We start from the raw sequence: 50,265 nt of genomic DNA, 5'->3' as shown, positions 1-50,265 counted from the left end.
TTGGAGCTTGGAGCTTGGAGCTTGGAGCTTGGAGCTTGGAGCTTGGAGCTTGGAGCTTGGAGGTCTTGGTCAGATGGGCCGAAGTCAGGCGCTGGTCAGTCCGCGGCCTGAGAGGGGGTCTGCCAGGTCGATCTCTTGCTTAGAGCGACAGGTCTCGAGAGGCCCTGGCGTGATCACTGCAAAAAAAAAACCCCGCCTGTTCAGGCGAGGTTTTCCATTGCGTCAATAGCGCAACTGTCACGCCTTTGAGCGTTTCGAGGTGCGTTGTGGCAGTCTCGTGCTCAGACGTCGAAGCCGTTGGGCAGAAGCACCAGATCGCGCACCACCGTGCCCTTGCGACGGGTCAGCATGAAGATCAGCGCCTCGGCCACGTCGGAAGGCTGCATCATGCCGCCACCTTCGAGGGCGGCCTTGCGGCGCTCGGGGTCCCAGTCATTGATCAGCGGCGTCACGACCGGGCCGGGCTGGATGGCGCCCACGCGCACACCATGCGGCGCCAGCTGGCGGCGGCAGGTATGGGTAAAGGCCTGAACGGCGTATTTCGACCCCGTATAGATCGGCTCGGCTACGATCGGCACCACGCCCGCCACGGAGCTGGTGATGATGATGTCGCCGCTCCCCTGCTTGATCATGGGCGCCATGGCGACGCGCGCCGAATGGAAAGCCGCATTGATGTTGAGGTTCAGCATGCGATCCCACACATCCGGGTCGCCTTCCCAGGCATTGCCACCGACATAGGAGCCCGCATTGGCGAACATGATGTCGAGACGGCCCTGCTCGGCGAGCACGGTGTCAACGGCCTGCTGGATGCTGGCATGACGGAAAAGATCGACTTCCACGCCATGCAGCTTGTCGCCGAGTTCTTCGCGTGCCTTGTCCATGGCCGCCTTGTCGCGGTCGAGAACATAGACGATGGCGCCAGCCTTGATGAGGTGGCGGACGCATTCCAGGCCGATGCCCGAGGCGCCACCGGTAACGGCAGCGATTTTGTCCTGAAGTGGAAGCGACATGCTTACATACCTTCTTGTGCTTCAGCGCGTCCTGTCAGGGCCGCGCCGGAGGCCCGATAAAATAATCAGGCCTCACTATGCGGGTAATGTCGCATGGTCCCGGGCGGGCGCTAAATAACGATGTTGTCAATCAGGCGCACAGAATCGAGAGCAGCTGCGGCGAGCAGCCGAAGCGTCTGCCCCGGCGTCATCTCCCGTGCAGGCATCAGGGTCTGAGCGTCGCAACAGGCCAGATAATCGATGGGGCCGAACCCGACGGCTTCAAGGTCTGCCTCGCCCGCAGTGAGTGCCGCAGCGATGGGGCGCCCCGCACGGATCGCCCATGCCGTCTCCTGCATGATGGCGTGAAGCCGTGGGGCGCGGAGGCGCGCCGCTTCCGGCAGGCGGCGGTTGCGCGACGAAAGCGCCAGGCCATCTGCCTCACGCAGGGTCGGGCAAGACGTGATGCTGACCGGCAGGTTCAGATCCTGCGTGAAGCGCCGGATGATCTGCAGTTGCTGCCAGTCCTTCTCTCCGAAATAGGCACGATCTGCCCCGCTCATGCCAAACAGCTTGGTCACCACCGTTGCCATGCCGCTGAAATGACCGGGACGATGGGCACCTTCCAGCCGGTCCGTCAGACCGCTGACCTGGACGCTGGTGCTGTAACCCTCGGGGTACATTGCCTCGACCGTTGGGATGAAGATGCCATCCACCCCGGCCAGCAAGGCGACATCCGCTGCCTCGCTGCGCGGGTAATTCGCCAGATCATGCGCGTTATTGAACTGGGTCGGGTTCACGAAGATCGAGACGATCACCCGGGCGCATTCTGCCTGCGCCGCCCTGACGAGGCTGAGATGCCCCTCATGCAGCGCACCCATCGTGGGCACCAGCCCGATCGAGGCGCCCGTCTTTTTCCATTCTGTCACACGGCTTCGAAGCGCCGCACTGTCCCTGAGGATCATGACCGGTCCCCAAAGCTGTGCTCTGCCCCCGGAAAGGCGCGGCTGCGTACATCCTGAGCATAGGCACCTATCGCCTCGCCAGCCTGATCGGCCAGATTGGCATAGCGTCTGACGAATTTCGGCTTGAACGCGGCAAAGAGCCCCAGCATGTCGTCGATCACCAGGATCTGGCCGTCACATTCCGGCCCCGCGCCAATGCCGATTGTCGGAATGGTCAATGCCCGGGTGATGCTGTCCCCGAGGCTTCGGGGCAGTTTTTCGAGCACCACGGCAAAGCCACCCGCCTCCTGCACGGCACGAGCGTCGTCCAGCACACGCGCGGCATCGCTGTCTCGCCCCTGTACCTTGTAGCCTCCAAGCATATTGACCGCTTGCGGCGTCAGCCCGACATGGCCCATGACCGGAATGCCGCGCGCCACGAGAAAGGCGATGGTTTCCTTCATATGGACACCGCCCTCCAGCTTGACCGCCGCCGCGCCGGTTTCGGCGAGAAGGCGCGAGGCGTTGCGAAAGGCTTGGGCCGGGCTCTCTTCATAGCTGCCAAAAGGCAGGTCCACCACGCAAAGCGCCCGCTCGAGACCGCGCATGACCGCCTTGCCATGCAGGATCATCATGTCCAGCGTGACCCCCAACGTTGTAGGCAGACCGTGCAGCACCATGCCCACGCTGTCGCCCACCAGCACGATATCGCAGTCACGATCGGCCAGACGGGCAATGGGGGTCGTATAGGCGGTCAGGCAGACCAGAGGCGTGCCGCCCTTGCGTGCCATGACGCCCAGCGGCGTAAGACTATGGACCGGGGTCGATGCACTCATGACAGCCCTTTCAGCTTCTCTTTGTCAGGCCCGATTGCCGGTTCGTTTCAGCACCGCAGTCCGGCGGCGCCAGGTCTGCACGGGCCGCCTTTGCGCCATCACGAAGAGGTCAGTCGGGGGGCACGTTCTTCTCTCTCCCTTTCAAAGGGTGTCAAGATGGTCCGAACGGGATAGACTGCCCGCCTACTGGACAGGAAGATGGATCAGATCATGGTTTCCGAAAGCGCCGCCCTGCATTTCACCATTGAGCCCACGAGCACGCCGACCCCGGCTGATCATCGTGCGGACCTCATTGCCAACCCTGCTTTCGGACGAATCTTCACCGACCATATGGCCATCGTCAAATACAGCGAGGGCAAAGGCTGGCATGACGCGAAGATCACCGCGCGCAAGCCCCTGACACTCGATCCGGCCGCATCGGTTCTGCATTATGCGCAGGAAATCTTCGAAGGTATGAAGGCCTATCGTACCGAAGGCGGCGGCATCGCGACTTTCCGTCCCGAGGAGAACGCGAAACGTTTTCGCGCCTCGGCCGAGCGTATGGCGATGGCCGATCTGCCTCAGGAAATCTTCATGCAGGCCGTCGACGAGTTGGTGAAGATCGATCAGGACTGGGTGCCTGCGGGTGAAGGCAAAAGCCTGTATCTTCGTCCCTTCATGATCGCGACCGAAGTGTTCCTGGGCGTGAAGCCCGCGTCGGAATATCTGTTCATCGTCATCGCCTGCCCGGTCGGGGCCTATTTCGGCTCCGGCTGCGTGTCCGTCTGGGTGTCCGAGGACTATACGCGCGCGGCTCCCGGCGGGACGGGCGCGGCCAAATGCGGCGGTAACTACGCGGCAAGCCTCGTGGCCCAGCGCGACTCAAAGACCCATGGCTGCGATCAGGTCCTGTTTCTCGATAGCCGCGAGCAACGTTTCATTGAGGAAATGGGGGGCATGAACGTCATGTTCCTGCGCGATGATAACACGCTTGTCACCCCGCCTCTGACCGGCACCATTCTGCCCGGTATCACGCGTGACGCTATCCTGCAGCTCGCCAGGGATCGTGGGCTCAAGGTCGAGCAGACACCACTGGAAATTGATGAGATCTTCGCTGGGGCTGCATCGGGCCGCTACAAGGAAGCCTTCGCCTGTGGCACGGCGGCAGTCATCAGCCCCATCGGCTCCCTGCGCCGTACGGGTGGCGAAGCCCTATTCGGCGATGGCAAGACTGCTGGCGAAGTCTCAATGGGTCTCAAGAAAGCCCTGACCGAAATCCAGGCGGGCAAGACCAATGATGCGCACGGCTGGATCCACGCCATCACTTGAACGAGCAGAGTAGCGCCTCCCTCGAACTGGGGGGCAGCTTCTGTCTATGTCCCGGGGGCGGGCGCAAACTCTGACCTGCGGCTTCACTACTTACCCCCAAAGGGCAAGCGCCTTTGGGGGAACAGTCTGGGCCTCATATAGGGATCGGACTGCCCTCGTCCCTGTGTCGCGCGGTTCAGTAGTTTTCGTCGAGCGCTTCCGGGGGCGGGCTGTGACGTTCCGGCTCCATGGTGCGGCTGATGGCGGCGACTTCCTCGTCGCTGGCAGCAGGCTGGGGTGAAAATCCGGGATGCTCGCTGCGGCGTTCCAGCAGGACACTCTCCAGCGCGGAAGGGTCGGCCGCTTCGGCCTGACGGAAAAGACTCTCGGCCTTTTCGTGCTCGCCCTCATCTTCTGCCCGGAAAGCGGCTTCGGCCAGAGCGCGTGCGCTGTGATGCTTGTTATCTTCCCCGTCGAAGATCGGGGTCTCGAACTGGTCATTGGCCATGGCGCATCTCCTTGTCGGTCTGTCGACCCTTCACAGGATCAAACACCCGCGCCGGAGGAGGGTTCGTTTTTCTGGACCTGTCTGCTCCCATACTTTAAGAGCGGGTCTTTAATTCAGTCCTGCATGAATGGATGAGATGAGCGCGGTCGGTTCCGCTGGTCAGCTGACCAAATGGCAACAGAAACGCGATGCCCTTGTCGCTGCGGTCTGGCATGCCCACGAGACGCACTCTCCCCTGATCATGGGGATTGTGAACGTCACTCCGGACTCCTTTTCCGATGGCGGCCATCATGACGACGAGACATCTGGAACGGCCCATGCGCGGCGTCTGACCACTGAAGGTGCGACCCTTCTGGATATCGGAGGTGAATCCACCCGCCCCGGTGCCGATTTTGTTCCTGCTTCCGAGGAAATCGCGCGGACACGCCCGGTCCTGAAGGCTCTTGCCGATGAAGCCGCGTTTCTGTCGATCGACACATACAAGGCAAGCGTCGCGAAGGAAGCCGTACGCGCTGGCGCGGTCATGATCAACGATGTCTGGGGAATGCAGCGCAATCCGGCAATGGCCCGGGTGATGGCAGAGACGGGTGCCACAGCCGTTCTCATGCATAATCGAGAGGAAATCGATCCCGCGCTCGAAATGGGCGACACGTTGCAACGGTATTTCGATGTCCTGCTTGGGCAGGCCGAGCGCGCAGGAATTCGGCGTGAGCGTATCGTCCTTGACCCTGGCATAGGGTTTGGCAAGACCGACCCACAAAATCTGGAGAGCATCCGTCAGATCGGCAGGCTGCGTGAAACCTATGGCCTGCCGGTCCTGCTGGGTTTGTCACGCAAATCCCTGTTCGGCCGTTTGCTCGGGCGCGGAGTGGACGCGCGACTGGCTGGCACGATGGCGGCCAATCTCTGCGGCATGCAGCAAGGCGCGGCAATCCTGCGCGTTCATGATGTGGCCCCCCATGTGGATGCGGTGAGGATAGCGAGCCTGCTCAACTCACCACCACGGGACACATGCAGCTGATGAGCCCCTTTTTTTCGCCCGCCTCGGGAGCGCCGCGTTCACGATGACCCATTCGACCATTCGCATCGACCGGCTCAGCGTGTTCGGTCGCCATGGTGTCCTGCCGGAAGAAACCCGGCTTGGGCAGAATTTCCTGATCGATCTGGTGGCGACAGTCGAGACATTGGCCGCCACGCAGAACGATGATTATCGGGCAGCGGTTTGCTACGCCGCACTTTGCGATCGTGTTGTGGCGCTGGTCGCGGGTGAACCTGTTCAGCTTATCGAGACCCTGGCGGACAGGATTGCGGAAGATCTTCTGGCCGCGTTCCCGACGCTCACGCGCCTGACGGTGCGTGTGAACAAGCCCTCAGCCCCTATTCCGCATCCGTTTGGCATGGTCAGTGTCGAGACGACGCGAGAGCGTTTCCTGCCGGTCGGCTTCTCGCTGGGGTGCAATATGGGCGATCGCGAAAGCGCGTTGTCCATGGCGGTCACCTGGCTGGGTGTCACGCCGGGAGTGCAGATCGAGGCCGTGTCGGGACTGTATCGTACCGCGCCCTTAGGTGGGGTTGAACAGCCCGATTTCTATAATCTCTGTGTTATGGGGCGCAGCGCCCTCGAGCCTCTGGCCCTCTTGCGTGTGTGCAAGGAGATCGAGAGCCGCCTCGGGCGTGTGCCGGGGCTGCGCTGGGGGCAGCGCGCAATGGACGTCGATCTGCTCTATCTCGGGGACAGGATCGTGAATGGGCCCGTGCTCACTTTGCCGCATCGTGGCATTGCCGAGCGGGCTTTCGTGCTGGTCCCCCTTGCAGAAATCGCTCCCGAACAGAAAATCAGTGGACTTTCCGTATCGGACATGTTGATCAGGCTCCCCCGCGAGGCCGATGACGTTGTCCCCTGCGCGGAACGCCTGTCTTGCATTGCCGAGGACCTGAAATGACCAAGCCGACTGCCGATCTCGTGGCGCTGGATGCCGCTCGCCACAAGGGGCAGGGGGGAGAACGCCCCATCGCACCGATTGCGAAGCCCGAAGATGCGGAAGCCCGCATCGCAGGAGCGGTGCGTGAAATCCTGCAGGCTCTGGGTGAAGATCCCGATCGCGAGGGGCTGTTCGAGACACCGGGGCGGGTGGCGCGCATGTATCTGGACGTGCTGGGCGGGCTGCATGAGGACCCGCGTACGCATCTGCACAAGCAATTCCTCGCCGACCAACATGAGGGGGCGGTGATCGTTCGCGATATCGGTTTCCACTCCATGTGCGAGCATCATCTCCTGCCGTTTTTCGGCAAGGCGCATGTGGCTTATCTGCCCGAGGGTGGCAGGCTCACGGGGCTCAGCAAGATCGCGCGCACGGTGAACGTTCTGGCGCGCCGCCCCCAGCTTCAGGAGCGCCTGACCGATCAGATCGCCGCCTCGATCATTGAGGTGCTCGAGCCCAAGGCCGTCATGGTGCTGGTCGAGGCCGAGCATATGTGCATGGCCATGCGCGGTATCCGCAATGTGGGCAGCCGCACGGTCACGACCGTTGTGCGTGGCACCTGGCAGCGTGATGCTGCGTTACGTGCCGAGATCATGTCCCTGCTCAAGGGGTGAGCGTCGGTCATGGCTCGTGGGGGTTCGCCTCACGCGGCTGTGGTTTGACGTCTCCGGCATTTGACGCGAGGGGCATGATCGCTTTCATGACGGACGGGAAGAGAGACCATGAAAAAGCGTCTGGCCCTGTATACCCTCTTGTTGTCGGTCGCGGGCAGCGCGCTCATTGCGCCATCCTCCCGGGCTGATGACGGGAGCCTCCCCCCCGAGCAGGGAGAGGACAGTATCGATGCCGGGTACAAGCCCAGCGGCAATGTCGAGATCGTTGGGCGGTTTCAGGACGCCCAGCCTTCGGGCATTGCCATCCTGTCCGATCATCGCATGGTGCTCGGGTTTCCTCGCAGCCTGCATGACCATGACGGGCCCAGACTGGCGCTGTACAGTCATGGCAAGCTGACGCCTTTCCCGGATGCGGAAAGCCAGGGGCGTTTCGTTTCGCCACTGGGCATGACAGTCGATGCCAGCGGTCAGCTCTGGGTGCTCGATGAGGGTATTCTGGCGGGCAAGGGCACCGTTCCCGGTGCGGCACGTCTCTTTCATATCGACCCCGCCGCCGCGCGTATCGTCGAGGAAATCCAGCTCAGCGCGCCCGCGCTTCGTTCCGACAGTCATCCCAATGATCTGCGTATCGACCTGACCCATGGCGACCGTGGTACCGCCTTCATCACGGATTCCTCCCTGACGGTGCATCCGGCTCTGATCGTGGTGGATATCGCCACGAACACGCAAAGGCGCCTGCTGGCCGATACCGAGCCGGTGATGCCGCGCCATGGTTTTCTTGCGGTGCTCGATGGAAAGGCCTCGCGTTACAGCCCGGACAAGCCGACCATGGCCCAGGCCGGAGCGAACGGGATCGGCCTGAGTGCCGACCAGCAGACCCTGTTCTGGCAGCCCTTGACAAGCCGCGAACTCTATTCCGCACCAACCGCGGTTCTGGCCGACCCCAAGGCGACCGAGACGGAGATCGAATTCAGCGTCAAGGATGAGGGCGAGGCAGGAATGGGCGATGGCATGGCCACCGCACCGGATGGACGCCTGTTTCTGACGGATATCGAGCGCCACGGTATTCTGCAGCGCGCGCCCGATGGTGCGATTTCCGTAGTGGCGCATGACCCCCGTCTGATCGCTCCGGATGGTCTGGCCTATAGCGACAACACGCTCTATGCCACGATCGGGCAGTGGTCGCGTCAGCCCGCCCTGAATGGCGGGATGGACAAGGAGCAGCGCCCCTGGCTGGTGGTGAAGGTCAGCCTGCCACCCTATCAGCCCTGAGACGTCGCTGTGGCGTCCGGCTTCTGGACCCAGTCAAAGAAGCCGGGCACAGGGCACGCTTTTTTGCTGGTAAGCGGAATGCGGGCACTCAGTTATCGGTATTGAGCGACCATGAGGCAGCGCTGACACGGCTGTCTGTCATGAGGGTACTCACAAGGGTCTCGAGCGCCCCAGCACCATTGGACGACACCATGAGGGCGATTGTGATGGCGATCTGGTCGTCATCCTCATCGCTGAGCGACAATTTGCCGATGGTATAATCCGCCTCCTCAAGCTGCGTTTTCAGGAGTGCGGTCATGTCCTGCACGCTCAGACGGCAGGTCAGGACGCGCAGCCCATACCCGGTTTCCATTGCTTTTGCCTGGAGCGGGATCCGGTCGATTGCGCGCACGATGGGGCGCAGCAGCGTATTCCCCGCAATGATGAAGAAAGTGAGCAGAAAGCCCTCGGCCAGCATGTCGCTACCGACGCAAGCGCCCACAGCGGCGGAGCACCAGAGCGTTGCGGCCGTATTCATGCCGCGTACGGTCGCACCCTCCTTGATGATGGCACCGGCCCCCAGAAACCCGATTCCCGAAACGACATAGGCGATCACGCGCAGGGACTCGACATCGCCCGCTATGCGCTGAGCCAGATCGACAAAGGCTGCTCCACCCAGTGCTACCAGCGCATTGGTGCGTACGCCCGCGGTCCGTTGCCGATATTGTCGCTCTGCGCCGATCAGCGTGCCGAACACGAAGGCACTCAACAGGCTGATGCTCGAATCCGTGAAGGAATGGAGGTCGAAGGTCTCGATGAAGCGCATCTGAGATCCAGTCTTGGCTGGTTGGCTGGCCCGGCCTGTCTAGTCGGTTTTCCTTCCTGCGCCCACCCGTCACACGGGGCTTTTCCGACTGAATTCCTCCGTTCGGCAATACTATATCACGTGATCGTGAGTGCCGAACCGGTCCAGGGTGTCGCGCTCGATCTCGGGGTGTATCGGAGAGGAAGGAAAAGGGTGTACCGGAGCATCCGAAGCGCACGGGACATGCAACGCCACGCCTCTGCCGCGCGCGCCTTCGCTTGGGCCATGTGCCTTGTGCCGCTCGTATTGTGTGTCCCGGCGGCGCACGCAATGGAGCCTGTTCCTCTGCTTGCTGGCACGCTCGCACACCCTTCGTCCACGAAAGGCCATCTGCCTTCCAGCGCATGGGCGGCTGCTCACCAAGGCACTCCCGATGCACCGCCGATCGTCGTCGGCGGCAGAGATCGTGCGTCACCGCAAGGGTACAGACACCGCAGTCCTGTGCCGCCACCGTTGCGGCGCCCCTCACTGCCGCGCCATGCCGACTACTGGGACGGCGTTGAGACGCATATGACTCTGGAAGGTGGCATAGCGGGTAATCCCTGGACGCGTTCCGCCCGCAATTTTGGCCAGTTCTATCTCGACCGGGCGAATACGCTCACTCTCAATCAGATCCTGGGCACCGTGTCTCACGCCATGACCGATATCGGCGCCGGGTATCGTCTGGGTTTTGTGGCGGAGGCCATGTACGGGTCCGATTCCCGGTTCGATGTCACGATCGGCATGGGCGATCGGGCGCTGAGTGGAATGTATCAATGGGCCCCGACACAGGCGCATATCGATCTGCACACGCCCTGGCTGTTCGACCGCGGGATCGATTTCCAGATCGGCCACTCCTACGGCTTGATGGGTACAGAGGGAACGGCGGCTCTTTCCCGCCCCTTCTACAGCTTCAATTACAGCTCGGATTTCATCGTCCCGTTCCAGACCGTGGGCGTGATCGCAACGGCCCATATGGGGGCGCATGTCGATGGTGTCTTGGGCGTGGATGCAGGGAACTCGACCACTTTTGGACAAAGCGGAAACAACAACCGGCCCAAAGGCTATCTGGGCGTTTCTTTCGCCCATCTTGCGGGGAATCGTCTCAATGGGCATCTGATTGGACGCGCCGGTCCTCAGGGGCATGACGGCGATCCGCGTCTTTCACCTGAGGGCTGGGTCAGCGCGGGTATCGGCGATGCAGCTGCGCACAGGATGCAGATCAATGCGGATCTTCTGCTCGCCTATCACCCGAGCAAGACCCTGTCCGTCACCTTCGGCAGCACCTGGCTGCATGATGAGGTGCCCGATGACGATGCATGGGGCAGCACGGCCTATCTGGCCTGGGACATGACGCCAGCCCTGCGACTCACTCTCCGGGCGGAGGTTTTTCGCGATAATACCGGGGTGCTTATCGCGGCCTATCCGGGCACGACGTCATTCGGCAAGCAATTGCGCAATCAGCCTTATCCCTTCTACGCCGCGCCACCCACGACCTATGGAGACCTGACCCTGGGGCTGCGCTATGAACCGAATTTACTCGATCGCCACAGGCTGCTCGGGCGGGTGGTGTTGCGTCCCGAGATACGGTTCGACAGGAGCCTGAATGGCACCCGCCCCTTCAATCGCGACGCTCCGGCCTCGGACCCTATCGTCCGTAAGGGTGACCCGACGATGATCTGGTTTTCCTGCGACATGATCTGGAGCTTTTGAGGCCCCGCGTCCTGTCGCAGCCTGTTTGCCCGCGTCAGAGCGTGCTTCTGACAATGGCACCTGATTTCATGACCAGCGCCATGTCTGCGGCGTGAGCCAGAACACTCACATCTTCCATGGGATTGCGGGTCACGGCGATCAGATCGGCAAAAGCACCCGGACGGATGACCCCCAGACGATCCTCCATGCCGATCAGTCGTGCGGCGATGGTTGTGGCAGACGCGAAGATCTCGCGGGAAGGAAGGACACGTGCGCGAATGGCAAATTCCTCATTCTGCCGGTCATGGGCGTCGCCCAGAAGATCCGTGCCGAACGCCATGGTCAGCCCTGCCTCGCGCATGATCGACAGGCTTTCGAGCCCCTTTGTTCTCACATCGGCGATCTTGGCAATCGAGACGGGTGGCAGGCCGAAACGCGCTCCGTCCGTGGCGAGCGCTTCATAGGTGACAAGCGTCGGAACCGACACAGCGCCCGCCTCAGCAGCCAGACGCGCCGTTTTCGCGTCGATGTTGTTGCAGTGCTCGAGCGAGTGCACTCCGGCCCGGACAGCACGTTCGATGGCGTCGGGCATATAGAGATGGGCCGCGACATAAGTGCCGTTATCTCGCGCTTCCTGCACGGCGGTCTCGATTTCGACTACGGAATATCCCTGGGCGGCGACGGGATCGGTCGGTGAGGACACACCGCCATTGGCCATGATCTTGATGAAGTCATTGCCTTCCCTGAGTGTCTCGCGACAGGCAAGGCGTATTTCCTCTGCACCATCGGCGACACGGCCCAGTGCGCCGAAATTCCGCGCCCAGCGTTTCGCATCATACGTATCATGGCGTGGCCGATTATCCGCATGGCCCCCTGTGCGGGAGAGTGCCTTGCCGCAGGTAATCAGGCGCGGCCCTTCGATATGGCCCTCCTCGATGGCCTGACTCAGGGCATGGGGTGCGCCGCCCACATCGCGCACCGTGGTAAAGCCACGATGCAGCATGCCCCGCATGATGGGGAGGGCCCTGCCCATGGCGAGGGCGTCGGGCAATTGTGCATTGGCAGTCAGGTCCATGGTGCTGGCGACGACATGCACATGGCAATCGATCAGACCCGGCAGCAGCATCTTTCCGCGCAGATCGAGGGTCCGAACGCCGGGCGCGGCGCGGGAAGGGGCATCGATATCCGCAATCACCCCGTTCTCGATCAGGACATTGCCAAGACGGGGGGAGGCCATGGTGGCGTCGAGTTGCGTCGCATTGAGCAGGAGAAGCGCGTTCATGGCGTCCTATCTTTTTGTTCAGGGAGCGTATGGGCGGTCGGGCTCTCGGCTGCATCGTCGATCTTGTCGAGCGAGAGCCCGGCAGTAGCGGGACCGAAGGCGAGAACGATGGCTGCACCGGCAAGGAGCATGACGGTGATGAGCGTGAATACACCCGCATAACCGACACGTGGCAGCATCAGCCCGACCAGAAGCGGCGAGATGATGGCCCCGAGGCGCCCGATCGCCGAAGCGCTGCCGACACCGGTTGCGCGTAATGCGGTCGGGAAGAGTTCGGGCGTGTAGGCATACAGCCCGGCATATCCGCCTGTGAGGCAGAAAGAGAGTGCCATGGCAGTGCCGATGATGGGTGCGCTGCCGTGAGAGAGAATCAGGGCTGCCGCAGAGAGGGTGCTGCCGAACAGATAGAAGGCGATGGTCTTGCCCCGGCCGAGAATTTCGATCAGCGCGGCCGCCGAGAAATAGCCAGGTATCTGCGCAGCATAGATGGCAATCGAAAAGCCGATCCCATGTGCCATGGTCAGACCATGGGCGATCAGGAAGCTCGGTATCCAGGTGAAGACCGCATAATAGCTGAAAGTGAGGCAGAACCATGTGGACCAGCTCACCGCAAGGGGGCGCCTCATCTGGGAGGAGAACAGCATGTCGATCTGCTCACGCAGGGAGAGGCGTGTGTGCGGTGCAGGTGCTGGAAAGACGGAATTTCCGGGGAGGGACGGTCCTGCCGGTCGGCTCTCTTCCTCAATGATCCGCAGGATTTCGGCAGCCTCATGGTGCCGGCCCGTGCTCTCCAGCCAGCGTGGCGATTCCGGCAGCGCGCGGCGCCACCACAGCAGGAGCAGGACCGGAGCCCCGGTGAGGGCGATGGCCCAGCGCCACCCTTGCGGACCGGCTGGAACGACGAAGGTACCAAGCAGGGCAGCCGCGACGAAACCGAAGGAGAAGAAACCGGCGAGGCTGGCCGTGAAGGCGCCGCGATAACGCGATGCGACGAATTCGGCCAGATAGGGCGCGATGATGGCTGACTCGGCGCCGAGCCCGATCCCGGCAATGAAGCGGCAGGCCATGAAGGCGCTGTATTGAGGCATCAACGCCGAGAGCACCGAAGCCGCACAGAACAGCGCAAGCGCCCACATCATGATGGGACGTCGGCCGAAACGGTCGCCAATCAGACCGGAGAGCGACGCGCCGAGAAAGAAGCCGATATAGGTGATGCTGCTGATTCCCCCCATGGCCGCTGGGGAGAGGGTCCATAGCTCATGGAGAACCGGAAGAATAAAGGCAATAATGGCTGAATCGAGCCCGTCGAAAGCATAACCACTCCCCCCAATAAAAAGGAGCCGGCGGTGAAACCGCCCCAGAGGCAAAGTGTCGAGGCGATGGCCGACGGCGCTCATGCGGGACCGGCCCGACCCACGGGGGTCAGGGTACGGGCCTGGGCAATTTCGCGGCGTAGCCCCTCACGCCAGTAATCCAGCAGGTCTGCGTAGTAATCCTTGTCTTCGCGCAGGATCTGCTGGGCGATCATGCCGCGCATGAGGCACATGGTCGTGTTGAGGATGGTCCGGGCGCGTTCCGGCGAGAGATTGCTGCGCTCCGAGAGATGCAGCCAGATCCTGTCCAGAGCTGCATGGAAAATGGCGACGACCGGTGTCAGGCGTTCGCGGAAGGGGAGGTTGTGGCGCGCTTCGGGGAGATATTCCATGGTGATATGGAAAAGCCGGTCCGACAGCATGGACCACAGGCGATCGACGATCCTGTCCGTATCCAGTGGCCCTTCCTCGAGTGTCGTGACGAAATCCTCGAGCTCGTCCGAGACGTTGCGCAACTGCCAGGAGATGGCCTCGACGACGAGGTCTTCCTTATGAGCGAAATGATGGGTCAGGGCACCGCGCGAGACATTGGCATGACGGGCCACATCGAGTGTGGTCAGGCGCGTATAGCCTTTTTCGTAAAGGAGCTCGATGGTCGTCTCAAGCAAGAGAGCGCGCATTGAGTCGCTCTTTTCACGTTGCGTACGTCGCTCGGACAGGCCTGGCTGCATGATCTGCTCCATTTCATCACGTCGAGACATGTCTCGATGCAGAACAGTAGAGCGCGTATCCCCGACCGGCAAAGGGAGGGATATTGTATCAAGCATCGCCGTGGACCGGCACGCGTCGCAGAGCCGGCGCGCAAATCTGCAGGAGGGCGTGATATTCGGTCGTATCGACCCCGTCATAATGATGCGCTTCGTGCAGAAGATTGAGGCTGCCAATCACCACCCCGTCCGCCGAGACCGGCAGATTCAGCGCGCTGGCGCAACCGAGCCGCGCAATCACCTCATGATCGAAAAAAGTCGCCCGGATGTCTTCTGCCGTAGAGCACAGAAAGGGTTTACCCTCGATCAGAAGGGTCTGCGTCCAGCTGGAATCTGGCACAGGCTTTGTTCCCCCCACGGGGTAAGCCTCGGCTTCACTGGTCCAGGCCCGTCGTATCAGGGCATTGCGGGGTTCATATCTCAGAATGGTGAAGAGCCTGAAACCGGGTCGTCGTGCCAGAAAACCCTGGAGCGCTGCGAACCCCTCATTCAGGCGGTCCTGCTTCATGACCTCATGGTCACCGGAGTTCGATCCGGCAGCGTTGGCTGTGGCTTCTTCCTCTCCCTCGTCCAGCGAACCGGAGAGGGCGCGTATGAGGCAATCGGGCAGGCTGGACATCCCCATCAGAATTCCGATCCGACAGTCACCATGGCCGAGAACGGGGCCGACAGATAATAGGAGGGTGTGCTGGCCGCGATCTTGGTGCCGTAGATTCCCGTCACAGGGCGCGCATTCGTCTGGATGCTCGCGATCGAGCTCAGATAGGAGACATTGCTCAGATTGCTGAGATTGAGACGGATCGTGGGCTTGGTAAAAACCGAAATACGAGGCAGGTGATAGCCGAGTCCCAGATCGACAGTCTTGTAGGCAGGCATCGACTGGTCATTCATGAATGTCGAATACTGACTGTCGACCCATTTGAAGGCGAGGTTGGCGAAGAACGGACCGTGCGTGTAATTCACGCCGATATTGGCCATGAACTTGGGGCTGGCCACCATCGTCTTGCCCTTTGTCGGGAGCAGGTCGCCATTGACGGCGAGATTATTGTCGATGGTGGTGTGCAGATACTGGGCATTCGCATAGGGCGAAAAACCGTGGAAAGGCTTCGATGCGATCTCGGCCGTAACCCCCCTGATTGTCTCGCCTCCTGCCGAAATCGCCTGCTGGACCGGGGCCCCGTTCAGATAGGTCAGAGCAACGAGCTGGTGATTGGTGAGGTTCATGTTGAACAGCGCCATATCGAAATGGAACGCGCCGTAATAACGCAATCCGATTTCCTCGCCGATGGCATATTCGGGCTTGGCACCGGGATTTCCCGCCTGGGTGACCTTGCCAGTCGACACACTATAGGTGGTTGGAAATGTGCTGATAGGCACGGGCGCCCGCGTATTGGTCGTGGCGTTCAGATAGACCTGCAATGCGTGATTGACCTGCCATGAAAGGGCAAAGCGTGGCATGGGCTGTGTGAAGGCGGAAGAAAAGTGATAGGGCCCTCCCGGGATCTCATTCGTGCCCGAGAGGTAATAGAGCATCGTTTTCAGGCCGAATGTGGCCTTGACCCGGTCACCGAAAAAGCCCTGCGTATCCGACACATAGAATTCGTTGGTTTGCGAACTTTCCTGGAAATGCGTTCCGGCATAGATCGCACCCAGCGGCGAGCGCAGGACATAACGCCCGGTTGCATTGGGTGAGCCCCCATTGGCGCTCAGAGGCGTCAACCCGCCGCTCTGCTCGATATTCCAGTGGTCGTACCAGTATCCGGCAATCAGATGGTTATGACGTGTCGGGTCGTATTGCACATAGGCATTCACACCGGTCGCATATTCCGCCTGGTTCGAATGAATCATGGCTGGCGTCGATGTGGTGCTCAGTCCCGGATTGACCTTCTGGTCGCCCCAGTAAAAGGCATTGCTGTTGATCGTGGTCTGTCCGGGGCTGTCGACCAGGGACCAGTGAAAATAGGGGACGACATGCAGACGCAACGTGTCTGAAAGGCTTACCTCATTCTGCCAGGACATGAGGACATTGCGCCTCGTATAGACATAGGCCTTCCAGTAATTCGTGGTCTGACCCGGGATATAGGTCCCTGCATAGGTGCCCGCCGAGAAATTATCGCCAGCCTTGTTCGCCTTTTCCCATGCAGCAAGCGTGAAGGGTGCGAGACGCGCATTGTTCCAGTTGGAATAGGAGATGAACAGGGAGGTCTTGGCGCGATCGGCCCATTCCTTCACCAGTTTGAAATCGGCATGGTCGCGCGTATTGCGCCCCGGACCCGTGAAATTATCGGATGCCGTGCGTGAATAGGATGCCATCACCCGAATGCCGGTCTGACCGATATCCCCGCTCTCCAGCCGACCGAAAATGCGCTGTCCACGGAATGACCCATAGCTGTAATCAACCAGACCGCCCCGCTTGTGTGATGGATCGCGTACGCTCTCGATCATCTCACCGCCCGAGGCGGTCTGGACAGGGTCATTGATGCGCGACGTGCCGGCGATCAGGGTGATATCGGAGATATTCTCGTTATCTGCCCATGTTTCCGTATAGGGCCAGTAATAGGCCTGATCCACACCCGGGGCGCCCTCGATGGTCCAGCCCATTTCGGTTGAATCGAGACCGCGCACCGAGATGTTGTTGCGCACCGACAGACCATAAGCATCCGATGATCCGAAATTGACGCCGGGGAGGGAGGCTGCAATCTGCAGGGGGGATGAAGCGGCGCCTCTCTGCTGTATGGCGAGAGCACTGATCGAATTCGTGGCCTCCGGGGCATGCTGACGCTTCATCAATCCGCCAGCCAGGGGACGTTCTGCGCTGACGCGTATCTCCTCCGGGTCCTGCTGGATTCGAGGCGCCTTGTGATGCGGCTGCGATTGGACAGGATGCGCCGTTTTCCCGGCCTTTGCCGGTGCGGCGTGAAGGCTGCCGGCACTGATCACGGTCGATGCAAGCAGGGCGCTCACCGAGGAGGCGCGCAGAAGAAAAACCGGTCTAAGCGTCATGTCGGAAACTCCGCCGCACAGGATCAGGAGCATCTGCTCCGCATGCATGATGAAGCGAAACGAATCGTTTTTGCAACGTAAAACATACAGGTCGGTTTGTTTTATTCCGCGGGACCGTGAGAATGTTATTCAGGGGAAATCATGTGGTCCTGTCGAGGGAGGTCGGCCGATAGGGATTGACGTGAGGGAAACGACGGCACGACAGGAAATGGGGTCAGCCCGGCTGCGCAGCCGATCCGGCCAGAAGTCCCCCATCGATATTGAATTCCGACCCGGTCACGTAGCATGCCTCATCCGAGGCCAGCATCACGCAGAGCGACGCCACCTCATCAACCGTGCCGAACCGTTTGAGCGGTGTATCCGCCACCAGGGCTGCCATGCGGATTTCACGTTCGGGACCGTCGCCCAGCATCGCCGCCCACATCGGGGTGAGAATGGCAGCCGGGTGAATGGAATTGCACCGAATGGCCCAGTTCTTCTGCGCGGCATAGAGAGCCACCGATTTGGTATGATTGCGTATGGCCGCCTTGGAGGAGGCATAGGCCGCTGCCCCGGGGATGCCCACCAGCCCTGAGCGGGAGGAGATATTGATGATCGATCCTGTGCCTCTCAGCCCCATGCGCCGCAGCGCATAGCGGCAGCCAAGAAATGTCCCGTCCAGATTGGTGCGATGCACCGCGCGCCAATCCTCGAGGCTGGCATGCTCCGGATCATGGGCTACGATGCCATTCTCAAACCCCGTTATCCCTGCATTATTCACAACGATATCCGGAATCGTGCCCGTCTCGTTATGGGCCGCTTCAAGGGCGAGCCATTGTGCTTCCTCTCGCACATCGAGCGGGATGAACTGACAGGAGAGCGCATTGGCTTCGCGCTCCCCGGTTTCACGGTCGAGGTCCGACAGCAGGACTTTGCATCCTTCCCTCCGGAAATGACGGGCGATGGCAAGGCCTATCCCTCGCGCTGCCCCGGTTACAAGGGCGAACTTCCCATCCAGTCGCGCCATGGTGCTGTCTCCTCCGGTCGTATTTCTCCATGCTACAGGGAGAGTTTGCCCTGCGCCGAATCACATTGCAGGCTAAGGCCTGACCATGACGACAGACCGAGGAACAGCGGAATCATGACCATAATCACGGCGAAAGACGCCAGACAGGCACGCCCTTCGACCCTGCCTGTGGCGCATTTCAGTGAAACCCATAGCCGCCTGATTCATGCTATCCCCGGAGCCTGTCTTGACGCGGTGCAACGTTTCCGGATCGAGGATGACTGGCTGAGCCGCTGCCTGCTCGCCATACGGGATCTGCCTGGCCGTCTGACCAGGGGCACGCATGCACACCGTTTTGGCATGGCAAGTTTTATCCCTCTTGGCCGTGAGGGGGATAGGGCCGTCAGATACGGGTTGGCGGGTCGCTTCTGGCGTCCTGATTATGGCCTCGATCCGCTCACGATCATGCCGTCCGATTTCTGGAGCTTTGACGACACCTCCTGTCGTCTTCTCCTCAGCTTCGAGACAAGGCCTGTTGCCGTAGGGAAAACGCGCCTGATCACACGCACGACTATCTATTGCCCGTGCCCCGACGAGAGGTGGAAGATGGCTTTGTATTGGCGCCTCATACGGCCGGTCAGCGGTTTAATCAGGCATCGTCTGCTTGGATGTATCGCGCGCGACGCCTGATCTTCTTTCCATCTGTGCCAATCGGAATGCCGTCTGAGTGCTCCACGTCTTCGTATTGGAAGTGATCAATACTACAGGTTTCCCGTAACATTTCCATGTCATTATGACAGTACTTTCCTACCCTCATTTTGGGATGAAGAATGTCAACAGGGACGTCTTGTGACACTGACAGGTATTATAAGCCCTTAGTTTTATTCAAAAAATAAACTAAGAATGCATCGCTATGCATCTGAGATAAGGCTTGTCACGAGCCGTTCACACTCTGTATCACCCTGCATCCTGATGAGCCCGGCCTTGCCGCAACGCTCAATAACAACTGAGTAATCGCAAATATTGAATTTGCATCTCTACCCGGGGAAGTGAATGTCCATCTCTCGATCAGCCAAGGGCGCCGTCATCACAAGCGGATCGACCCGCTATGTGAGTTCGGGCCAGACGGCGTCGAATGATGTGGTCTATGGGCTCAATGGCGGGACCGATCATCCCGCGGTGGATCTCGCATCGGGAGGCGTCATATCGGCTGCGACAGCCCTCTCGGGTGGGGTGATCGCCGCCGCCGCGAATGGCACAACCTATGGCGGAACCGCTTATGAGAGCGGGTCCTTTGCCGCGCTCAACCAGGGTGTGGTGGTCAGTGCAACCATCACCTCGCAGGCCGGTCTCGCCGTCGGTAACCTGTCCGGCTATCAGGGCGACCCCGCGCGGGCCATTGCGCCGCATGTGATGAATGGCGGACAGGCCATCGTCGGAGGGGGCTTCACCGTCAAGGGCCAGAGCTTTTCGGGGTCGGGTGTCGTTTCGGGCGGTACCTTCGATGTCGGTTCCACCGAGCAGCTTGCGAGCGGCGGGACGGATAGCGGCAGTATTTTCGGTGGAACGCAGATCGTCTCATCGGGCGCATTGGCGCTCAGAAGTATCTTCAGCGCAGGTGTCCAGCTTGTCCAGGGGGGGCTGGCCTCCAGTTCGGTCGTTTCCTCCGGCGGCGTGATCCGGGTCGGGCAGGGAGGCACGGCTGTCACGGTCAGTGTCGGACCTGGCGGCATCGCGGTGGCTCTGGCTGGCGGTGTGATCCTGAACCAGATCGTCATGGCAGCGGGCGCGGCTATCGTTTCCTCAGGCGGTGTCGTGAGCGGAGCCACCATCTCATCCGGTGGGTCGGAAATGGTCCAGTCTTCCGGGGTGGTAAGCGGCGCGACCATTCTCTCGGGCGGTACCCAGGTCGTCCAGGGGGGTGCCACAGTCCAGAATGCCGCGATCTCTGCGGGGGGCTCGATGGTCGTGGCGTCGGGGGCTACCATCCTGACCCTTGCCATTGGCGGTGCCTCCACCAGCACGGGCCCTGCGGGTACGCTGGTCGTCACGCCGGGAGCCGTGTTGAGCAATGTCACTGTCGGCTGGCGGGGACGCATCGATATCGAGGGATTGTCCTACAAGCCAGGCGGAAAGATCACGATCAGTGGCGGCACGCTGACCGTCACCCATACGGATGGCACAAGCTGGTTTACCCCCCTTACCGGGTCATACAAGGCGGGTGATTTCCATCTCGAGGCTGACAGCGATGGCAGCACCGAACTCGTTTACGACAAGTGCTTTCTTGCAGGGACCCTCATCCGCACGCCATCCGGCGAGCGGCCAGTCGAAACCCTGCGCGAGGGCGACCTAGTCTGCGTTCTCACCGAGGGGCGTCGGGAAACCCGGCGTATTACCTGGGTCGGTTCGACAGAGATCGCTGTCAATGCCTCCCGACCCGATGACGAAGCCGGTTATCCGGTTCGTCTGCGTGCAGATGCTTTCGGTCCGTCCGTTCCCGACCGCGATCTGTTTATTACGCCCGAGCATTGCATCTGCGTCGATGGTTTGCTGGTCCCGGCGCGTATGCTCGTCAATGGAGAGAGCATTGCCTATGACCGGAGCAGGACGCGCTTCACCATTCATCACTTCCGCACCGAAGAGCATGCGATCATCTGGTCCAATAACCTGACCACCGAAACCCTGTTCGATGACGGTCATTCCATGGGGCTGCTTCCGGTCAGCCCGGTTCCGGACTGCCCGACAGACAGGGAGGATAGGGCTGCGATCCTGCAGGAGACGCCAAAGCGCGCGGCGCCGCTCTGTGTCGAGCGAAACGTGGTCGAAGCCCTGCATCGCCGTCTGGCCGCGCGTGCGGGCTGTCTGAGCCTGCGCTCGACCCGTGGCACAGCGGACCAGGATCCGGATCTGCATCTCGTGGCAGGCGACGGGCAGGTCATACGGCCAGCACGCAGGGTCAATGACATGATGATCTTCCATCTGCCGCCCGATCTCGATGAGGTGCGCCTTCGGTCACGGGCGTCGCGTCCCGCCATTGCAGAGGGGCCCTTTGTCGACGACAGGCGGGATCTGGGTGTGCTGGTGGGCGACGTCCATATCTGGGACAGCAATGGGATGACCCGCCTTGACGCGCATCTGTGCGACGAGATGCTCGAAGGATGGTACGGGCTCGAGGAGGCCCCTGCGCGCTGGACAGGGGGCAATGCCCGGCTGCCTCTCGGTGCCCGGTCGTTTTCGGCACCGGGCGTGCTGGGAATCACCATCAAGGGCATTCCCCATTATGAGCCGGTTTCCATGCTCTAGACCCCGGCAGAGCAGGATCCTGTTTTCGGGAGTGTCAGCCGAAGAGCTGCTCCTGGCGGTACGGGTCGCGCCCTGCACGCAGGGCTGCGCCACGCCTGACATGGCGTGATTGCGTGAGCCGGAAAAGTTCTTCGGGTGATGCCAGAGCCAGTTGCCGCATCAGGATATGGGCCGTCACATAGGCATCCGGTCCGGCGCGATGCGCGGGCGAGGCCAGATGGCGGTCCAGGTCGAGACCGAGCCAGTAACGCAGGATCTGGTTGGTATGGCGTGGTGCCTCGGGCCAGAGCTTCTGACTGGCGCGCAAGGTGCAGAGCCAGGGCAGGCCGCCGGTCATGGCATCGGTCAGGAAGTGTCGTTCGAAAGCGATGTGATGGGCCACCAGCATGTCCGGCGCGGGGTCGCCAAGAATGAGCGACGACAATGCCTCGGGGGTGGCATGGGGCATGTCCGGCGTGAAATCCTCGTCCATCAGATGGTGGACGGCCTGTGTCTCGGGCGTGAGCGGGCCTGAAGGCCGGAAAAGCCGTGTCCGGACATCGCCGATCTGCCATGTATCGTTGTCACAGAACACGTCAACCGCCCCGAATTCGATCACCTCTGAAGAGAGGGGATGCGCTCCCGTTGTTTCAAGATCAATAACGCGCAGTCGCAAGGTCATGTTATGGATCGTCTTTTCAAATGAGAGCGTGTTCTTGTTCAACCATTGCTTGTCACGATGGTTCGATAACCTGAAAATCTTTGCGATGACTCATCGAAGGGTCAGAACTTTCGCAAGGAGGCTGCGTTGAAGATGCACAGGGAACACGCTCGCCGTCATGATCATGTGCCTCATTGTTTCATGACGCTGCCAGATTGATGCCACGTTCCTTTGTTGTCCTGACATAAAGGAGAAGGTGATGACCGAAACCACGACTTCCCCCGCTGTGGAAAACCGTATCCTCGATCAGGGCATCAAGACGGCCACCACACCTGTACGCGACACCAAATCCGTTGATCACGGGGACTTCAAGGTCCACGTGCAGCTTCTTGGGTCGGAGTGGTCGCGTAAGCACTGATAGTGATGTCCATACCTGACTTCAAAGGCCGCGTGTCAGAGAAGATCAGATACAGACTGATCAGCGCGCCGCCACCACGGCAGCGAGACTAACGCCGTTTCTGGCAGAAAGGGCTCAGGGCTGCCCCGGAGGCACACCGTGTTCGTCGGTGTTTCCTCGAGCGACAAGCTGGTGCAGCGCAGCACCCCGCCCTCATCGTCGAGAAAGGCTTGCAGCTTGCTATAAAGCAATGCAGCCATGAGTTCGGTTGTCGGGTCGCCGGGCGTGACCACAAGCCGATCGACCCGATGCGGCTCATGGTTCTGGAACCAGCTGAGCAGGGGATCGGACTCCGAGATCTGAAACGCGTGATCCAGCCGGGTGTCGATGAAGTCGTGCCAGCGTTTTTTCGCCTCGGCAAATGGCACAACCATATTGCGTGCGCCATCCAGCCGCTCGGGTGTTCTGGCTTCCAGCGTCACGGTTACGAACTCATTATGGCCGTGAGGGATGGCACAGCGCTCGGAACTGCCGGTGATCAGGCGATGACCCATGCTGAATCGTCGTGTGAAACTCAGCTCAAGCGCCGACATAGCTGGCCCATCCCTTGGCGCGCAGATCGCAGGCCGGACATGTGCCGCAGCCATATCCCCAGTCGTGACGATGCGTACGATCGCCCAGATAGCAACTATGGCTGTCCCGGTTGATCAACGTGACGAGGTCAGTGCCGCCAATGGCCTCGGCCAGACGCCATGTCTGCGCCTTGTCGAGCCACATGAGCGGCGTGTGCAACACGAGCCGCGTCTCCATGCCGAGATTCAGGGCGACCTGCAAAGCCTTGATGGTATCGTCACGGCAATCGGGGTAGCCCGAATAATCGGTTTCACACACGCCGGTGACGATGTGTTTCGCGTGACGCCTGACCGCCAGTGTTGCGGCGAAGCTCAGAAAAATGAGGTTGCGCCCTGGCACGAATGTAGAAGGCAGACCATTCTCGTTCATCTCGATGGCCGCTTCACGCGTCAGGGCCGTGTCGGATATCTGCCCCAGAACCGAAAGATCGAGCGTATGGTCTTCGCCAAGCCTGTCACGCCATTGAGGGTTCTGCGCCAGCATGGTTTCGCGCAGTGTGGCACGGCAATCCAACTCGATAGCGTGGCGCTGACCGTAATCGAAACCGAGAGTTTCGACATGGGAGAACCGGTCAAGCGCCCAGGCGAGACACGTGGCCGAATCCTGCCCACCGGAAAACAGCACGATGGCCTTGTCGTCAGAACGCATCAGGGTATCCCGATCAGCTTGTGAGTTTGCAGCGACAGGCGCCAGCGCGGGTTTTTCAGGCAATAGGCTACTGCGGCGGCCGTGTTCGCCACGCGATCCGGTCCATCCATAGGCTGAAGCCAGAAATGCGTGAAATCCCATTCCTCGAAAAGCGAAGGCGGTAGCGCCTTCTGCGGGAAAACGAGCTTCAGCTCCTGGCCTGAACGTTGTGTCACCACGCTGGCGGGTTTGGGGCTCACACAGATCCAGTCGATTCCGGAAGGGGCTGCAATCGTGCCGTTGCTTTCGATTGCAATCTCGAAGCCGGCCGCTCTGACGGCCTCGATCAAGGGGTCGTCGATCTGGAGTAGGGGTTCGCCGCCCGTGAACACCACATAGCGTCCCGGATGGTCGCCTGCCTCATCTTGCCAGCAATCCGACAATGCCCGAGCCAGATCCTTCGGCGTCGCAAAACGACCGCCCCCCGTGCCATCAGTGCCAATGAAGTCGGTATCGCAGAACGAACATGCAGCCTTGTGGCGGTCTTCCTCACGGCCGGACCAGAGATTGCACCCGGTAAAGCGACAGAACACCGAAGCGCGCCCCGCATGGGCGCCTTCTCCCTGTAGCGTCGCGAACATTTCCTTTACAGCGTATGGCATGCTCCGCATGTCGGCGAGCCGGGCAGCATATGCAAGAGAAAAAACGACGCTGTGCCCATCGAGGCCGTTATTTGGCCATCGGGATTGGAGGCGCATCCTGCATTTCAGAGATATGCTGCACGTAGAGCTTGTTCTTCGTGGTCAGCCAGATGCGCGCGCTGTGCAGAAAGCGGGCCCCGAAAAGCGCGTAATCGATATTGTCTGCGTCATCGATCTCGACCTTTACATTCGTGATCTCGAAATCTCCCAGATCGAGTTTGGAAAACTCGTGTATATAGGAGGTGACGTCGTCATCACCGATCCCATGAACATCTGTCGTGAAGCGATCCTTTTTCAGATCATCGCGTGTGATGCCGATCTTGCGATGCGCGAGATGGTAGGGAATCGTGATCCCGTAGGCACCCGTATCGAGGATTGCGGGGATTGGCTTGCTGTTATCGATGGTGAAGTTCATCCTGATCTTGTTGTCGTCCCGATCATCCTCGATCGGGACGGCGTGGACTGTTCCCTTCCACATCGGGGTGACATAGGGGCAGCGTCGCATATCCAGAAGATACATGGCATGATGCGGCATATCGATAACGAGGTCGTAGGCCAGAAGGAATTCAGCGCCGAGCAAGCCGACGATCGGCGGAAGCGGAGCCTTCACCTGCGGTCCCGGGCTCTCTGTCAGCATGAAAACATGATCCGTCGTTGATCCTGTTCCGAGATCGAGCTTGTCGACTTTCACAATCGACTGCATCTCGTCGCCCCGCACCCCACGGGTATGGGCTGTGGCGCCCGTATAGGTGAGATTGAGCGACTTTGCGTTGTTCTTGAAAAGGACGGAGTTGAACGCACCGGTATCCACCATGAACAGAACCGGTTTGCCATCGATCTTGGTCTGGACAACGGGAATATTCTGGAGGCTCCATAGATGCATCCGTCCAAACGTCTGGATCTCGCATTGACCGGGCTGTAGCGGTGGCTGATCGTCGCACCCCGCAAGCATGCCCAGAACGGCGAGCCCTGCGAACCAGATCCTGCGTTTTCCGGTTGGTGCGTGTTGTTTCTTTCCCGCCATGAGCGACTTGTCCTGCCAGTTTTCTATCGCGACTGGCACAGACTGTTACATAGGCCGGTGCCGGACTCCACCCCGCACGGGACTGCTAGAAGGCGGTTTCCTGGTCGTTACGATGCAGGCTGGTGCATCCGGCCATCCCTGTGATGAAATCGTGATACGAGGCGCGATTCGAACGGGACCCGGGACGATACATCGTGTCTGTTCATGGGGAATGGGGCTATGAGACTGCGTCTGTCGACCCGATTACGCCATGGTCGCGTCATTTTCCTGACCGGTCTTGCTTCATGGGGTACGCTCATGCCCCAGGCGGCCGGCGCGCGCGCCAGAATAGCCGCGCCCGCCCCGGTCTATGCCGGACGTTGGCCGGGGCCAGCCCCCATGCCAGACGAGCAACTGGAGGTGACGGCTAAACGGCATAAGGTTCTGGACCCAGCCACCGATACTCCCGGCACCGTGGTAAAACCGTTTGACTCCTCCATGACCCTGCCTTGGTTGGGAAAGATATCGATCTCTAATGGCGAGACACCCGGGCGGGATCCGAATACGGGTGCAAGCCTCAAGCCATTTGGCGAAGCCTACGAGAACAGCAGCCCGGTCAGCCATGGTCTGGCCGCGCTCGGGCAGGTAGGCTTCAGGTCCCACCCCTGACAGCAATGGAACGGACTATGGTATATGCAGGCACCGGAGAGGGAGGGTGAGGGTGCTCAGCTTGTATCACAGGGCAATCATGGATCGGCGACGCCATCTGCTTGGGACGTTTCTGTTCATAATCCAGGCGATCGCATTCCCAGCGGCAAAAGCCCAGACCTCCCGGCTTTCGACAGCCTCTGTGTCCCGCTCGACTTCCCCGTCCCGTCCGGATCCGGTTTCACCAGAGACCACACCACGCTTCGATGTCACCATTCTCGGTGCTGCTGGAGGTCTTGAGGATGGCAATCTCAGCGCCTATCTGCTGCGTGAGCACGGTGCCGCAACGGGAGTGCTCCTCGACGCAGGCACGGTGCTCAACGGGATCGAGAGGGCGGAACAAAGCCATGGTTTCGATACCTTGCCCCTGGAAGGAAAAGGCACTCCGGCGCAGACCGGTACTATCCTGCACAAGGTCATTCAGGGCTATCTGATCAGCCATGCCCATCTCGACCACGTGGCAGGGCTGGTCATCGTCTCGCCCGACGACCCGGGGAAGCCTGTTTACGCTCTGCCCTCGGTCAATGCGGCTCTCGAGGACAACCTGTTCAATCATCGTATCTGGCCGAATCTGGGGGATCGCGGCGTGAAGCCGGCTTTCGGTTTGCTGCATTATCGTGACCTCGCGGTCGGTCAGATGATGGATCTGGCCCATACGGGACTGACCGTCACGGCCTATCCGCTCAGCCATGGCGGCGTGGAATCAACGGCTTTTCTGGTCCATTCGGGCAAGGATGCGCTGCTCTATCTCGGCGATACGGGTCCCGATAACGTGGAGCACAGCCACAGGCTCGAAGCGCTCTGGCAGGACGTCGCCCCCCTTGTACGCGCGGGGCGTCTGCGTGGGATCATCATCGAGTGCTCCTATGACAATCGCCAGCCCGATTCGCGTCTCTACGGGCATCTGACGCCGCGCTGGCTTTTGCAGGAATTGGGCGTGCTCAGGGACCATGCTGGGGTTTCGATGAAAGGATTCCCGGTGCTGGTCTCGCATATCAAGCCGACGCTTGACGATAACGGGGCGGTACGCACGACTATTGCCAGGGAACTGGCAGAGGGCAACCGCGACGGCTTCAGGTTCATCCTCGCGGAGCAGGGGCGAGCCCTGTCCTTTTGAGGGTCTATTCCTCGGGATGATCGAACAGGCCTGACCGATTGATCCGCCGGACCAGAAGGCCGGCCATGAGCGGGCCAATCGCATAGGCGGCAAATACAAAGCCAATCATGAAGTAATCGCCGGCCGTCATGCCTGTCATCGTGTTCCGGAAAGTGAGACAGCCATCATACCCGACACTGCCCCTGTGAATCCACCGATGCCCGTCATGACGCGGGTTTTCGTTTGCGTGACCTCTGACAACCCGGTCTCGCCTCTTGGAGCGGCGCGGACGAGAGGCTAGAGATCGGTGCGCGGCCAGGTTGTCAGGGGCCATGTCAGCTTGAGAGCGAGAAGCATGAACACACTTAACGCAGAGACACGCAGGAAAGAGCCTCTGCTCGATCTGTCGCCCCTTGACGGGTCAGGCCGGTTGAAGGCTGCTGCTGCGGATCTGCGTGACGGGTTACGGCTTTTGCCCCTGGCCATGACCCTTGGCTGGCTCGATATAAAGATGCGCTATCGCGGCTCGATGCTCGGCCCGTTCTGGCTGACCATCACCACGGCCGTCATGGTGGCGGCGCTCGGTGTTCTTTATGCCGAACTCTTCAACATGGTGCTCAGGGACTATCTGCCTTTTCTGGCGCTCTCACTGGTGCTCTGGGGCTACATATCGACCCTGATCAGCGAGAGCACTGTCGTGTTCTCGCAGGAAAGCCGCATGATCCAGGCGGCCCGTATGCCGTTCACGGTCTTCGCCTGTCAGGCCATCACGCGCAACCTGCTTGTGTTGCTCCATAATGCGGTGGTGGTGCTGGCCGTTTTCCTGATCTTCGGCGTCACACCCTATCATGTCTGGCTGATCCTGCCCGCTCTGGGGTTGTGGATTGTCGATAGCTTTGCGGTCATGTTCTGCCTCGGGCTGCTCGGCGCGCGGTTTCGCGACATCCCACCCATCGTCACTTCCCTGCTTCAGGTTTTCTTCTTCATCACGCCCATCATCTGGCGCCCTGAACTTGTGGGGACGCTGCAACACTGGATCCTGCTCGACCCGTTCTATCCCCTGTTGGCCATCATGCGCACCCCTCTGCTGGGCGAGCCCCTGCCTGGGGCCCTGTGGGGTATGGCGCTGGCCCATAGTGCCGTGCTGATCGCTCTGGCTGTTCTGGTCTTCACGCGTTTTCGCGCCCGCATTGCATACTGGGTTTGACCATGACCAGAGTTTCTGTCGATCGACTTTGTGTGAATTTTCCAGTCTATCACGCTGAAAGCCGGATGCTGAAGCGTTCCATGGCACAGGCTCTGGCCAACAGGACGGTCAACAGGGCTGGGAGTGCGCTCATCGAGGATGCCCGCCACCGGGTCACGGTCGATGTTCTCAGGGAGATCAGCTTCTCGCTTCAGAGCGGTGAGCGCCTGGGGCTGATTGGAGGCAACGGCGCAGGCAAGACAACCCTGTTGCGTGCTCTTGCGGGAATTTACGAGCCTGTTTCCGGTCGGGTGCGGGTGCGTGGTGTAATCGGCACATTGCTGGACACGCAGCTTGGCATGAACATGGAGCTGACGGGCATCGAGAATGTGCGCCTGCGCTGCCTGTTTCACGGGATGAGCAAGTCTGCCACGCAATCCGTTCTCGATAATGTGGCCGAATTTGCCGAGCTGGGCGATTTCATCTCACTGCCGGTCAAGACCTATAGCAGTGGCATGCTGGTACGCCTGGCATTCGGCCTTGCCACGGCCATCACACCGGATGTCCTGCTCATGGATGAGTGGTTCATGGCAGGGGACATCACCTTTCTGGCCAAGGCGCGCGCCAGACTCGAGACATTGGTGCAGGAATCGGATGCGCTGATCATGTCGTCGCACCAGCCCGACGTCATGAGGCAATGGTGCACTCGGCTGATCTGGCTTGAGAACGGGAGCATCCGTCAGGACGGGCCGACAGATGAGGTTCTGGATACTTATCTGGCCGCCTAGACGGAAGGGGCGGTCATACCAGCCATAGACGAGTCGGGAGGGACAGTGTCGCTCCTGGTCACGGAAAAGGCGATCATGCGTACAGCTGAACGCCGAGCCTGAAGCTCTGCTTTGCGCACCATGATCTTATTCTGTTTTTCGGAAAGAAAATGGCGCGAGTGACGGGGCTCGAACCCGCGACCTCCGGCGTGACAGGCCGGCGCTCTAACCAACTGAGCTACACCCGCATGGAGCGTTTCCGCTCCGGCGACCGTTTCCGGGAAGGTCAGTGACCACCTCGTCTTCGGTGAACGGGGAACTACCAGTCCCCATTCTGTTTGGCAACAGGGGGAGGAAAGAATTTTGTATTTTCTTCCTCTTTTCCGCGCTGTTGCCCGTCAGGATGCTGAGAGGCGCTACCTGTTCTCGTTGCGATAATGAGAGGACTCATGGCAAACCTGAGTCCCTCCGCCCCCGGAATGCGTGAGGCGACCACTGTATTCAAGGCTGTTCTTGGGCTGTCTCGGCAGGCTCCAGAGAAGAATCGCGGCAGGAGGCCGGGGCGTTGACCGGATTGCATCGCGCTACCAGACCCTTACCGAATCCGACGGCATATCCGTGCCATGGGGCAGGCTCGAAAGCGGGATAATCCGTGCTGATCAGATGCGCTCCGGAGGAAAACGCCACATCACGGCGTTCGACCGCATTCTGTCGGGCCTCGATCGTATTTGCATCGGCGCGGGTACGCACCAGATAGCCCCGGCGCACAAGAGCAGGAATGGTTTTGGAGGCCGCCTTGTTATCCACGGCGTCGCTGCCATTCCCCTTGGCGCCGATGAAGCCCTCATTCACCTCCGTGAAACCGCAATCCGCATCTCCCGGGTGGGCATTGGTGAAGACAACACGATCACGCAGGGCAGGATGACCCTGCGTGTAGCGGGCGGTATCGTGCGGCCTGTCGAACAGGAAAACGATCTTGCCGCGCGCATGAGCAAGGTCGGGCCATCCGTGACTGCGTACCCCTTCATCCAGCGTGGGTGCATTGCCACGCACGTCATCGGGGGTGATGAGACGATCGCGCCCGAATACTGAGATGAGTTCGGCATCCAGACGGTCATAGGTGGCCGGACTGAAAACTTCGGGAGCCGTGAAGGGCAGCTTGCCGCCACCGAACGGGATATCCTGCTTGGTTTCCAGATCGATGAATACAGGAACGTGGTTCGGATGGGCATCCGACCATGTCTTGACCTGCTCGAGGCAGGCCCTGAAAGGCTGACAGCTCGACCTCTGATCGATGTCGACGATGTGCATCACCTTGAAATCGGTGCCCTGCATGGCCCCTGGCGGTGTCGGGTCGGCATCGGGTGTCAGTCCGGCCTTGCGTTCCCATTCCGGTCCCTTGGGGTGGGCGTAGCGCCCGCCTTGGGTGTCGGCATAAATATCGATTTCGAGCTGGCGCACCCCGTGATCGAGCTGCGCTGTCAGCGTGTCATGGTGGTAATCGAGCGCGATGGCCGCCTGAGGTGACAACTTGGTGAGCCATTGGAGCGTGACTGGCGAGATATCGCGTCGATAGGAATTATGGGTCCCGATCACCTGGATCTGGTTGACATGGATATCCTGGTCCAGAGGCGGGTGCTGGGCAAAGGCCTGCGTCATGGAAGCAAATCCTGCCAGTGCGGTCAGGGCAAGGAAGCTGGAAAGTCTCATTCTGAGATCCTGAAGCTGAAAATCCTGGCGCGGATCAAAGATCATTCATTCGCCGCTCACCAGACGAAAAGCACAGGTCATAAATAGTTCATCAAATTGAACCGGATAAGAAACAAATTATACACGTATCGATCACATTCGATATCGGGTCATCTGTGTAAAAATCGATACAGATCGAAGTTATGACAAATAATAACAAATATACTTCGGTGATAATAGAAAAGATCGCTAAGAACGAAAAGCGCGTGAAAGCGGAGTTATTGATTTGCAACGGTTGATAAAGCGATACGGGCGCTTCTCCCTGTACACCGCGTCGGCGCTCTGCTTCGGGTTTCCGGCATGGGCCGAACAGAAGAACGATGCTGTCACTCAACGAGGCGCCACCCAGAAGAATGTAGCCCAGGAAAAGAGGCTTGAGCGGATCAGTATCCACGAAAAGCGCAGAGTGGTGGGTGGCGGCCTGATGAAGACCCAGACCGCGCCCCGTGCGATCAGCGAGGTGACGCAGGACTATATCGCCAAACAGGCCCCGACACTGAGCCCGACCAGTCTGATCGCCAGCTTGCCCGGTGTGCAGGCGGGCAATGAATCCCCGCTCAGCACCCAGGCGGAAACCCTGCATATTCGCGGGCTCGATCAGACCCAGATCGGTTTCGTGTTCGAAGGCATCCCCGCTGCAGACGTCTTCAGCTATGCGCCCTGGAATGCGGCGATGGTCGATAATGAAAATCTCGCCTCGATCAGCGTGACGCAAGGATCGATCGATCTCGCATCCCCGCTCTATAATGCCGATGGCGCGCAGGTCACGATGAAGGCGCTTCGTCCCGCCGACAAGGCAGGCGGGACGCTTTCGCTCGGCGGGGGGACGCATAGCCTGCAAAAGGGATTCCTGCGCCTCAATACGGGCGAAATCGGCCATAGCGATGTGCGCGCCTATGCTTCTTTCTCCCATTCATCGGCCAATCTGTGGCGCGGACCGGGAGATGTGTCGCGCTATCATGTGGATGCCAATCTCGAAAAGCGCTGGTCGAAAGGCAATGTGAGCGATGTGATCTTCGGCTATAATCAGGGCCGACAAACCATTTATCGCTATCCCAATCTCGCGCAATGGCAGCAATACGGGACGAGCTTCAATTACACCGCGCCCTACACCCCTGGCGGCTACGCCTATTACAAGCTCAACGAGCGCTTCACCAATGTCGCCTTCGGCACCATCCGCAACGACTTCCGTCTCGGCGATCACTGGTTCCTGCATGTCACACCCTATGGCATCAGCCAGATGGGGCCGAATAATTACGGCATGGCGGTTCCTACGGCCAATGGCTATATCGGCACGCAACGCTATGATTATCTTGACGGATATCAGGGCCAGAATCGGACGCTTCTGGTGCAGAGCGTCCATCCCTGGGAGCAGCGCAGTTCGGGTGTGACGGCGTCTCTCGACTGGAAGACGCGGCATAACACGATCACCTTTTTCTACTTCTATTCCTATGCAGATCATCAGGAGCGTCAGGACCGCTTCGTGGTGGGCGATGATGGTTCAGTGACGTGGAAAAATCCGCTGACGGCTAATGGCCGTCTGGTGACGGGCTATGATATCAGTCAGACGCAGCAACTCAACGCGCTCGGTTTCGACGACAAGCTTAGCTTGTGGGGAGACCGCCTGACACTCGATGCCGGGTTCAAAGCCACCATGGTCTCCCGCATGACCTCGCAGGGTGTGCCCGGTGCGATACCCTTTAAGGTTGCACCCAATAATTTCATCCCGACCCCTCAGTTCCTCGCAAGCTACCGGATTACATCCAAAGATCAGGTCTATATGAATGCGAGTACCGCCTATCGTCTGCCAGCCGGGTATTCCGCCTATGTGCCGTCTTTCGGCAACACGTCGCCCAACCCGACCTCCATTCCGCCGAATAATCTGCAACCGGAATATTTTATCGGCGAGGAACTCGGCTATCGCCATAATGCACGTGTCTCGGTCTCGATTGCCGGGTTTCATTACAACCTGACCAATCATCAGATCAGCAGTCTCGCCTATCAGCCGGGCAGCACAATTCTGGTCAGCAGCCAGATCGCTGCCGGTGGTGAGGAGGCCTGGGGCATTCAGGCCGAACTGGCGACGCGCCCTTGGCATCATCTGAGTGCATATCTCTCAGGTCAGTATCTCCACACGCGGCTTGGCAATAATGTCAGCACCGGCAATGATCACGTCCCGACCACGGGGAAATCGGCTCCTGGCGCCCCGAAATATACCGGTGCCATCGGCCTGACCTTCGATGACAGCGTCTGGTTCGGTAATTTCAATCTACGTTATCAGGACTCCCAGTTTTCCACCCTCATGAACGACCAGAGCATTCCCGCTTTCGTCACGGCCGATCTTTCCATGGGGCGTAAACTTCCTTCTTTCGGAACGCGTGTTCACCCGCGCGCCATGCTGAGCCTGACCAATCTGGGCGGGGCAAACTATCTTTCGGGTCTCGGCGGGTTCGGCATCACCGCTCAGCCACGCACGGGTATTTTCGGCAACAAGGTGGGGGCATCCAGCCCGGTCTTTGTCGTGGGGTCGGCCTTCACGGCCATGGCGACGCTGGCTGCAGATTTCTGAGCGCAAGGCGGGGTCCTGCCCCGCCTCCTGCCAAAGAGCAATCGTCCTTGGGGAAACGGGCTCGCGATCGTTCAGGCTGGATGGTTTATGCACGCAGCTGTGAGAAGGGTGGCAGATTTTTCACATTAAAAAGGAGGGTGTGTCAGAGGAGGTATCATGGAAACGCGTCATGCCTATTGGGACCGGGTCTATACTGAAAAGATGGAGACGGCAGTAAGCTGGTATGAGCGTCATCCTGTACCGTCTCTCGACCTCATTCTCCACAATGCGCCTGTAAAGGGGAATGTGATCGATATCGGGGGTGGGGCCTCGTTCCTGCCCGACCACCTGTTTGAGGCCGGTTTCTCCGGGGTCACGAGCCTCGATCTTTCCGCGGTGGCGCTTGCGCGTGTGGCCCATCGTCTCGCCCGTTATGGGGACCGCCATCGCTGTATCGTGGCGGATGTCACGCGGTGGTCCCCCGATAGGCACTATGATGTCTGGCACGACCGCGCGGCCCTTCATTTTCTGACCGATCCCGAAGACCAGAAGCGCTATGGCGCCGCCCTTCGATCCGCCCTTGCACCGGGCGGTATCGCGGTCATTGGTGGCTTCGCCCCGAACGGGCCTTCACGCTGCTCAGGCCTTCCCGTCATTCAGCATGACAGCGCGTCCTTGCTTGGTCTTCTGGGCGATGAATTCATCATGTTGCAGGGGTGCTCCCACAACCACACAACGCCGACCGGAATGATTCAACAGTTTGAGTTCACTGCTTTTCGCAAATTGGGATAAGAGGAAGCTGCATCTCCAATCCCCAATCCGGACTTATGGCTCATCCGGATGCAAGATGAGAAGAGGGCATGGACCTCGTTCCAGTCCGGCTTCACTATCCTGTCCCGGAGCAGTTCAGGCAGTGCGAGGGGCATATCGAGAGATGAACATCGGGATTGACGATCTTTCCAGCGAGGAAACGCGGGCTCTTCTTGCCGTGCATCTGGCTGGCATGGCCGAGAGTTCGCCTGAGGCGTTCCGGTTCGCACTGGATCTGTCCGGTTTGACGGTACCCGAGGTGACGGTGTGGTCTGCACGCATTGAAGGGCGGGTTGCAGCGATCGGCGCCCTGAAAATCTTCGGTGAGGGGGTGGGCGAGGTCAAATCCATGCGCACCCATTCCGATTTTCTCGGGCGTGGGGCCGGGGCCGCAATTCTCGCTACGATTATCGATGCGGCCAGGGCGCGCGGACTGAGACGCCTGAGTCTCGAGACCGGTACGGCCCCGTCTTTCGAGGCCGCAATAAGACTCTATCGCCGGAATGGTTTTGAGAGCGGGCCGCCTTTCGGCCCCTACAAGGCGAGCCCCCATAACCAGTTCTTTCACCTGACACTCTGATACCGGGCACGAGGAACGGGCCTTTTAGCAGGATGAAGGGGTGAATCCTCGCGCCATGTATTATCGGCTGATCATGATCTCGATCAAATTCGCCTTGCCGCTCGCAATTCCCGCCTGAATGGCGGGTGCGATATCGCCTGCGCGTGTCAGGCGCTGCGCAGGCAGGCCCATGGAGGCGGCGAGGGCCTGATAATCGATGGTAGGGTTGACGATATCCATGGCGATGAAGCGGCCTGTCTGGGCGGCAGTATAATTCTGCTGGCCGCGCATGAAGTTTTTCAGGACATTATATTCGCAGTTATTCATGACCACGAAGGTGATGGGCAGATCTTCATGCGCTGCTGTCCAGAGCGCCTGTGGCGAATAGAGCGCTGCACCGTCGCCCACGAGGCAGACCACAGGTTCGCGCTTCAGTCCCAGCGCGCAGCCGACGGCGGCGGGCATGCCCCAGCCCAGCGCCCCACCGCGCAGAAAGGAATACTGGGCGGGATCGTTGCTCTCCAGGAAGCTGCGGACAAAGCCCGATGTGGCAATGGCCTCATCGACGATCGGCGTATTAGGGCCAATGGCGCGCACTGCCTCGCGCGCGGCGAGGATCGGGGGAATGACCGCTTCGGAGAGGGCGTCATCGGCGCGACGATGCAGTGTGGAGCGTTCCGTGGCGCGCTTCATAGCCGCGTCCCGACGCAAGCTCGCATAAGCGGCGCTTTGGGCGCTCGAGGCGTTTTCGATCAAAGGCTGAAGAGCCGTGAGCGAGGCTTTCAGATGGCCGCAGGTCGAGAGGGTGGTGGGGTAGGTGCGCCCCAGATCGTTCACATCGGAGGAAAGCTGATAGACGGTGCAGCCCTCGGGAATGGCCGAACCCTCGGTATAGAGAATGGTGATGAGCGATTTTCCGCCAATGGCGAAGATGGCGTCATAGTGAGAGAGTACCTCGGCAATGCCGCGCGCCGTTGTGGGCAGATTGCCGCGCCAGAGCGGATGCGCCGTTGGAAAGGGCACGCGCGATGGCCAGGATGATCCATAAACCGGCGCGCCGAGGGTCTCCGCCAACGCAGCCGTCTCGGCAGCGGCCCGACTGGCATGGATTTCGTCGCCGGCGATCAGGGCGAGCCGACCGGGGGCGATGGCAGCGAGAGCGCTTGCGAGATCGGGCAGGGCACCCGCGATGGCGTTACGGTCGATGCGTGAGGGGGCGCCGGCGCTGATCGTGCTCATCTCCTCCATCACGTCCATGGGCAGGGAGAGGAAGACGGGACCGGAAGGAGCTGCATCGGCATCGTGAAAGGCGCGGCGCACCAGCGTAGGAAGCTGCTCGGCCGACGCGACTTCCTTGCCCCATTTGACCGCGGGCTCGGCGATTTTCAGCAGATCGCCGAAAAGCAGCGGGTCGGTTACCGCATGGCGCAGATCCTGCTGGCCCGCCGTCACGACGAGAGGTGTCTGGGAGACATGCGCATTGAGCAAGTTGCCCATACCATGGCCGAGGCCACCGGCGGTATGGAGATTCAGGAAGCCCGGCCTGCCCGCGGCCTGTGCGTAGCCATCGGCCATGGCCACGGCGCTCGCCTCCTGCAGGGCGAGGATATAGCGGATATCCGGACGACGCAGCAGGCTATCCATCAGCGGCAACTCGGTGGTTCCGGGATTGCCGAAGATATACTCGACCCCTTCACTGGCGAGAATCTCGAGCAGGATATCCGCACCGCTGCGGGCGTCGAGGGTTCTTGTTCTGGCAAAGCTGGCTGTCATGGTCTGGATCCTGTGGAGAGGCGTTTCGTTCGGGGAGCGTCTCATGGCTGGAATGTCCCGCTGACCACACGGTATCATGCTCAACGCTGATAAAAATTGCGTTTTCGTAGAGATCTATCTCATAAACCTGCATAATTTATGCGCTAAAAACCGATGGGATGAGATGTTGATGCTCGAGGATCTGGACGCGATCGACCGCCATTTGCTGCAGCTTCTGCAGAAGGATGCGTCACGATCCACGGCGGAACTGGCTGAGGCGGTCGGGCTGTCACAGGCACCATGCTGGCGGCGCATCCAGCGGCTCAAGGATGCCGGGATCTTGCAGAAACAGGTCTATCTGGTGGACCGAAGGAAAATCGGGCTGAATGCCCAGCTCTACGCACTGGTGAAGCTGACGGCCCACGCGCGCGCCAATCTGGCGGCGTTCGAAGAGGCTATCCGTGAATTTCCCGAGGTACAGGATTGCTATGTGCTGTTGGGTTCGGTCGATTTCATCCTGCGTATCGTGACGCGCGATATCGAATCCTATGAGCAGTTCTTCCTGAAAAGGCTGGCCCTGATCCCAGGCATTCAGGAGGTCAATTCCATGGTTGCGCTGTCGGAAATCAAGCATACGCTTGAACTCCCCATTGAGCGCCTTACCTCCAGCTAGCGGTGTGCGGGGAGATCTACGCCTATTCGGTCGGTGGCCAGGCCAAAGACTCGAGTAGCCTCACCGGCAGCGAGGCCGTGATGACAAACAGTGAAATGGTCGGCGCGTACAAGCCGGGCAATGGATCGCTATGCTTGGGTCAATCGGCCGAGAGACCGAGCTTGCCCTGCCCCGGTTCGGATAGGTCCGGGATTGTCCAATGGGCAACTCCTCTGAATAGCATATCGAAAAGACCCGCCGCCCATTTGATGGTCTGAAGGCTGCGTCCTCAACCTCCTCCCGGCGGTGCTGCCATAAGAGACCCTCGGACGGCTCCGATAAAAATCGTCACGGGGCGCGTCACTCGTTTGGCATCGGAGGCACAGCGAAGTGCTCCGCCTTGAACGGGGTGTTTGTTCGTTATCTGGGCACCCATGAACCAAAAATCGGGATCAAAGGGGCCAACGCCCCTTTGCGGGTTTCAGGGCAGAGCCCTGGACCTTTTCACCAGCAGCAAAATCCCCCATCCACCAGAAGATCGACCCCGGTGCAGAAGGACGCAGCGCGAGAAGAGAGAAAAATCGCCGGTCCCACCATCTCGCGCGGCGCAGCGATGCGGTTCATGGGGGTGTCGTTTTCGAAGACCTTCACACGCTCTGCCCATTCGGGGCGGGTATTCATGGGGGTGGCGGTATAGCCCGGACTGATGGTGTTCACACGGATGCCGCGCGTGGCCCATTCCATGGCCAGGCTTTTGCTGAGATGGATAACGGCGGCCTTGGACGCATTGTAATGGGCCTGCATCAACCCGCGATTGACGATCACGCCCGACATCGAGGCAATATTGACGATCGAACCGCGGCCATTGGCCAGCATGGCGCGCCCTTCTGCCTGAGAGGAGAGGAAGACGCCGGTCGTGTTGATATCGAGCACGCGCTGCCACTGGTCGCGGTCCATTTCCTCGGCAGGGGCGGCATTGGCAATTCCTGCAGCGTTGACGGCAACCGAGAGCAGGCCGAGCTCGGATTGGGTGGCTGCGACAGCATCGGCCAGGCTGGTTTCGTCGGTGGCATCGCCGGTGCAGACCAGGGCGGCGCGCTTGAGGCCGCGAATACGGTCGGCAGTCTCATCAAGTCCCTTGCGTGAGCCGGGAAGGTCGAAACAGGCGACCGAGGCGCCAGCTTCGGCGAGGCCGATGGCAATCTGCTGGCCGATGCCGCTGCCTGCGCCGGTTACCAAGGCGATGTCGCCGGAGAGATCGAAAAGATCCATGGATTTATCCAGTCAGGATGGGGGCGGTGCGTTCCTGCACCGCCTGGACGAAGAGGAAGATCAGGCTTTGGCGCGTGCTGCGTGACGGGCGAGAAGCGCTTCGGCACGGGTCACGACATTGTCAGTCGTGAAGCCGAAATGACGGAAGAGATCCTCGGCAGGGCCGGATTCGCCAAAGCCCGTCATGCCGATTACGTCGCCGTCGAGCCCGACATAGCGCGCCCAGTAGAGGGAGCTGGCGGCTTCGATGGCGATACGGGCGCGCACGCCGTCGGGCAGAACGCTCTCACGATAGCCAGAATCCTGCGCATCGAAGGTTTCGGGTGAGGGCATGGAAACGACGCGTACCGCGATGTTGCGCGCACGCAGGGCCTGAGCGGAATCGAGGGCCAGGGTCATTTCCGAGCCAGTGGCGATCAGGATCAGATCCGGTGTGCCCGCGCAGTCGGAGAGGATATAGCCACCGCGCCAGGCATCGCGCAGTTGCGAAGCAGTGCGTTCTTGCTGTTTGAGCGGCAGGCGCGACAGTGAAAAGGCTGTGGGGCCATCGAGACGCTCGAGCGCACTGACCCAGGCGATGGCGGTTTCCACCTGGTCGCAGGGGCGCCAGGTGACCATGTTCGGGGTCTGACGCAGCGAGGCCAGTTGTTCCACGGGCTGGTGGGTGGGGCCGTCTTCGCCCAGTCCGATGGAGTCATGGGTGTAGACCAGCACCTGACGCTGCTTCATCAGCGCGGCCATGCGCACGGCATTACGCGCATATTCCATGAACATCAGGAATGTGGCGGTGTAGGGCATAAGGCCGCCATGCAGCGCGATGCCGTTGGCCATGGCGACCATGCCGAATTCGCGCACACCGTAATCGACATAATTTCCGGCAGGGTCGAAGCAGACCGAGGAAGAGCCGGACCAGCGCGTCAGGCAACTCGGTGTGATATCGGCGCAGCCTCCGAACATCTCAGGGAGATGGGGTGCGAAAGCCTCGATGGCATTTTGCGAGGCCTTGCGGGACGCGATGTCTTTCGGCACGGCCTGAAGTGAGGCGACGAAATCACGGGAAAGCTTGTCCCAGCCCTGAGGAAAAGCCCTGTTCTGGCGACGGATGAATTCGGCGGCCAACTTGGGATATTCGTCGCGATAACGCGTGAACAGATCATTCCAGGCAGATTCAGCCGTAGCACCCGCCGGGCGGTGATCCCAGTCACGGGCGATAGACTCGGGGATCTCGAAGGCGGGGGCGGTCCAGTTCAGACGGGCACGGATCTTCGCGATTTCATCGGCCGGGAGGACGCCACCATGCACTTTATGCGTGCCGGCATAACCCTCGGAGCAGCCCTGACCGATGGTGGTGCGACAGATGATCAGGCTCGGGCGCGTAGCTTCGGCGCGGGCGGCATTCAGGGCGGCAAGGACAGCATCGGGGTCGTGACCGTCGATCTCGCCGATCACCTGCCAGTTATAGGCCTCGAAGCGCTTGCGCGTGTCGTCAGTATAAACGCCCTCGATCGGCCCGTCATTGGTGACCATGTTGCGGTCATAGATCGTGATCAGCTTGCCAAGGCCGAGCGTCCCGGCCAGCGCGCAGGCCTCGTGGGAGATCCCTTCCATCAGGCAGCCCTCGCCGACATAGGCATAGGTGTGATGGTCGACGATGGGCAGATTCGGGCGGTTGAACTGCGCGGCCAGGGTCTTTTCAGCCAGCGCCATGCCCACGGCGTTGGCGATACCCTGACCCAGCGGTCCGGTCGTGGTTTCGATGCCAGGGGCATAGCCGAATTCGGGATGGCCGGGCGTTCTGGAATGGAGCTGGCGAAACTGTTTGATGTCTTCGATACCGAGGTCGAACCCGCTCAGATGCAGCAGGGCGTAAAGAAGCATCGAGCCGTGACCGTTCGAATAGACGAAGCGATCGCGATTGGACCAGGCGGGATTGGCGGGGTTGTATCGCATGACATCGCGCCACAGCACTTCGGAAATATCGGCCATGCCCATGGGGGTGCCGGGATGGCCCGATTGCGCCTTGAAAATGGCATCGATCGCCAGGATGCGAATGGCATTGGCGCGCTGTGTTCGGGTGGTCATGAGATATCCCCTCTATCTCCCCGGCACGATGGACGGGAATGTTATGATTGCTGATGAAATGATATGTATTAAACTCTGTTCATAAACCCTGTCTGGCAAAGCATGACTGGTACCTACTTTGTCGCAAATGATCATTACTGACGAAACCATTGTCACGAAAACTAGTCTCTAAATATGACATAAGCATAGAGCTCATAAATCATAAAGGCGTGATGGGAATATCGAAATTCCATCCGTATTCGCTATCCCATCTTATCGGATGATTAAGGATCGGCTCTGAGGTTCCATTCAAGTTTGTGTCATTTATCCACGTTATCCCCATACTTGTTCGTGTTATGTTCACATATAAACGTATTAAAAAACGTTTATCATACCAAATCGCCCAGGGTGAACGTCACATACGAACAGATGCTCTGGTAATTATAACTCTTTTTTGTGATTTGCCGGACCGGCTCAACCCGCGCAAAGGAGGTCGGGCCAGGCACGCTGCTCGGCAGCAAGATGCCTTTTTGAGACTCAGGAGACACATGATGGCAGGCGGGACATTCGTCGGAGGGGCACGGTCCGCAACCGACACTTTGCCAGACATTGAACCACAGACGGCTTTCGGACGCGTCATTTCATGGGCCGGCATTCCGCCGATCATGATCTGGGGTTTCATCGGCACACTGCTCTTCATGATCGGCGATGGCGTGGAAAGTGGCTATCTGTCACCCTATCTCGTCTCGCTCGGGTTTCAGGAGCATGACGTCGCCGGTCTCTTCACCATTTATGGTCTGACGGCGGCTGTTTCCGCCTGGGCTTCGGGTGCCCTGTCCGACATGTGGGGCAGCCGCAAGGTCATGCTCGTCGGTCTGGCCATCTGGATCCTGTTCCAGATCGGGTTTCTCGGTTTCGCCCTGCCGTCCAAATCCTGGACGCTGATCACGCTGTTCTATGGCCTGCGCGGCTTCGGCTATCCGCTCTTCGCCTTCGGCTTCCTCGTATGGGTTGTGAACACCGCACCTGTTCAGAAGCTCGGATCGGCTGTTGGCTGGTTCTGGTTCTGCTTCACGGCCGGCCTGCCCACGCTCGGCACCACTATTGCCGGTGTGCTTCTGCCTGTGATCGGTGGTTACGCCACGCTGTGGGTCGCACTCAGCTTCGTTGTCTTCGGCGGTGCGCTGGCCCTGCTTGGCATGAACCGCGTTCCCCGCGTCGAAACAGGCAATAAGGGCGCCATCAAGACCCTGTTCATGTCGCTGGCCATTGGCTGGCAGCGCCCCAAGGTTGGCATTGGCTGCATTGTGCGCGCCATCAACACTTCTGCCGAGTTCGGCTTCCTGGTGTTCATGCCGCTCTACTTCACCCATACGCTCGGCTTCACCATGGGCCAGTGGCTGGCGGTGCTTCAGGCCATCTTCATCAGCAATATCTTCTTCAACCTGTTCCTCGGTATCATCAGTGACAAGCTGAGCTGGCGCTATACGGTTCTGATCATGGGCGGCATCGGCTCGACGCTCAGCACCATGGCGCTTTATTTCGCGCCGACCATGCTGGGCCCTGATCATCTGTTCATCGTCATGATCGCCGGTGCCTTCTACGGCATGACCCTGGCTGGCTACGTGCCGCTCTCGGCCCTGATGCCTTACCTCGCTCCCGAGAATAAAGCCGCAGCCATGTCGCTGCTGAACCTCGGCGCAGGCGCCAGCGTCTGGATCGGACCGGCCATCGTCTACATCTTCGAGCCTTCCTTCGGGGTGTTCGGCGTGATGGTTGTCTACTCCATCATCTACTTCATCAGCGCTGTCCTGACGTATTTCCTGAAGCTGGATCCTGAGGTGGAAGCCCATCTGCACTCTACCCGTGCCTCGGCCAAAGGCTTCAGCCACTGAATGACCGGTTTCCTTCTTGAGACGAAGGAGCGAAAGGCGGGGCCAAAAGCCCCGCCTTTTCTGTTTTCTGCGCTGTTCCGCATGACAATGACGGACAGCGAAAGGCCATGACGCATGCCCCGCAAGGAGGCGCTGCTCCCGGTGTTCCAATGCCTGTCAATCGTTAACGATTAACGGTTCCCAGGAAATTCGATTTTTTTCGAAACAGCGCTGCACCGATTGAATGGGTCTCGAATTCATGCGGCTGTAAGTAACTGAAAAGGAATGATTTCCCTTCGGTAACTCTGGATTCGCTACTGTGACATTGTTGCACAGTCGTTTTCAAACTATGTAATAAAAGTGTAACCCGCCTTGCGAGCGTTAACAATCTGCCGTTACGCCTTGGGAACGTTGCGATGCGTAATATCGCGAATTAACCCATTTTGACGGAACGTTCCATGACGCTGTCCCCAAGAGAGACGCACGAATCGGGCATTTCTGCCCCAATCGTCGCCCCGTCAACCCGACGCAAGCGACCACTTGCCGCCGGTCTCATGAGTGCCACCGCCTGTATCGCCCTGTTGCATTTTGTCAGCGACGCAAGAGCACAGAGTGTTGCAGCCCCTGAAACATCCACAATCCCAGTCAACGCCGCGAAGGCTCCTGCCAAGAGCAAGGTGAAGGTCAATGCCCAGAGCCGCTCGACGCGCGCTCGGGCTGTTTCCGCTCCGGTTGGGGACGCTCCCGCGACCTCGCGCCCCGAGACGATCATGGTGACAGGCTCGCTGTTCCGCGATCCGAACACCACCAGCGCCTCGCCCATCACCCACATCACCATGAAGGACATGCAGCAGCGCGGCATCAAGACCGTGACCGATGCACTGCAGCTCCTGTCATCCAACGGTTCTGGCAACCTTACCAATGCCTGGTCGGCAGGGGGGGGGCTTCGCCGCCGGTGCCTCGGCTCCCTCGCTGCGCGGTCTCAGCACGGACTCGACCCTGGTGCTCATGGACGGCCAGCGCCTGTCCTATTATCCGCTGGCCGATGACGGCGAGCGCAACTTCGTCGACACCAACTGGATGCCGCAATCCATCATGCAGGGTGTGGACGTGCTGCAGGATGGCGGTTCGGCCACCTATGGTGCCGACGCCGTTGCCGGTGTGGTCAACATGATCACCCGCAAGGAGATCAAGGGTTTTGAAGGCAATGCCGAAGGCGGTCTGACCCAGCGCGGCGATGCTGGGCATCAGCGTCTCTACGCGACATGGGGCCATGGCGACCTGCATCGCGACGGCTATAACTTCTATATCAACTCGGAATACCAGCAGGACGATCCGCTCTATTACCGTCAGCTCGGCGCGCCCTATAACAACGGCGATCTGACCGGAATCGGTGGTGGCAATGGTAACGACAACATCGCCTCTGGCGGGTCGATCACCAATTTCTCACCTTCGACTGTGGCCCTCGTGCGCCCCGTGACGGGGACCGGCACCAATACGGCACCATGGTCACTGCTGAACCAGCAGGCAGGCTGCGGTAGTCTGGGCGGTGTCGTGACCGGCTCGGTCGGTGGCAGCACCGGCACCAGCCAGGCCTGCTCGTGGAACACGCAGAAATACGCGCAGGTAGCGCCCGATCTGCGTCGTGTCAGCGCCACCGCGCATTTCACAGCCAATGTGACCGAGCGCTCGCAACTCACGGCCATGTTCACCTGGTCGCAGGCGCGCTCGATCATCACCGGCACGCCCTATTCCACCTATGGCAGCACCTCGTACAGCCAGGCCAAGCTGGCCACCGCGCAGAACACCTATCTGCCGGTTTATTTGCCCGATGGCTCGCTCAACCCGAACAATCCCTATGCAGCGCTTGGCGAGCAGGCGCAGGTCAATTACCGGTTCGGCGATCTGATCCCCACCACCATGGAAACCAGCCAGAACTTCCGTGGCTCGGTGCGCTATAATGGCTGGCACCCGTCGCGCTGGGGTTCGGACTGGAATTACGACGTCAACTTCGTTGGCATGAACACGCTGCTGAACCAGACCATCACGGGCGTGCCGACGATTTCGGGCATCCAGAATGCCATTACCAGCGGCAGCTACAACTTCGTGGATCCGTCGCAGAACTCGCAATCGGTGCTGAACTCGATCGCACCGCGCAACGTCATCAATGCGCGTACGCAGGAATATTCGGGTGAGGCGACGCTGAGCAAGGGTCTGTTCCGCCTGCCGGGCGGTATGGCCAAGCTCGCGATCGGTGGCAACATACGTTACGAAGCCCTGAACGACCCGAACGCCAATCCGCTCGACACAGCCAATCCGGCCAATCAGTACACGAGCTATATCAATCCGGTGAATGCCCAGGGCAGCCGCTGGGTCGAGTCGGCCTTCTTCCAGGCCGATGCGCCGATCGTGAAGATGCTGAGCGCCGATGCGTCGGGCCGTTACGATCACTACTCGGAAGGCTTCAGCCATTTCTCGCCGAAATTCGGTGTGCAGTTCAAACCGACCGAAAAGCTGACCCTGCGTGGCACGTTCCAGAAGGGCTTCCGCGTTCCGAGCTTTGCTGAAACCGGTGGCTCGAATGTGGGTTACACCACCTATACGCCCAATAACGCCAACTTCATCAGCCAGCATCTGAACGCCAACGGTACCCCCAATAACTACGCGCAGAACTACTATATCGGTTCGAACACCGCCGGTAACCCGAATCTGCGTCCTGAGACCTCAACCAACTTCTCGGGTGGGCCGATCTTCCGTCCCACGCGCTGGATGACGCTGAGCGCCGACTACTACTATATCCGCAAGAACCACTACATTGCACCGAACCCGGTGGGCACCACGAATGTGGCCAATGCCTATCTGGCAGGTGAAGCCCTCCCGACGGGCGTGACCGTGACGCCGGATATCGCCGATCCGCAGAACCCCGGCGGTCAGCTTCGTCCTGGCATCATCAATCTGGGTTATGTGAACACTAACAAGCTGGTGACGGACGGTTTCGATCTCTCGATCGAGATCAATACCCAGCTCCCCGGTGCCCTGAGCGAAGTCCATTGGTACAGCAAGGGCGGGGCCACCTTCGTGCGCCGCATGAACCTGACCAATCCGGATGGCTCGGTCTATCGTTTCGCCGGTACGCTTGGCCCCTATGGCGCTGTCTCCGCCTCGGGAACGCCGAAATGGCGCGCCAACTGGTCCAACACCTTCTCGTGGCGCAAGCTGGCCGTCACGCCGACGGTCTATTACACCAGCGGCTATCGCACGACGGCTGAAGACCAGACCGGATCGGACACAGCAGGCAACTGCGCCGATGCCCTCCAGTCCAGCAGCTTCGTTCCGCTGGGCCAGTGCAAGGTCAAGGGTTTCTGGGATGTCGATCTGACGGTGAACTACCAGTTCAATCGCCGCTGGAGCGCTTATGCCAACGTCTACAACCTCCTCGGTTTCAAGTCGCCTTACGACTTCGGCACTTATGGTGGCTATCTCTACAACCCGTCCTGGACGCAGAACGGTGTCGTTCTCCGTTCCTTCCAGTTCGGTGTGAAGGTCGCTCTCTGATCGTCCGACACGTCTGACATGAAAAACCCTCCGGGCTTTACCGCCCGGAGGGTTTTTTACGTTCCGGGCATGACCTGCGCCCGAAAAGGCACAGGGCGTGTCAGGGCAAGCTCGAGGAGCATGACGGGTAGTCCCTGCAAAAGCGCGTTCATGCTTGGAAAGCTGGAAAAGCGAGGCGGCCACACGCCAATGCCGTTGCGAAGGTCTGAGGCACGGGCGGGCACGATAGCGTTATGCCGAAGAGGACGGACGAAAGCGTTTTCCCGGCACCCTGATGCATGGAAAACGCTTTATAGCCCTGTTTATGCGCGCTTCTTGACCCGATTGAACGACATCGTCCGATCGGGATCTACACGAGAGGCATGGGTGCGCAGCGCTTCAGAGTGGCGTAGCTCAGTCCCTGTAATCCGGCTGTTCGCGATCCAGCTTGCGGCGCAGGGCTTTCCAGATCATCTGGCCCTGATCGGGGTCTGTCTCGAATTGCTGGCGCGCGCGCAATACCTCGGCTTCGCTCGGACAGTGCAGCTTGGCCCCGGTCGATTGTGCGGCGAGCTGCACGCGGCAGGCCTGTTCCAGATAATACATGCGATAAAAGGCCTGAGCCACGGTGCTGCCAATGGTCAGCAGGCCGTGATTTTGCAGGATCAGTCCCATATGGTCGCCCAGATCGCGCACCAGTCGCTCGCGCTCACTCAGATTGTCGTCTGCCGCAATGCCCTCATAGGGGTGAAACCCGATGCGCCCGTAGAACTCCATATTGATCTGGTTCAGGGGCAGGATTCCGTCTTCCTGCGCCGCAATGGCCATGCCCGCCAGAGTATGGCTGTGCATCACGCAGTCGGCCTCGGGATGGGCGCGATGGACGGCAGAATGGATCACAAATCCTGCCGGATTGACCGGCCAGCTCGTCTCCTGCTGGGGGTGCCCTTCTGAATCCACCACCACAAGCGAGCTTGCCGTAATCTCCTCGAAAAGCAGCCCGTAGGGATTGACCAGAAAGCGATGCCCCTCTCCGGGCAGACGCACGGAGAGATGGGTGTAGACCATGTCGGTCAGGCCGAACTGCGCGTAGAGCCGATAGGCGGCAGCCAGTTCCTCGCGCAGTTCCCTCTCGGTCCGGGTGGTCATGCGGTCACTCCCGTCTTGCTGAAATGCCCGAACGTGTTGGTGCGTCGCGTTCCCTCGGGCAAGCTGATCTCGCCGCGCTCGCGTTTGGCGATGAGATAGGAATAGGTCTGCATGGCCTGCGCCCACATGTGATCGCCGATCTTCACAGCCTCATAGGCGGTGTCGCCCTTCTCGAAAGCGGGGAGGGGACGTATCTCGTGATGATAATCGCAGGCATAGAAGAGCGGGAAGGAATAGCGTTCCTCCTTCACGCTGCGTACACGATGGGCGGTGGCGACAAAGGTACCCGCCGTCATCATTTCGAGCATATCGCCGATATTGACCACGAAACTCCCCGGAATGGGCGGTGCGTCGATCCACTCACCCTTGCCGTTCAGCACCTCCAGACCCGGCTGGTCGGCCAGCAGAATGGTAAAGCACTCATAATCCGTATGCGCGCCAATGCCCGGTGCGTCATGGGCCTCGCCATCGAAGGGATAATGGATCATGCGCAGTTTCGAGGGAGGGAACTGCGCTACATCGTCGAAACTATGTTCATCGAGCCCCAGTGCGAGGGCGAAACCACGAAACAACGCGCGCCCCAGCTCGAAAACGGCCTTGTAATAGGCGCTTGCCCGTTCGCGGAACAGCGGGATTTCAGGCCAGTCATTCGGACCGAGAAGCGGCGTTCCGGACTGGACCAGAGGGTGATCGGCAGGAACCTCGAAGCCGATATCGAAGGCTTCCTTATGGTCGGGTCGGGATTTGTTGTAGATTTCCTCCCCTTCCGGAACGAAGCCCTTATGAGAGGCGGAACTCCCGATATAGCGCTTCATTTTCTCCTCCAGAGGCTGGGAGAAGAAATCCTTCGCGGCCTGGCGCAGATCGGTGATGAGTTTGGGCGCGACGCGATGACCGGCAATATAGAAGAACCCGATCCTGCTGGCCGCCTCGTGCAGCGCCGCCGCCACTTTCTGACGATCGGTCTTGTCTGCCGAATACAGCCCGGCAATATCGATCACCGGAATGGACGTGAACGTCTCTTCTGTCATGTCAGGACTCTCCTGCTGAAGCGGGGAAGCACCCCGCGAAGGATCTGACCTGATCCTGCCTGAGCCAGTCATTCATGGCGTGGCGGTCGGCAAGGGGCAGATCGGTGAAGGGCAAGGTATGGGTGTAGCCATCGGGGCCACATTCCGGTGTCAGCGTCGTGACATCGTAGCCGCGAGCGCGCTGTGACACCCAGATCCGGCACCAGAAATCGCGGTGAAAATCGAGTGCGGCGCGATTTTCAGGTGCCGCGGGATGCGAAACCTGCGGTCCCTGATCGTAGCCCACGCGCGCCTGAACGTGATGCACGCGCGCGATAAAAGCGCTGAAATCATCGCAGGGGTCATCGAGCAGTCTTTCGCAGCCCACCACCCAATGGCTGATATCGGCGGTAAAAAGCGCCTCAGGTATCTGCGCGAGAACATCGAGCGTCATCCAGGGCGTGGCGCAGAGCCGGGCACGATGGGTCTCGAAGCTGAGCGTCAGCCCGTGCTTCTGTCCCAGCTGCAGGGCACGACCGATGAATTCGGCCTGGAGCGCAGTATTCCAGCGATCATTGCCGCCCAGCACGTTCACGAAGCGGGGGGAGAGGAGCGCGGCGCGCCCAAGAGCATCATCCAGATCGGCCAGATGATCGTCCAGCGTCGCGCTCTGGCGGGGTATGACTCCGCCCCCGGTCAGGGCAATGGCGATATAGGGGCATTCTGCGTCGCGCAGTGCCATGCAACGGGCTGAGAGGTTTTCCGGTTCCGGGATACGCGCCTCGATACCGTCATAGCCTCGACGATGGGCATCGGCGATGACGGTATCCCAGGGGCGGAGATCGCCCCAGAGTGTCAGGAAGCTGTCGAGGCGCATCGGCGTGTCGTCTCCCGTCATGCTCGTGTCGGATCAGAAATTATAGCGCAGATCGCAGCCGATCCAGCGTGGCGTCTGAAGGAACTGCACGCGGGAATTATCCGACCCGGTGAAGGAATAGGTGTTGCCGTGCTTGTTGAGCATGTTGTCGACATACACGGCAGCCGTCCATTTGCCGGTTTTCGGCCCCACTTCCATCCGCATCCCGAAAGAGCTGATCTTGTCGGTCACGCCATTGGGGTCGCCCAGAGCCACGAGCATATTGTCCTTCCAGGTGTAGCTGGTCTGGAGCGTCATACGATAGGCGCGCGGCAGGTCGATGCCATAGCGTGCCACGGCATTCCAGGAGAAGCGCGGGGCAAAAGGCAGCACCGAATGAGCGGTAACGGAGGAAAGCAGCGGCAGACCGCCAATATCATTGACCGCATTGGTCGCCTGCGCATCGAGATAGGCGAAAGAGCCACGCAGATCGAGATTCGGGATCAGATCATACAGCGTGCTCGACAATTCACCGCCACGGGTACGGGCACGGGGGATCGGCCCAAGGCTGAGCGAGGTGATGTTCATGGGCATTTCAGCCACGAACAGCGTCTGGCGGTTGTGATATTCGTAATCGAACAGTGCGCCTTCGATCTGCACATGGTTGTGCATCAGGCTGGTCTTGGCGCCGATTTCATAAGCGATCATGTTCTCAGGACGCACGTAATCGAGCGCCTGAGGGGCTGAAACAGGGGCCGCAAAATAGGCGCCCGCCTTGTAGCCGTTGGAAATGGTGGCATAGACCTGTGTGCCGGGCACGATGGTGTAACGGAGCCCCACGCGCCCTGTCAGGCGGGCATAGGAATGGGTGGTGTCGAGGCGTGACAGATAGGCACCCTTGGTCGTCAGCGCACCAGCATCGTCGATCGTGCCGCCATTGAAGCCACGATCATCCCAGGAGAAACGGCCCGAGGCGATGAAATCGAGGTTCCGCAGCACATTGGTGACCGTGTTGATATAGAGCCCGGACGAGACATTCTGCTGTACGAAGCGATCCGTCAGATTGCCGTTGGGCACGCCG

General features: G+C 60.0%; 45 protein-coding genes and 1 tRNA gene (1 of these 46 cut by a window edge). 20 read left to right on the top strand and 26 right to left on the bottom strand.

Annotation, left to right across the window (positions count from 1 at the left end; all coding sequences use genetic code 11):
* Positions 1-281 precede the first annotated feature (281 nt).
* From AA0535_RS05290 to panB, 3 genes are all read right to left on the bottom strand, one after another.
* Positions 282-1,010, bottom strand: coding sequence for an SDR family oxidoreductase (locus AA0535_RS05290; RefSeq protein WP_127103670.1), 729 nt, complete (start codon positions 1,008-1,010; stop codon positions 282-284).
* 110 nt (positions 1,011-1,120) lie between these two features.
* Positions 1,121-1,954 carry a pantoate--beta-alanine ligase gene (gene panC / locus AA0535_RS05285; protein ID WP_264814865.1) on the bottom strand — a complete coding sequence of 278 codons (834 nt, stop codon included), beginning with the start codon at positions 1,952-1,954 and terminating at the stop codon, positions 1,121-1,123.
* Positions 1,951-2,769 carry a 3-methyl-2-oxobutanoate hydroxymethyltransferase gene (panB, locus tag AA0535_RS05280; protein WP_373319279.1) on the bottom strand — a complete coding sequence of 273 codons (819 nt, stop codon included), beginning with the start codon at positions 2,767-2,769 and terminating at the stop codon, positions 1,951-1,953. Before panB ends, panC begins: the two co-directional genes overlap by 4 nt.
* A gap of 198 nt (positions 2,770-2,967) precedes the next feature.
* Between panB and AA0535_RS05275 the strand changes: the two genes are divergently transcribed.
* On the top strand, positions 2,968-4,077 hold the full coding sequence (locus AA0535_RS05275; protein ID WP_264814864.1) for a branched-chain amino acid aminotransferase: 1,110 nt from the start codon (positions 2,968-2,970) through the stop codon (positions 4,075-4,077).
* Between the two features lie 175 nt (positions 4,078-4,252).
* On the opposite strand, the gene AA0535_RS05270 is transcribed toward AA0535_RS05275, so the two are convergent.
* On the bottom strand, positions 4,253-4,564 hold the full coding sequence (locus tag AA0535_RS05270; protein WP_264814863.1) for a hypothetical protein: 312 nt from the start codon (positions 4,562-4,564) through the stop codon (positions 4,253-4,255).
* A gap of 136 nt (positions 4,565-4,700) precedes the next feature.
* Between AA0535_RS05270 and folP the strand changes: the two genes are divergently transcribed.
* The 4 genes from folP to AA0535_RS05250 all read left to right on the top strand — a co-directional run bounded on the left by folP (position 4,701) and on the right by AA0535_RS05250 (position 8,432).
* A complete protein-coding gene (folP, locus tag AA0535_RS05265) occupies positions 4,701-5,585 on the top strand; it encodes a dihydropteroate synthase (RefSeq protein ID WP_264814862.1) in 885 nt (294 codons plus the stop codon).
* Between the two features lie 43 nt (positions 5,586-5,628).
* Positions 5,629-6,507: a 2-amino-4-hydroxy-6-hydroxymethyldihydropteridine diphosphokinase gene (gene folK, locus AA0535_RS05260; protein WP_264814861.1), complete on the top strand. Its 879-nt coding sequence runs from the start codon at positions 5,629-5,631 to the stop codon at positions 6,505-6,507.
* Positions 6,504-7,160 (top strand): GTP cyclohydrolase I FolE, encoded by a 657-nt coding sequence (folE, locus tag AA0535_RS05255; protein ID WP_127103664.1) that lies wholly within the window; start codon positions 6,504-6,506, stop codon positions 7,158-7,160. The genes folK and folE overlap by 4 nt, the downstream gene beginning before the upstream one ends.
* Positions 7,161-7,268: 108 nt before the next feature.
* Positions 7,269-8,432: an SMP-30/gluconolactonase/LRE family protein gene (locus AA0535_RS05250; RefSeq protein WP_264814860.1), complete on the top strand. Its 1,164-nt coding sequence runs from the start codon at positions 7,269-7,271 to the stop codon at positions 8,430-8,432.
* A gap of 88 nt (positions 8,433-8,520) precedes the next feature.
* Here the strand turns inward: AA0535_RS05250 and AA0535_RS05245 are convergent, their stop codons facing one another.
* On the bottom strand, positions 8,521-9,237 hold the full coding sequence (locus tag AA0535_RS05245; RefSeq protein ID WP_264814859.1) for an MgtC/SapB family protein: 717 nt from the start codon (positions 9,235-9,237) through the stop codon (positions 8,521-8,523).
* Positions 9,238-9,786: 549 nt separating this feature from the next.
* Between AA0535_RS05245 and AA0535_RS05240 the strand changes: the two genes are divergently transcribed.
* Entirely contained in the window at positions 9,787-10,968 is a 1,182-nt protein-coding gene (locus AA0535_RS05240; RefSeq protein WP_264814858.1) for a porin, read from the top strand.
* A 34-nt stretch (positions 10,969-11,002) separates the two neighbouring features.
* Here the strand turns inward: AA0535_RS05240 and AA0535_RS05235 are convergent, their stop codons facing one another.
* The 6 genes from AA0535_RS05235 to AA0535_RS05210 form a co-directional block, all read right to left on the bottom strand.
* A complete protein-coding gene (locus AA0535_RS05235) occupies positions 11,003-12,229 on the bottom strand; it encodes a metal-dependent hydrolase family protein (RefSeq protein ID WP_264814857.1) in 1,227 nt (408 codons plus the stop codon).
* Positions 12,226-13,626: an MFS transporter gene (locus tag AA0535_RS05230; RefSeq protein WP_264814856.1), complete on the bottom strand. Its 1,401-nt coding sequence runs from the start codon at positions 13,624-13,626 to the stop codon at positions 12,226-12,228. Before AA0535_RS05230 ends, AA0535_RS05235 begins: the two co-directional genes overlap by 4 nt.
* A complete protein-coding gene (locus tag AA0535_RS05225; protein ID WP_264814855.1) occupies positions 13,623-14,222 on the bottom strand; it encodes a TetR/AcrR family transcriptional regulator in 600 nt (199 codons plus the stop codon). Before AA0535_RS05225 ends, AA0535_RS05230 begins: the two co-directional genes overlap by 4 nt.
* Positions 14,223-14,361: 139 nt before the next feature.
* Entirely contained in the window at positions 14,362-14,928 is a 567-nt protein-coding gene (locus AA0535_RS05220) for a GAF domain-containing protein (protein ID WP_264814854.1), read from the bottom strand.
* A 5-nt stretch (positions 14,929-14,933) separates the two neighbouring features.
* Positions 14,934-17,312 (bottom strand): TonB-dependent receptor, encoded by a 2,379-nt coding sequence (locus tag AA0535_RS05215; protein WP_264814853.1) that lies wholly within the window; start codon positions 17,310-17,312, stop codon positions 14,934-14,936.
* A 214-nt stretch (positions 17,313-17,526) separates the two neighbouring features.
* Positions 17,527-18,318 (bottom strand): SDR family NAD(P)-dependent oxidoreductase, encoded by a 792-nt coding sequence (locus AA0535_RS05210; protein ID WP_264814852.1) that lies wholly within the window; start codon positions 18,316-18,318, stop codon positions 17,527-17,529.
* 114 nt (positions 18,319-18,432) lie between these two features.
* Here AA0535_RS05210 and AA0535_RS05205 point away from each other — a divergent pair, with 114 nt between their 5' ends.
* Together AA0535_RS05205 and AA0535_RS05200 are read left to right on the top strand one after the other, a co-directional pair.
* Positions 18,433-18,987, top strand: coding sequence for a hypothetical protein (locus tag AA0535_RS05205; protein WP_264814851.1), 555 nt, complete (start codon positions 18,433-18,435; stop codon positions 18,985-18,987).
* 363 nt (positions 18,988-19,350) lie between these two features.
* Positions 19,351-21,600: a Hint domain-containing protein gene (locus AA0535_RS05200; protein WP_264814850.1), complete on the top strand. Its 2,250-nt coding sequence runs from the start codon at positions 19,351-19,353 to the stop codon at positions 21,598-21,600.
* 34 nt (positions 21,601-21,634) lie between these two features.
* Here the strand turns inward: AA0535_RS05200 and AA0535_RS05195 are convergent, their stop codons facing one another.
* Positions 21,635-22,261 carry a 3'-5' exonuclease gene (locus tag AA0535_RS05195; RefSeq protein WP_264814849.1) on the bottom strand — a complete coding sequence of 209 codons (627 nt, stop codon included), beginning with the start codon at positions 22,259-22,261 and terminating at the stop codon, positions 21,635-21,637.
* Between the two features lie 238 nt (positions 22,262-22,499).
* Here AA0535_RS05195 and AA0535_RS05190 point away from each other — a divergent pair, with 238 nt between their 5' ends.
* On the top strand, positions 22,500-22,658 hold the full coding sequence (locus AA0535_RS05190; protein WP_264814848.1) for a hypothetical protein: 159 nt from the start codon (positions 22,500-22,502) through the stop codon (positions 22,656-22,658).
* Between the two features lie 35 nt (positions 22,659-22,693).
* On the opposite strand, the gene AA0535_RS05185 is transcribed toward AA0535_RS05190, so the two are convergent.
* From AA0535_RS05185 to AA0535_RS05170, 4 genes are all read right to left on the bottom strand, one after another.
* Positions 22,694-23,230 (bottom strand): 6-pyruvoyl trahydropterin synthase family protein, encoded by a 537-nt coding sequence (locus AA0535_RS05185; RefSeq protein ID WP_264814847.1) that lies wholly within the window; start codon positions 23,228-23,230, stop codon positions 22,694-22,696.
* Positions 23,217-23,918, bottom strand: coding sequence for a 7-cyano-7-deazaguanine synthase QueC (gene queC / locus AA0535_RS05180; protein ID WP_264814846.1), 702 nt, complete (start codon positions 23,916-23,918; stop codon positions 23,217-23,219). Before queC ends, AA0535_RS05185 begins: the two co-directional genes overlap by 14 nt.
* The gene (queE, locus tag AA0535_RS05175; RefSeq protein WP_264814845.1) at positions 23,918-24,559 is read right to left on the bottom strand and encodes a 7-carboxy-7-deazaguanine synthase; all 642 of its coding nucleotides are present in this window, start codon (positions 24,557-24,559) and stop codon (positions 23,918-23,920) included. The genes queC and queE overlap by 1 nt, the downstream gene beginning before the upstream one ends.
* A 67-nt stretch (positions 24,560-24,626) precedes the next feature.
* Entirely contained in the window at positions 24,627-25,622 is a 996-nt protein-coding gene (locus tag AA0535_RS05170; protein ID WP_264814844.1) for an aspartyl protease family protein, read from the bottom strand.
* A gap of 219 nt (positions 25,623-25,841) precedes the next feature.
* Here AA0535_RS05170 and AA0535_RS05165 point away from each other — a divergent pair, with 219 nt between their 5' ends.
* Positions 25,842-26,270 carry a hypothetical protein gene (locus AA0535_RS05165; protein WP_264814843.1) on the top strand — a complete coding sequence of 143 codons (429 nt, stop codon included), beginning with the start codon at positions 25,842-25,844 and terminating at the stop codon, positions 26,268-26,270.
* Between the two features lie 79 nt (positions 26,271-26,349).
* Positions 26,350-27,426, top strand: a complete 1,077-nt coding sequence (locus AA0535_RS05160) for an MBL fold metallo-hydrolase (protein ID WP_264814842.1) — start codon at positions 26,350-26,352, stop codon at positions 27,424-27,426.
* Between the two features lie 4 nt (positions 27,427-27,430).
* Here the strand turns inward: AA0535_RS05160 and AA0535_RS05155 are convergent, their stop codons facing one another.
* Positions 27,431-27,565 (bottom strand): hypothetical protein, encoded by a 135-nt coding sequence (locus tag AA0535_RS05155; RefSeq protein ID WP_264814841.1) that lies wholly within the window; start codon positions 27,563-27,565, stop codon positions 27,431-27,433.
* A 195-nt stretch (positions 27,566-27,760) separates the two neighbouring features.
* On the opposite strand from AA0535_RS05155, the gene AA0535_RS05150 reads away from it, so the two are divergent.
* On the top strand, positions 27,761-28,612 hold the full coding sequence (locus tag AA0535_RS05150) for an ABC transporter permease (protein ID WP_264814840.1): 852 nt from the start codon (positions 27,761-27,763) through the stop codon (positions 28,610-28,612).
* 2 nt (positions 28,613-28,614) lie between these two features.
* Positions 28,615-29,379, top strand: a complete 765-nt coding sequence (locus AA0535_RS05145) for an ABC transporter ATP-binding protein (RefSeq protein ID WP_264814839.1) — start codon at positions 28,615-28,617, stop codon at positions 29,377-29,379.
* Between the two features lie 150 nt (positions 29,380-29,529).
* On the opposite strand, the gene AA0535_RS05140 is transcribed toward AA0535_RS05145, so the two are convergent.
* A tRNA-Asp gene (locus AA0535_RS05140) sits at positions 29,530-29,606 on the bottom strand.
* 253 nt (positions 29,607-29,859) lie between these two features.
* Positions 29,860-31,068, bottom strand: a complete 1,209-nt coding sequence (locus AA0535_RS05135) for a phosphatidylinositol-specific phospholipase C1-like protein (RefSeq protein ID WP_264814838.1) — start codon at positions 31,066-31,068, stop codon at positions 29,860-29,862.
* Positions 31,069-31,333: 265 nt separating this feature from the next.
* Here AA0535_RS05135 and AA0535_RS05130 point away from each other — a divergent pair, with 265 nt between their 5' ends.
* From AA0535_RS05130 to AA0535_RS05120, 3 genes are all read left to right on the top strand, one after another.
* Positions 31,334-33,676 (top strand): TonB-dependent receptor, encoded by a 2,343-nt coding sequence (locus tag AA0535_RS05130; RefSeq protein WP_264814837.1) that lies wholly within the window; start codon positions 31,334-31,336, stop codon positions 33,674-33,676.
* Between the two features lie 156 nt (positions 33,677-33,832).
* A complete protein-coding gene (locus AA0535_RS05125) occupies positions 33,833-34,447 on the top strand; it encodes a class I SAM-dependent methyltransferase (protein ID WP_264814836.1) in 615 nt (204 codons plus the stop codon).
* Between the two features lie 142 nt (positions 34,448-34,589).
* Complete coding sequence (locus tag AA0535_RS05120) at positions 34,590-35,045, top strand: GNAT family N-acetyltransferase (protein WP_264814835.1); 456 nt, start codon at positions 34,590-34,592, stop codon at positions 35,043-35,045.
* 60 nt (positions 35,046-35,105) lie between these two features.
* Here the strand turns inward: AA0535_RS05120 and AA0535_RS05115 are convergent, their stop codons facing one another.
* Positions 35,106-36,797 (bottom strand): thiamine pyrophosphate-binding protein, encoded by a 1,692-nt coding sequence (locus tag AA0535_RS05115; RefSeq protein WP_264814834.1) that lies wholly within the window; start codon positions 36,795-36,797, stop codon positions 35,106-35,108.
* A gap of 169 nt (positions 36,798-36,966) precedes the next feature.
* Between AA0535_RS05115 and AA0535_RS05110 the strand changes: the two genes are divergently transcribed.
* Entirely contained in the window at positions 36,967-37,449 is a 483-nt protein-coding gene (locus tag AA0535_RS05110; protein WP_264814833.1) for an Lrp/AsnC family transcriptional regulator, read from the top strand.
* A 483-nt stretch (positions 37,450-37,932) separates the two neighbouring features.
* Here the strand turns inward: AA0535_RS05110 and AA0535_RS05105 are convergent, their stop codons facing one another.
* Both AA0535_RS05105 and tkt read right to left on the bottom strand, forming a co-directional pair.
* Positions 37,933-38,700, bottom strand: coding sequence for an SDR family oxidoreductase (locus AA0535_RS05105; RefSeq protein WP_264814832.1), 768 nt, complete (start codon positions 38,698-38,700; stop codon positions 37,933-37,935).
* A gap of 60 nt (positions 38,701-38,760) precedes the next feature.
* Complete coding sequence (gene tkt, locus AA0535_RS05100) at positions 38,761-40,782, bottom strand: transketolase (RefSeq protein ID WP_264814831.1); 2,022 nt, start codon at positions 40,780-40,782, stop codon at positions 38,761-38,763.
* Between the two features lie 527 nt (positions 40,783-41,309).
* Here tkt and AA0535_RS05095 point away from each other — a divergent pair.
* The 3 genes from AA0535_RS05095 (at position 41,310) to AA0535_RS05090 (ending at position 46,190) form a co-directional block, all read left to right on the top strand.
* Positions 41,310-42,656 (top strand): MFS transporter, encoded by a 1,347-nt coding sequence (locus tag AA0535_RS05095; RefSeq protein WP_264814830.1) that lies wholly within the window; start codon positions 41,310-41,312, stop codon positions 42,654-42,656.
* Between the two features lie 437 nt (positions 42,657-43,093).
* Complete coding sequence (locus AA0535_RS15730; protein ID WP_306310219.1) at positions 43,094-43,684, top strand: hypothetical protein; 591 nt, start codon at positions 43,094-43,096, stop codon at positions 43,682-43,684.
* Positions 43,608-46,190: a TonB-dependent receptor plug domain-containing protein gene (locus AA0535_RS05090; RefSeq protein WP_306310222.1), complete on the top strand. Its 2,583-nt coding sequence runs from the start codon at positions 43,608-43,610 to the stop codon at positions 46,188-46,190. Before AA0535_RS15730 ends, AA0535_RS05090 begins: the two co-directional genes overlap by 77 nt.
* Positions 46,191-46,583: 393 nt before the next feature.
* On the opposite strand, the gene AA0535_RS05085 is transcribed toward AA0535_RS05090, so the two are convergent.
* The 4 genes in view from AA0535_RS05085 to AA0535_RS05070 are tightly spaced (at most 12 nt apart) and all read right to left on the bottom strand, a layout consistent with a single transcriptional unit that may run on beyond the window.
* The gene (locus AA0535_RS05085; RefSeq protein ID WP_264814829.1) at positions 46,584-47,318 is read right to left on the bottom strand and encodes a class II aldolase/adducin family protein; all 735 of its coding nucleotides are present in this window, start codon (positions 47,316-47,318) and stop codon (positions 46,584-46,586) included.
* The gene (locus tag AA0535_RS05080) at positions 47,315-48,349 is read right to left on the bottom strand and encodes an isopenicillin N synthase family dioxygenase (protein ID WP_264814828.1); all 1,035 of its coding nucleotides are present in this window, start codon (positions 48,347-48,349) and stop codon (positions 47,315-47,317) included. The genes AA0535_RS05085 and AA0535_RS05080 overlap by 4 nt, the downstream gene beginning before the upstream one ends.
* A gap of 1 nt (position 48,350) precedes the next feature.
* Positions 48,351-49,226, bottom strand: coding sequence for a sugar phosphate isomerase/epimerase family protein (locus AA0535_RS05075; protein ID WP_264814826.1), 876 nt, complete (start codon positions 49,224-49,226; stop codon positions 48,351-48,353).
* Positions 49,227-49,238: 12 nt separating this feature from the next.
* Positions 49,239-50,265: the 3' end of a TonB-dependent receptor gene (locus tag AA0535_RS05070; protein ID WP_373319280.1), read on the bottom strand. It continues 1,205 nt past the right edge of the window; only the last 1,027 of its 2,232 coding nucleotides appear in the window; its start codon lies beyond the right edge, outside the window; the stop codon is at positions 49,239-49,241.

The organism is Asaia krungthepensis NRIC 0535 (assembly GCF_025995175.1).
GTDB classification, from domain to species: Bacteria; Pseudomonadota; Alphaproteobacteria; order Acetobacterales; family Acetobacteraceae; genus Asaia; species Asaia krungthepensis.
The sequence above is the reverse complement of the archived record's forward strand: the minus strand, read 5'-3'. Positions and strand labels throughout refer to the sequence as shown.

Bases quoted from the DNA above. Each gene is read 5' to 3' on its own strand.
- AA0535_RS05270 (WP_264814863.1), bottom strand. From the start codon at position 4,564: ATGGCCAATGACCAGTTCGAGACCCCGATCTTCGACGGGGAAGATAAC.
- queC (WP_264814846.1), bottom strand. From the start codon at position 23,918: ATGCGTTCTGACGACAAGGCCATCGTGCTGTTTTCCGGTGGGCAGGAT.
- AA0535_RS05210 (WP_264814852.1), bottom strand. From the start codon at position 18,318: ATGGCGCGACTGGATGGGAAGTTCGCCCTTGTAACCGGGGCAGCGCGA.
- AA0535_RS05245 (WP_264814859.1), bottom strand. From the start codon at position 9,237: ATGCGCTTCATCGAGACCTTCGACCTCCATTCCTTCACGGATTCGAGC.
- tkt (WP_264814831.1), bottom strand. From the start codon at position 40,782: ATGACCACCCGAACACAGCGCGCCAATGCCATTCGCATCCTGGCGATC.
- AA0535_RS05080 (WP_264814828.1), bottom strand. From the start codon at position 48,349: ATGACAGAAGAGACGTTCACGTCCATTCCGGTGATCGATATTGCCGGG.
- AA0535_RS05160 (WP_264814842.1), top strand. From the start codon at position 26,350: ATGGATCGGCGACGCCATCTGCTTGGGACGTTTCTGTTCATAATCCAG.
- folK (WP_264814861.1), top strand. From the start codon at position 5,629: ATGACCCATTCGACCATTCGCATCGACCGGCTCAGCGTGTTCGGTCGC.
- AA0535_RS05215 (WP_264814853.1), bottom strand. From the start codon at position 17,312: ATGACGCTTAGACCGGTTTTTCTTCTGCGCGCCTCCTCGGTGAGCGCC.
- AA0535_RS05220 (WP_264814854.1), bottom strand. From the start codon at position 14,928: ATGTCCAGCCTGCCCGATTGCCTCATACGCGCCCTCTCCGGTTCGCTG.
- folP (WP_264814862.1), top strand. From the start codon at position 4,701: ATGAGCGCGGTCGGTTCCGCTGGTCAGCTGACCAAATGGCAACAGAAA.
- AA0535_RS05235 (WP_264814857.1), bottom strand. From the start codon at position 12,229: ATGAACGCGCTTCTCCTGCTCAATGCGACGCAACTCGACGCCACCATG.
- AA0535_RS05185 (WP_264814847.1), bottom strand. From the start codon at position 23,230: ATGTCGGCGCTTGAGCTGAGTTTCACACGACGATTCAGCATGGGTCAT.
- AA0535_RS05150 (WP_264814840.1), top strand. From the start codon at position 27,761: ATGAACACACTTAACGCAGAGACACGCAGGAAAGAGCCTCTGCTCGAT.
- AA0535_RS05145 (WP_264814839.1), top strand. From the start codon at position 28,615: ATGACCAGAGTTTCTGTCGATCGACTTTGTGTGAATTTTCCAGTCTAT.
- panC (WP_264814865.1), bottom strand. From the start codon at position 1,954: ATGATCCTCAGGGACAGTGCGGCGCTTCGAAGCCGTGTGACAGAATGG.
- AA0535_RS05290 (WP_127103670.1), bottom strand. From the start codon at position 1,010: ATGTCGCTTCCACTTCAGGACAAAATCGCTGCCGTTACCGGTGGCGCC.
- AA0535_RS05195 (WP_264814849.1), bottom strand. From the start codon at position 22,261: ATGACCTTGCGACTGCGCGTTATTGATCTTGAAACAACGGGAGCGCAT.
- AA0535_RS05105 (WP_264814832.1), bottom strand. From the start codon at position 38,700: ATGGATCTTTTCGATCTCTCCGGCGACATCGCCTTGGTAACCGGCGCA.
- AA0535_RS05135 (WP_264814838.1), bottom strand. From the start codon at position 31,068: ATGAGACTTTCCAGCTTCCTTGCCCTGACCGCACTGGCAGGATTTGCT.
- AA0535_RS05250 (WP_264814860.1), top strand. From the start codon at position 7,269: ATGAAAAAGCGTCTGGCCCTGTATACCCTCTTGTTGTCGGTCGCGGGC.
- queE (WP_264814845.1), bottom strand. From the start codon at position 24,559: ATGCCATACGCTGTAAAGGAAATGTTCGCGACGCTACAGGGAGAAGGC.
- panB (WP_373319279.1), bottom strand. From the start codon at position 2,769: ATGAGTGCATCGACCCCGGTCCATAGTCTTACGCCGCTGGGCGTCATG.
- AA0535_RS05275 (WP_264814864.1), top strand. From the start codon at position 2,968: ATGGATCAGATCATGGTTTCCGAAAGCGCCGCCCTGCATTTCACCATT.
- AA0535_RS05125 (WP_264814836.1), top strand. From the start codon at position 33,833: ATGGAAACGCGTCATGCCTATTGGGACCGGGTCTATACTGAAAAGATG.
- AA0535_RS05115 (WP_264814834.1), bottom strand. From the start codon at position 36,797: ATGACAGCCAGCTTTGCCAGAACAAGAACCCTCGACGCCCGCAGCGGT.
- AA0535_RS05155 (WP_264814841.1), bottom strand. From the start codon at position 27,565: ATGACAGGCATGACGGCCGGCGATTACTTCATGATTGGCTTTGTATTT.
- AA0535_RS05120 (WP_264814835.1), top strand. From the start codon at position 34,590: ATGAACATCGGGATTGACGATCTTTCCAGCGAGGAAACGCGGGCTCTT.
- AA0535_RS05200 (WP_264814850.1), top strand. From the start codon at position 19,351: ATGTCCATCTCTCGATCAGCCAAGGGCGCCGTCATCACAAGCGGATCG.
- AA0535_RS05095 (WP_264814830.1), top strand. From the start codon at position 41,310: ATGATGGCAGGCGGGACATTCGTCGGAGGGGCACGGTCCGCAACCGAC.
- AA0535_RS15730 (WP_306310219.1), top strand. From the start codon at position 43,094: ATGACGCTGTCCCCAAGAGAGACGCACGAATCGGGCATTTCTGCCCCA.
- AA0535_RS05230 (WP_264814856.1), bottom strand. From the start codon at position 13,626: ATGAGCGCCGTCGGCCATCGCCTCGACACTTTGCCTCTGGGGCGGTTT.
- AA0535_RS05075 (WP_264814826.1), bottom strand. From the start codon at position 49,226: ATGACGGGAGACGACACGCCGATGCGCCTCGACAGCTTCCTGACACTC.
- AA0535_RS05240 (WP_264814858.1), top strand. From the start codon at position 9,787: ATGACTCTGGAAGGTGGCATAGCGGGTAATCCCTGGACGCGTTCCGCC.
- AA0535_RS05205 (WP_264814851.1), top strand. From the start codon at position 18,433: ATGACCATAATCACGGCGAAAGACGCCAGACAGGCACGCCCTTCGACC.
- AA0535_RS05190 (WP_264814848.1), top strand. From the start codon at position 22,500: ATGACCGAAACCACGACTTCCCCCGCTGTGGAAAACCGTATCCTCGAT.
- AA0535_RS05225 (WP_264814855.1), bottom strand. From the start codon at position 14,222: ATGCGCGCTCTCTTGCTTGAGACGACCATCGAGCTCCTTTACGAAAAA.
- folE (WP_127103664.1), top strand. From the start codon at position 6,504: ATGACCAAGCCGACTGCCGATCTCGTGGCGCTGGATGCCGCTCGCCAC.
- AA0535_RS05165 (WP_264814843.1), top strand. From the start codon at position 25,842: ATGAGACTGCGTCTGTCGACCCGATTACGCCATGGTCGCGTCATTTTC.
- AA0535_RS05085 (WP_264814829.1), bottom strand. From the start codon at position 47,318: ATGACCACCCGGACCGAGAGGGAACTGCGCGAGGAACTGGCTGCCGCC.
- AA0535_RS05170 (WP_264814844.1), bottom strand. From the start codon at position 25,622: ATGGCGGGAAAGAAACAACACGCACCAACCGGAAAACGCAGGATCTGG.
- AA0535_RS05110 (WP_264814833.1), top strand. From the start codon at position 36,967: ATGCTCGAGGATCTGGACGCGATCGACCGCCATTTGCTGCAGCTTCTG.